The organism is Shewanella sp. BC20, from assembly GCF_003129585.1.
GTDB lineage: Bacteria > Pseudomonadota > Gammaproteobacteria > Enterobacterales > Shewanellaceae > Shewanella > Shewanella seohaensis.
In genome coordinates, this window is record NZ_NHRI01000024.1 from 1 (window position 1) to 57,671 (window position 57,671).

Below are 57,671 nucleotides of genomic sequence, written 5' to 3' on the forward strand. Positions count from 1 at the left end.
TCATGTTATTTGCCTCTTTTGACTTCGCTAAAAATCAAAGATGCATTTAACATGGGTAGGTATACAGGCAAAGCCTCAAATGATGATAACCACCTACTGAAGTAGGTGGTTTTGGGCTAAAAATAAAAAAGGAAGCCTAAGCTTCCTTTTTTAACGAAAATAATGGCTTACTTATATTTACGCATCACTAATGTTGCGTTAGTGCCACCAAAACCAAAGCTGTTGCTCATCACAGTGTTCAGCTCAGCATCGCGGTATTCACGCACGATTGGCATGTCTTTCGCGGCTTCATCTAAGTTATCGATGTTGATGCTAGGAGCAATAAAGCTGTTTTCCATCATGATCAAGCTGTAGATGGCTTCGTGTACACCCGCCGCGCCTAAGGCATGGCCAGTCATAGACTTAGTCGATGCAACTGGTGGGCACTTGTCTTTAAAGACTTCACGCAGAGCTTCTAACTCACGCACGTCACCAACTGGGGTAGAAGTACCATGGGTGTTGATGTAATCAATTGGCGTGTCCACATCGGCCAGAGCCATTTGCATACAACGCACTGCACCTTCGCCAGACGGAGCAACCATGTCGTAACCGTCTGATGATGCGCCATAACCAATCACTTCAGCGTAAATCTTCGCGCCACGAGCGAGAGCGTGCTCTAACTCTTCAACAATTAAGATACCGCCGCCGCCAGAGATCACGAAACCATCACGGTCCGCATCATAGGTACGAGAGGCTTTTTCTGGAGTCTCGTTGTATTTAGTCGACAGTGCGCCCATCGCATCGAAGCCCATGGTCAGGGTCCAATCCACTTCTTCTGAACCGCCCGCAAACACCATATCTTGCTTACCCATTTGGATAAGTTCAACGGCGTGACCGATACAGTGAGCACTGGTCGCACAGGCAGAACTGATTGAGTAGTTCATGCCTTTGATTTTGAAGGGGGTAGCCAAACACGCGCTGGCTGTGCTCGACATAATGCGCGGCACGATATAAGGACCGACGCGTTTCACGCCTTTTTCGCGCAGAATATCAGCCGCTTGAACTTGGTTAGAAGACGAAGCGCCGCCTGTGCCCACAATCAAACCTACGCGAGGATCTGAATACTGCTCTTCAGTTAACTGAGCATCCTTAATGGCTTCTTGCATTGCAATGTAAGCATATGCCGCAGCATCGCCCATAAAACGCAGCGCTTTACGGTCAATCAGCTCAGAAGGATCTAATTTGATATTGCCCCATACATGACTGCGTAGTTGCATTTCTTCAAACTGAGCGGAATGTGTAATACCACTACGGCCCGCTTTAAGTGACTCAGTCACTTCTTGCTTGTTATTACCGATACTTGAAACAACACCCATTCCGGTGATCACGACTCTTTTCATTTTATTGCTATCCATTGTGTACATGTCAGTACCTACTTTTTGCTGAGCCAATAGTATCTGTTTTGCTTCAATTAAGTGGTCAGCTTTCCATAAAGGCGGGTAAAATAATGCCTAATATGAGACCGAGAGTATATTTCTTTGACTGCTAAGCCCCAAAAATCTTGCCAATTTAAGCGTGATTACCCGCAATTGATCAACCTTTATCCCCCATGCGCGTTGACTACTGCACAGTCTCTGGACAATTTAACTCGCCTTCGACTCTCTCGCTTAACGACGCCATCGGCTCAACTCGGTCAGGGACTGTGCGTCATGGGGCAATGGGGATTGGGCGATGGACTCGAGCTGCTCTCTCTACTACAACATTGGCAAACGCAGACTCAAAGCAACACACGGCTGTTAGTCAAAGTGTTTGAGCCCAATCCCATTAACGATTACGAACTTAAATTACTTTGGGATCAATCGCAAAGCTTAATTTCCACGCCTCATTTACAACCCATTGCCAATGCCTTACTTAAGGCAAAACCTGCGCGCATTATAGGGTGCCAGAGATTAATTTTTGATGACGGCCGCATCACGGTCGATTTGCATTTTGGCGACCTACACACTGCACTCAGTCAACTGCCCCACAGCGCTGCTCATCCCATTCAGCAATGGCTGGTTTTACCGCATTTGGCGGCGCAGTTTAATGGCAAGCAAGTCTGGCAAATGGCTCGTTTGAGTACCGATGATGCCCTGCTGATTGGGGTCAATTTGGCTGAAACCGTGCAACAGCTTGCCCACAGCAGTGGCTTTAGCACACTTAACGTCAGCCAAGATGCCTTGAATGGTGATGCAAGTGATGCGCTGCCAAGCCATATTATCACCGATGAGATTTTACTCCATGAGCGCAAACTGCTGCGCCAGCAAGCCGATACCGCGCAGGCATTTACCCCAAAACCTGCAGCGCTCGCCACAAAAGAGCACCCTGTTGCCATCGTCGGTGGCGGACTGGCATCGGCGAACCTAATGCTATCCCTTGCCGAACGAGGCCAAAGTAGCACATTGTTTTGTAAGGATAATGAGTTAGGTCAAGGCGCATCCGGCAATCGCCAAGGGGCGATTTACCCCTTACTCACGCCCGAAAATGATGAGCTGAGTCGTTTTTTCCAACAGGCATTTTTGTTCAGCCGCCGCCGTATCGAGGCGCTGAGCCATGCGTCGATGATGGAGACAGACGCCGCCCCTACTATTACCGCGATTTCCCATGACTTTTGTGGGGTACTGCAAACGGGTCATGATGAGCGCAGCCAACAACGGTTGAATAAAATCATCCAGAGTCAGGACTGGCCAGCGGAAATCGCCTACGCCGTGGATGCGAATGAAGCCAACGAGATTGCTCAAATAGGGATTGATAAGGCTGGATTTTTTTATCCCCTCGGGGGCTGGGTATGCCCATTTGAATACGCCAAAGCCGCGGTAGATAAGGCCTCGCAGCTTGCCAATGTGCAGTGCCATTTCAATACCGAGATCACCGAAATTGAGTGTGATGCAAAGGCTTGGTATCTCCACAGTCAAGGCCAACGTTTTGGACCATACAGCCAACTCGTGCTTGCTAATGGCGCGCGGCTCACCCAATTTTCGGCCAGTGAGCGATTACAGATAAGTCCGTTTCGCGGCCAAGTGAGCCACGTCCCCGCCCAATTTAAGCTGAGCCAATTGGCGACAGTGTTATGCGCGAACGGTTACCTCACGCCAAGTCATCAAGGCTTGCATTGCCTCGGCGCCAGTTATGTCAAAGCGGCGGAGCACCTCGATTTTTGCCCGCAAGAGCAACGGGAAAACCTCGGAAAAATGCAAGAAAGCTACCCCAACCAAGCCTGGGTTGACGATATCGACATCAGCGGCAATAGCGCCCGTGTCGGCGTGCGGATGGTGACGCGGGATCATTTCCCTATGATGGGCTGTGCGCCCGATGTGGCTGAAATATTGGCGCGCTATGAACAGCATCAACTCAATCAGCAGCAGGCCGAACAAAGCAAGCATTATTGGCAAACGACCCCGGCACCGATCATCGATGGCCTATATATCCTGGGTGGCTTAGGGTCGCGGGGATTAAGCTCTGGCCCCTTAGCGGCCGAATGTTTGGCGGCACAATTAACCGATGAGCCGCTGCCACTGGATTGGCCAACCTTAAATAAACTCAACCCCAATCGGATGTGGCTACGCAAATTGCTCAAAGGCAAAGCACTTTAGTGAAAGTGAGCACAGTGGTTTAGTGTTTCTGATTAGTTGTTGAATAAAGAAGCTGAGTTGCAGCAATTAAGCGTTATCGCTAAGAGAAAACTAAGCACTCTAATGCTGGTATTTTCTCAAGATAAAAGTGCAAAAACAAAAAAGGATTAAGCCATTGCTTAATCCTTTTTGGAACAGATGACCAGTCCTAAATAGCGTTGACACTTTTCAAACTCATTTTGGAGAGTGTAATGACTTCAACAATTAAACGAACTCAACGCGATTATTCCCTCGCTTTTAAATTGGCGGTTGTCGACCAAGTGGAAAAAGGCGAGCTGACCTATAAGCAGGCTCAAGACAAGTACGGTATTCAAGGTTGTTCTACCGTGCTAGTGTGGTTACGCAAGCATGGCAAACTGGATTGGTCCCAAGGGACACCCTCTACATCAAGGCGAGGACAGTTGATGACTGAACCCACCACGCTCACTCCCGAGCAAAAGATAAAAGCCCTCGAAGCCGAACTCGAAGATACTCGTATGAAAGCTGCGTTCTTCGAAGCCATTGTCGAGAAACTCAGAACAGACTACGGGATATCCGTCGTAAAAAAGCCACGTGCAAAACGCTCCAGGAAAAAACGACCGTAGGTTATCGCGTCACTCAATGCTGCCGCTACCTTGGCATCAGTCGTCAGGCGTATTATCAGCAATGCCAGCGGCAAACAAAATGGGAGCAAAGGGAACGACAGGTGGTGCAAATGGTACAATATGAACGGTTATTTCAACCGCGAGTCGGTACGCGTAAACTGCAGTATTTACTCAACAAAATGCATCAAATAGTGATAGGACGAGACCGGTTATTTCGCTGTCTTAAGGCGCATCGTTTGTTGGTCACGCCTAAGCGGGCGTACCATAAAACGACCCATAGCCATCATCGATTTAGGTGTCATCCCAACTTGCTTAAGCCCAGCGAGCAGCAAGTGGACATCAGCCGCTCAGAGCAAGTCTGGGTGGCGGATATTACCTATCTGCCACTGCAAGATAATGAAGCCTATTTAAGCTTGGTGACCGATGTCTGGTCACGAAAAATTGTGGGTTATCATGTTGATGATAATCTTAAAACAGACGGGGTGCTAACGGCTTACAAACGGGCACTGAGACAGCGACAAGACAAAGATAAACCGCTGATACACCACTCAGACCGTGGAATACAGTACTGCTCAAACGCATATCAAGCGGTTCACGCACAACATGGCGTGACATGCTCAATGACAGACGGATATGACTGCTATCAAAATGCCTTAGCAGAGCGAGTGAATGGCATCTTGAAGCAGGAGTTTTAACACATAAGCCCGCAACGCTGGAGGATGCACGGCAGATGGTGACAGAAGCTGTTGCCATTTATAATCAACGACGGCCCCATTTGGCCTTAAAATACAAAACGCCCGATGAGGTTCATCAGGCGTTTTAGGTGGAAATAAGTGTCAACTTATTTCAGGACGGGACAAGATGCTGATTGTTAAGACTACTTTGAAGGACCAGGTTTAGTCGTTTTTACTCGGGTGCGATTATTATTGTCGCGACTTTTGCGGATCAAGGCATCGCTATCAAACTCAGCTGCATTGGTCGCCTGTTTGCGATAGGCTTTCGCTAACCTATCGTACAGCAGTACATTGACCGACGCAGCCAGATTCATGCAGCCCACCGTAGGCACGTACACCACGGCATCGGCTCTATCGATAATCTCTTGGCCAATGGTGCCATCCTCAGGGCCAAACACATAAAAGGCCTTCTCGGGATGCACAAACTCAGGCAAGGGTGTCGCACCTAGAACTAAATCCACGCACACCAGCTTAGTGTCAGATGGGATCGCATCGAGTAATGAGGCCACCCCAGTTAACGGAATGCGCTCGGCGGCACTCTGCGTATCGGCGTTATATTGCTGCGGCCCACGGGCAGCATACTCATAGCGTTTGCCCGTGTAGAACACCGCATCGACACCATAACAACCCGAAGCACGCATAATGCCACCAACGTTCGTCGGGGTTTTCGGATTGACTAGACCGATATAAACCGCTTGCTTCGCCTCAGGTTTTGCCATGGCATCAACCAAAGTCGTTGTGGATGAACTCATCAATTACGCCGCTAAATGACTAACAATCTTGCCATGCAACTCTGCCCACGCCGCTTCTACCAGCGCGTAATCGGCATCATTTAATTCTTGGCGAGCAAGGGCTAAACATTCAGTCATTTTTTCAAGTAAGGCTTCTAGCGTGCTCTCGCCTTGGTCTTCAAGTTGCGACAACACCACCGCCACATGGCCTTGCAGATAACCGCAGGCAAATAAGGCATCGTCATCACCATGGCTCACAACGGACTCAATCCATTGTGATAATGCATCTTCATACTGCTCTAACATAGGGTAAAACTCTCCAATAACGTATTTCGCCTAAATGGCAGTAGGCCCCTCGGTGCTTGCAATCTCCGAGGAGAATAAATCTGAATAGTCGGGGTTGGCCACCTGATACATCACATAATCATGGTAACCCGTCGTCACTTTGTAATAGCCACAAAGCTCACGATCTAATTGAGGGTCGCCACTATCCACAATTAAGGGGCGTCCTTCAAGTGCTTTTAGCTTAGTTTTTGTGGCAAGGATAATAATATTGTCCTTACCGAGGCGGCGGATAAGCTCTGGCGACAACTGCTGGTTGCCACGACCGAGAATATGCCCCTGCCCGCCAATCAAGGTAATAACCAGTTTTGCCGGCTTGTCTTGGGTAAGCTCGAGTAACTGCTTGGCGGTTAAATCACTCGCCACTAAGGCTTTATCTTGGATAAGATCAACCCCCAACAGGGTGTTATCGAGGCCAAGCTCTTCCATCACAAAGGCGACCGTGCTGCCCGAGCCCATAATGTACAGTTCATCTTCCATCTGCTGGATAACATCGGCGGCAATGTCGGCGAGCACAAGCTCATCGACTTCTTTTCCGCCCATCTTCACCGCTTGCACATAACGGGGTTCTGCAGGCACTAATAGCTCACCAAACCGTTTGGCGCGCACAGTGCCTTGGCGAAAGGCCACTTCATCAATATCCATCACATCGGCGCTCATCAGGCTGACTAATTCACCTTCGAGCAGCATTTTCACCACCATACCCGCAGCATGGGGTGTGATGCCGTAAACGCCCGAATGGATTTTTACCCCAGCAGGAACACCAAGCACGGGTAATTTATCGTCGATAACGGCTTGTTCAAACACGCTATACACATCGCGCGCGGTGCCATCGCCCCCCGCAAACAGTAATAAATCTAACGGTTCATCAAGCAAGGTACGCACAACGGCTTGCGTGTCTATCGCTTGAGTTTTATCCGGAGTTTGATACACGACACGGGTGTTAAAACCTAAGGCGTTGGCGGCATCCTCCCCCATCACACCTGAGGCGGTAATGATTTCGATATCTTTGGCAAAAGGGGCAATCACTTCTAAGGCTTGCATCATGCGTTTTATTGCCTTGGGCTCGGCACCTAAGGCGAGTGCCTGCTCGGCCACGCCATCGCTGCCCTTAAGACCCACACTACCACCTAAACCCGCCAGTGGATTGATGACTAAGCCTAAACGAAACCGGATCACCTTAACCTCTCTTGTTAATTATTCTAGTTTTTACAATGAGTTATTTTTCACAATAAAATATAAGCTTATGCAGCAATCGCTTGCGCCCTATCCTTAGGGATCAAAAATACCGCTAACATGGCCGCAAAGGCACAGGCCGCCGCAAATACCCAAGACCATACAGCGCCGCTACCATCACCCCAGATATAACCGCAAATCCACGTTCCGAGTGCGCCGCCAACCCCAAAGCTTAAGCTGGCATACAGGGCTTGTCCTTGACTGCGATGACTGGCATCAAAATTTCGATGCACAAATTGAATCGAGGCCGCATGGGTCAAACCGAAGGTGAACGCATGCAGCACTTGGCTTAACCCCAGCAATAACATGCTCTCAACACCAAATGCCACCAGCAACCAACGCACGGCGGTCATAGCGATACTGACGACAAGCAAGGTATTGACGCCATAACGTCCAAGCAAGCGAGGCGCAAACATAAACATCACGATTTCGGCCATTGCCCCGAGGGCGACAAAAATCCCCGCGGCCGCTTCGGTGTAACCCGCCTGCTTAAGGTAGAGCACAAAGAAACCGTAAAAAGATCCAGCGCTCATCTGTAATAACATCGCCGACACCATGAACCACAGAATGGGCTTAGTCCATTTAAGCGGTTGTCGCACCTGCCCTTGAGGGCGAACAGCTCGATTCGCAGGCAACGGCAAGGCGCTGACCAGCATCCCTGTAAACAAGGCTAAACCAATATAAGGCAACACCTCGGTACCCCATTGGCCGATGGCAAAACCGGCACCAACCACTAAGCAGATATAGCCAATGCTGCCAAAACTGCGGATTTGTCCATAGCGGCTGGCATTTTCACCTAAGGTTTCGAGGGTGATCACCTCAAGCTGCGCCAAAATCGCGTTCCAGAAGAAGGTATACAGCGCAAGGCTCAGCGCCATATACACAAAGCCACCGTGGTAGAAGAAACTCAAATACGCCAGCATCGCCGCGCCCGCGCCCATCTTCACCAATTCGGAGCGCATGCCGGTGCGATCGGCCACCTTAGCCCACACATTAGGTGCCACGATACGGGTCGCCATTAAAATCGCCAGCAAAAAACCGATTTCTTGAGGGTTAAATCCACGGTTTTCGAAGAAGACCCCAAGGTAAGGGATCATAGTGCCGAGAATTGAAAAGAAGAAAAAATAACAGGCACATAGCCAGCGTAACTGCTGGCTTGTGCTAGAGATTGTTGGCATTAACGCATTCCATTTATTACACAGCCGCTATGCATATTTATTCCATGCAGACTGTCTCATTCATCGCGCCTATCTCATGCCGAGAATCGGTGTATGACTGCGAACATCCTGATTTTGAGCTCTGTGTCTTAACAGATGATCCATCAACACAATCGCCAGCATAGCTTCGGCGATCGGTACCGCGCGGATCCCGACACAGGGGTCGTGACGACCTTTAGTCACCACTTCCGCCATTTCCCCTTGGGCCGTCATGCTTTGGCCCGGCACACTGATACTCGAGGTCGGTTTTAATGCAATATGGGCGACGATGGGTTGACCCGATGAAATGCCGCCAAGTATGCCACCGGCATGATTTGATTCAAAACCCAGCGGCGACATTAAATCGCGCCCTTCCGAGCCCTTTTGCGTCACAACGCCAAAACCATCACCGATTTCAACGCCTTTTACCGCGTTTATGCCCATTAAGGCATGGGCGATGTCGGCATCTAGCCTATCGAACACGGGTTCGCCCAGTCCAACGGGAACGCCAGTCGCCACTACAGAGATTTTGGCCCCTATCGAATCACCGGATTTTTTCAGCTCGCGCATATATTCATCAAGCGCCTCGAGCTTACTCGCATCGGGGAAGAAAAAGGCATTCTGCTCGATTTGACTAAAATCGAGGGTCTCGGCACTAATCGGCCCAAGTTGAGACATATAGCCTTGAATATTAATGCCATGCACTTGTTTTAAATACTTTTTCGCCACAGCACCCGCAGCGACCCGCATAGCAGTTTCGCGGGCCGATGAGCGGCCACCACCACGGTAATCACGCAGGCCATACTTTTGCTGATAGGTGTAATCGGCGTGTCCTGGGCGGAATAAATCTTTGATATTAGAGTAATCTTGGCTGCGCTGATCGGTGTTTTCGATCAGAAGCCCAATGGAGGTGCCTGTGGTTTTGCCTTCAAACACACCGGATAAGATCCGTACTTCATCAGGCTCACGGCGCGCGGTGGTATAACGGGATGTGCCAGGACGACGGCGGTCTAAATCATGCTGCATATCGGCTTCGGTGAGTTCGAGCCCTGGTGGGCAACCATCAATAATACAACCGAGCGCCACACCGTGACTTTCACCGAAGGTAGTCACCACAAAATTTTGACCAATACTGTTTCCAGACATCCGCTTTTTACACCTTAAATGATTTGCTTATCGCTCCGCGCCCAGCAATGGCTGGACAATTCTTTTTCCCGCTGCAAGCCTAACTGGCAGCGGGAAAAGACTCAACCTAATTTATGTGCTTATTGTGATTATTGCGCGTCGCGATAAATAGCAAAAAGCGATTGATGTTCGACCAGTTGATCACGAGTCAGCACAAACACACCGTCACCGCCGTGTTCAAAACTAACCCAAGTAAAAGGCACTTCAGGGAATTGCTCCATCAGATGCACCATAGAGTTACCCACCTCAACCACTAAAATTCCCGTTGGTGTCAGGTATTGGGCTGCATTCGCTAAAATACGTTTGGTTAAATCGAGGCCGTCACGACCCGAAGCTAAACCAATCGCAGGCTCATGGTGGTATTCATCTGGCATATCGCCGATATCTTCTTCATCCACATAGGGCGGATTAGAGACAATCAAATCATATTGTGGACCTTCAGGAATGGCTGAAAACAGATCCGATTGCATCGGGAAAACTCTGTCCATCACGCCTAAGGTTTCAACGTTGATTTGCGCCACATCGAGGGCATCTTCACTGATATCCAGCGCATCAACCTCGGCCTCATCAAATTCGTAAGCACAGGCAATCGCGATACAACCACTGCCAGTACATAAATCTAAAATACGATTAACGGGTTTGCCGTATAACCAAGGGCCAAAGCGATTGGCAATCATCTCTGCGATAGGTGAACGTGGTACCAATACGCGCTCATCCACATAGAACTCAAGCCCTGCAAAGCGCGCTTTATTAGTTAAATAAGGCACTGGCAAACGTTCACGTACGCGGCGAATGATCAGCTCAACGATTTTGTGTTTTTCGCTGCTGGTTAAGTTACTTAAAATCACCTGTTGGCCGATTTCTTCGGGCAAGTGCAGCGCATGAAACACTAAGGCGATAGCCTCATCCCACGCGTTATCCGTCCCGTGGCCATAGTACACATTGGCATCATTAAAGCGGCTCACCGCCCAACGCAACATGTCACCTATGGTGCGTAACTCTGTCACAGCTTCATCTACAAAGATCTTATCCAAAACGCTCTCCCGCTTGTTTGTTCGCAAACATTGTAACTGAACTCTATTCAGAAACCATAGGATTCAATAGAATACCCGCCATGAATAATGACGATGATAAAGAAGGCATGGCGATGTTTTCAGCGCTGATCGAGGGGATAAAACCTATCGCCCAAGATAAGCGGCATTTTCGCACGCCCCTAAAAACCAAACAGGAAATTGAACTGAAAGAGCAGCAACTGCATTCTAACAGTTATTTCTCAGATACTTATCAACCTCTGCTGCCCGTTCAGGGGCCAATGCGTTGGCTCGATGAGGGTGTCGATAGTCTCGAGCTTAAACGCTTAAGACGCGGCGATTACCAACCGGATTTATTGCTGGACTTACACGGTTACCGTCAATCCGAGGCTAAACTCGAACTCGCGGCGCTGATCCAAGCCTGCGTAAAACAGCAAAGCCAATGTTGTTGTGTGATGCACGGTTACGGCACTGGCATACTAAAACAACAGGTGCCTATGTGGTTGGTGCAACATCCGATGGTAAAAGCGTTTCATCAGGCCCCCAAGGAATGGGGTGGCGATGCGGCGCTGCTGGTGCTTATTGATATTGGCGACCAACCACATCGACGTTAATGGACGTATTTATCCTCTAAAAACAAAGGGCCCACTAATGTGAGCCCTTTGTTTTATCGAATGAATTAACTAATGCTGTGGGGCGCATGTTGCCAAACAATGCTGGCCTGCTCGGCATGTTTATCTATCAGAGTAATTCCTGAGGTGGCAAACAAGGGCGGCTCAACACCCGCGACTAGCTCGCTGACCAAATAGCCCAAGAGTGGCATATGGGAAATCACCAACACTTTATCGGCCTTGTACAATTCGGCATAGGCAACAATTAAAGCGGCTACATTGGCAGGATCGCCTGACGGCACTAAATCATCCACGACCAGCCATTTGCGAGGCTCGGGGAAATGTTGACTCAATTCTTGCCAGGTTTGCTGCGCACGTAAATAAGGGCTGACCAAAACAAGATCAAAATCGCTGACACTTCTGGCTAACCAGTTACTCATTAAGACAGTATGGTGTCTTCCTAAATCGGTAAGCGTTCTGTCCCTATCCGACTGAGCATTAAATCCAGCGTCACCATGTCGCATCAAAAATAGCTGCATACTTCTCTCGCTACCCACACTTGTTTTTGTTTTATCCCAATTGTAGCCCTAAAATGGATTTCAACAAACCTTGTAAGGGTTAATCTTTAGTCGATAAACACAAGAGATATTTGCCAAAAACCATTAAGACTATCAATATATAACAAGCCATCGTTACCGGAGTGTCTCTTTGCAAGCCTCTCAGTCTATTTACAAAAGTCCAAACGATCATCGTCAGTACCGTTATCTCGTGTTAGATAATGCCCTCAGGGTATTATTGGTCGAAGATTTGGACGCCAGCCAAGCCGCCGCTTCCATGGCGGTGGCCGTAGGACATTTTGATGATCCTGTGGATAGACCCGGTATGGCACATTTTTTAGAACATATGCTCTTTTTAGGCACGGAAAAATTCCCCGACTCCGGCGAGTATCATGCCTTTATCAATCAGCACGGCGGCAGTAATAATGCGTGGACCGGCACAGAGCACACGAATTTCTTTTTTACCATCAACGCCGACGTGTTTGCCGACTCCCTAGACAGATTTAGCCAATTCTTTATCGCCCCCAAGTTTGACCTCGACCTAGTCGATAGGGAGCGCCAAGCGATTGAATCTGAATTTAGTTTAAAGCTGAAGGACGATATCCGCCGCACCTATCAAGTGCTTAAAGAAACCGTCAATCAACAGCATCCGTTTTCGAAATTTTCTGTCGGCAATTTAGTCACCCTTGGCGGAGAACAGGCGCAGGTCAGAAGCGAGCTATTGGCGTTTTATCAAAGCCATTACAGTGCCAATTTAATGACGCTCTGTTTAGTCGCCCCGATGCCGTTAGATGAGCTTCAGGCGCTGGCGGTCGAATATTTCAGTGCGGTCCGCAACTTAAACTTAGTCAAACAGTATCCTGATGTGCCGTTGTTTTCAGAAAATGAACTGCTTAAGCAAATCAATATTGTCCCCTTAAAGGAACAAAAGCGTTTAAGTATCAGTTTTAACTTCCCTGGCATCGACCACTACTACAAACGCAAGCCGCTGACCTACATTAGCCATATCCTGGGTAATGAGAGTAAGGGCAGCCTGCTGTCGTATCTTAAAGAACAGGGGTTAGTGAATAATCTCTCCGCAGGTGGCGGAGTCAATGGCTATAACTTCAAGGACTACAGCATAGGTCTGCAACTGACCGACAAAGGCGTGGCCAATATTGACGATATTGTGTGCTGCTGCTTTGAGTATATCGAGCTGATAAAAACCCAAGGCCTTGAGGATTGGCGCTATCTAGAACGAGCGAATCTGCTCAAGATGGCATTTCGCTATCAGGAGCAGGTGAAATCCCTCGATTTAGCCAGCCACTTAAGCATCAACATGCACCACTACGAAGTGGAAGACTTAGTCTTTGGTGACTATCGCATGGATGGCTTAGATATTAGCGAAACCCTTGAGCTATTGAGCTTAATGACGCCGCAAAATATGCGCTTGCAACTCATCGCACAGTCCGTAAAGACTGACCGCAAAGCCAATTGGTACCATACGCCATATCAGGTCTTACCGATAAAACCCGAATCCCTTGCCCGTTGGCAAGTGACACAAATTCGCCCTGAGTTGCAATTGCCCGCAGCCAATCCCTTTATCGTGGCTGACTCCATTGCGCGCCCCGATAAAAGTGAAGTCGCCGTGCCTGTGATTGTCGCTGAATCAACGGGATACCGGATTTGGCATAAAAAAGACGATGAGTTTAATGTCCCGAAAGGCCATATGTATCTATCGCTTGATTCGGAACAGGCGAGTAAAACCCCAAAACATGCTGCCCTCACCCGCTTATACGTTGAGATGTTGCTCGATTACTTGACTGAGCCGACTTACCAAGCGGAAGTCGCTGGACTTAGTTATAACATTTACCCTCATCAGGGCGGGATCACACTGCATCTATCTGGCTTTACGGGTAATCAAGAAACGCTGTTAGCCCTGCTGATCCAAAAGGCGAGAGAACGTAATTTCACCGAAGAACGGTTTGCGTTAATTAAATCTCAGCTGCTGCGTAGCTGGCAAAACCTAGCGCAAGCCAAACCGATTTCGCAACTATTCACGAGCTTGACTGCCACACTGCAAAAACGCAGCTACGAGCCTGCTCGCATGGCGCAGATGCTTGAAAATATCACCTTAAATGATCTGCATAACCATGTACGCGCCTTTTACGAAAAGATTTACCTTGAAGGGCTGATTTACGGCGATTGGCTAGTGTCAGAGGCGCAAGCCTTAGGAAAACGACTGGAGCATATCTTGTCCCTCGTCTCTAGCCCAAGCGCAGAGTCGACCCGTGAATTAATCAACTTAACCGGGCAAGGCACTCTCCTTCGGGAATTGTCGATAGACCATCAAGACAGTGCGATTATTGTTTATTATCAATCAGCTATAGCAACACCTGAAAAAATGGCGCTGTTTAGCTTACTCAACCACACTATGTCTTCGACCTTCTTCCATGAGTTACGTACCGAAAAACAATTGGGCTACATGGTCGGCACAGGTTATCTGCCACTCAATCGCCATCCGGGACTCATTTTCTATATTCAATCCCCGACAACGGGACCGCTGCATTTATTAGAGGCAATCGATGAATTTATCGCGGACTTTAATTATGCAGTGATGCAAATTACCAATGAAGAATGGGAAAGCACTAAACAGGGACTCATCAATCAAGTGATGGAACATGATGCTAACCTAAAAACCCGTGGTCAGCGTTATTGGGTGAGCGTGGGCAACCGTGATTATCAGTTTAATCAGCGTGAATTAGTGGTCGCAGAAATCAACAAACTCACTCGCCCAGATCTTATTAAGTTTATGATGCGAAAAATGCGCACTAAGCATAGCGATAGACTGGTGCTTTTTAGCACAGGTTCTGCCCATGCGGCCCAGTCAGCGCTCAAATCAGAGAATATGATTACCGATCTTAAACTCTTTAAACAAAACACTGAAAAGTTCAATTTTTAGGCTGCAATCTCAAAACAGATCATGAATTGAGAATTTGAACTAAACAAACAAAAGCGCTGTGTTACGGGTTTTACCTAGTCGTATCTCTTGTCTTTGTATAAAAATTTGATGCAAAAAGCGGTCAATCCTCTTGATAGATGAAAAAGGATGCAAAATCCAACGCCATCTATCTGCAATCAAAAGGATTTTTTACATTCTCACTTTTGACAAAAGCAAGTATTTCTGGAAAAGTGATGTAACACAATTGTTTCATGGCATCCTCGGACAATACTAAGAACAACACTATGCCGAAAATACTCTTAAAAATCGTCTTAATCGCTTTTTTTGGCATTCATGCATTAGAAGACGTAAACGCATCTCCATTTTCAAATAAATCACCTATTATTCTCCAATCACAATCGTTTGGTGTACCTGAAGGGCTTTCCCAAAGTACAGTCACGTCCATTGTTACGGATAATGACGGATACATTTGGATTGGTACACTTAATGGACTCAACAGATTCGATGGCAAAGAGTTTAAACATTATTACGCTGACGAAAGCACTTCTGGATTGCCCAGTTCCTTTATTAGAAGCCTACTAATTACTGAAGACGGTAAACTACTTGTCGGTACAGACAAGGGACTTGTTATATATGATAAATATGATGAATCACTTAAAAGTGTGAATATAAAAAATGAACATTTGAATGGTGAAATATGGAGTTTATCGAACAATGATTTTACTAAAGAAGTTTTAGTAGGAACAAATAAGGGTATACTTAGCCTTAACTTAAACAATCAAAAAATAAGTTCAGAATTCATCCAGAATGAATATTTTGAAGTAAAGAAGAGCTTAAACATTGGAAAAAAAATATTCATAAAAAGTTATAATGGTAACCTATATGAAATTAATAATGGCAGTAAGATAAAGATCATTGACAACGTACTCGACATAGAAAAGTATAACAATACTCTGTATGTATCAACAAGTAATGGACTCTATAGCCATAATGACAGTGGAACAATAAAGCTATCAAACAATAAATATACATTTTTAAGTCACAGTGAAAGTGAGCTTTTGGGAGTAGAAGAAAACAAAATATACTCACTTAATAACGACCCGCGCCTGATCGGCACGCTAAGTGAGGGAAAAAGTAAAAGCAATAAAACATACTTATTAGCAACAAAAGATTATCTAGCTATAGGTATGAATAATCAAGGATTTGAAGTAGTAAGGAAGTCAAAGAACCTTATACTAAGTACAAATTTAATAAAAGATAATGTTTGGCACATTAGCAAGACCTTTGATGGCAACATACTAGTTTCATCCGACGATAGCATTCTTCGATGTTATGACACTAAACTTAACTTAATACAAACTTACCAAACAGGCATTATTGGTTATAAAAATGCAGTAATGACCAAAAGTGGAATTTATATTGGAAGTGAAACTGGAATAATTTTTTTAAATAAAGATGGTATTATAAGTAACATACTAGAAAACGAGCAAGTTACAACCATTGAGGTGATTAATAAGGAACAAGATATTATCGCTGGAACCACCTCTGGCAAGGCTATAATCATAAAAAACAATCTTGTCAACAAAACAATCACAACAAATAAAAGTGACCCCATATTCGAGACACTTTACATATCAGACTCTGACATATATTTAGCAAGCCAGAATGGTTTATATCATTACGTCGATGGTATTTTCAATAAGTTATCAGAAGAATTAACCTACAGCATTTCAAAATTTGAAGATAAAATTATATTTGGAACTGCAACATCAATAATGGAGTATGACCCCAACAGCAAAAAAGTAGAAAAAATATTCTCTGACAACAAAGAAATTTACTCCATATTAACCTTGGATGGTAATATTTTTGCATCATCCCTAGGTCAAATAGTTTTAATTGAAGGCGACAGTAGCTACATTCTTTCAACTAACAATGGCAGTCAATATGAATATAATACCAGAAGTGGTGTTGTTATCGATAACGACAATATTTTCTTCGGCGGTATTGATGGATTAAGTTTAATATCTAAAGATATAGTTGTTGAACATATAAAAAAATCCTCTCCTCCTGAGACGCTCATCTCTGGATTACGTGTTTTTAACTCTATAATAGAGGGTGACGGAGAGTATTTCACCGGTTCAATAAGCAAATCAGAAAGTATAAAGCTGAAATACTCAGATTACCCATTCACACTTACGTTTAACTCACCAACATCAGAGTCATCTTCTACGTCTTATTATTACAAAATGGCTGGTCTATCCGACGAATGGATTGCCTCAAATAAAATAAATTCAGCAACCTATACGAATCTATCTCCCGGCGAGTATTTTTTCAAAGTGTATGCGGTTGATTTGTTGACACAAAAAAATGGTCCCGTAAAAAATTTAAGAGTTATAGTTACACCGCCTTGGTGGTTGTCGAATTTAGCAAAATCACTTTATTTAATTATTGTAATTTTTATACTACTTGGAATTACAAAATCAATCCTACGTAAACGTGAGGTTCAACGTCAAATTGCATTAAGCGAAGAACGTCTAAAGCTTTCTTTATGGGGAAGTGGCGATGAGATGTGGGACTGGGATATTGAGACCGGCAATATTTTCCGTTCGAATATTTGGGGGGCATTGGAATTCCCGAGAGATGGTCACCGTTCTGGCAACAGTGATGAAGAAAGTAATATTCATCCCATGGATCAAGAGCGTGTAAGAGAAGCGCTCAATAAACACTTCTACGGTGAAACCGATCATTTTGAAGCAGCATATAGAGTTAAAGGCAAAGATGATAGTTGGATCTGGATCCTAGACCGAGCTAAAATCGTAGAAAGAGACGATAAAGACAATGCGCTACGGATGACGGGGACAATTAAAAACATCAGCCAGTTCAAGCAAAAGGAAGAACAATTAAAACTGTTCGAAAAGGCCATTGAAAATATTTCCGAAGGTATGTTTATTCTCGACAGTGAATATCGATTTGTTGAGGTGAACGAAGCGTGTTGTAGAATTTCTCAGCGTAATCGAACTGATTTTATTGGAAATCTGCTTACCTTTGATTTGTATCCGGAGTCCTTTACTAATCAAATTCGTACCATGTTAAAACAACAAGGTCGTTGGGCCAGCGAAGTTGAAGCAAGCCGTGGTGACAAGAGCCATTTCCATATGGAACTCACAATTGATGCCATTTACGATGAATTAGGTGAGTTATCGCATTACGTTGGAGTATTTTCTGATATATCGAGACGTAAACAGCAAGAAGAAGAGCTTCGTAAACTCACCAACAATGACCTATTAACGGGGCTGCCCAATCGCTCAAACTTGCAAGTCACCTTAGGAAACTTAGTTAATAAAGAAATTACCCATGCCTTAATGGTACTCGATCTCGACAATTTTAAGCGTATCAATGACTCCTTAGGCCACCAAATTGGCGATCAGTTACTCAAACTCGTGTCCGTCAGAATTAAGTCTGTTGTTCCTAAAAACACCAGCATCTATCGCCTAGGTGGCGATGAGTTTGCAATTGTACTCGATAAAACATCTGACATTAGCGCCTGTGCAGCGATTGCAGGACGTGTCATTGAAGCCTTTAAAACCATGTTTGAAATCGACCATGAGCAGCTGGTTTTGGGCGTGAGTATTGGTATTGTTTTCTACCCTGAAGATGAACAGAGTGAGCAAGCACTACTGAGAAAAGCGGATATTGCCATGTATCATGCTAAATCTGCTGGCGGTAATTGTTACCAATTCTACTCAGAATCCCTTAACCAACATGCGATTAAACAATTAGAAATTGAAAACCTAATTCGTGAAGGATTAAAAGAAGATTTATTCGAGGTGTATTATCAACCCAAAGTCGATCTTAAAAGTGGTCATGTCGCGGGGATGGAAGCCTTAGTCCGTTTAAATCATCCCACGCGTGGATTAGTCCCACCAAATGATTTTATTCCTCTTGCAGAAGAAAATGGTCTCATTATCGAAATCGGTGAAATTGTGCTGAGAAAAGCCTGTTTTGCTGCGCAGAAATGGCGTGAACAAGGGCTCTTTAAAGGAAGAGTCGCCGTCAATTTATCGTCGCGTCAGTTTGCCCTACCCGATCTACAGCAAAGAATAGAATCTATTTTGCGCTTGACACAATTACCAGCCTCCCACTTGGAACTTGAAATCACCGAGGGGACGGTTATTAAGCAGCCAGAGATGGCCATAACTGTTATGCAGCAATTAGCGAAGATGGGGGTTAGTCTAGCGTTAGATGATTTCGGTACGGGTTATTCCTCACTGTCTTACTTAAAACGATTCCCTATTCATACGCTTAAAATCGATAAAGCCTTTGTCGATGATATTGATAAATCAGACCGAGATTTGAAGATGGTCGATTCGATCATTACCATCGCACACAATATGGGTCTGTCGGTTGTCGGTGAAGGTGTTGAACAAGCCGCGCAGCTAAATATCCTACGAGCCCTTAATTGCGAAGAAATACAAGGTTATATCTTTAGCAAAGCGATAAATGAAACCGAATTTACTCAGTTGCTGCAAGATGATCGCAGTAAATTAATGCCTCACCACAACATTATCTGATCATTACATTATCTCTCAATCGGTAGTTTGAAACATTGGCACAACATCTGCATTCAGCTGTTCAGTGTCAAAAAATAAAACATTATCAACTACCCTGAGAGATAAAATGATGAAAGGAATTCTAACTGCTGCAGCATTACTGTCTACTATCGGCTTTGTAACAACCACATCAGCCATTGAAACAACTGTAGAGAATAACCTCTCTCAAACTGTTGTTTCATCCGAAGCGACTAAAGTAGTTAATCAAGAAGTGGCTGGTTCTCCATATGTAAAGTTTAAACCCCTTGAAGTCGCGGGTTCTCCATATGTGAAGTTCAAACCCCTTGAAGTCGCGGGTTCTCCATATGTGAAATTCAAGCCCCTTGAAGTCGCGGGTTCTCCATATGTGAAATTCAAGCCCCTTGAAGTCGCGGGTTCTCCATATGTGAAATTCAAGCACCTTGAAGTCGCGGGTTCTCCATATGTGAAATTCAAGCCCCTTGAAGTCGCGGGTTCTCCATATGTGAAATTCAAATCCCTTGAAGTCGCGGGTTCTCCATATGTGAAATTCAAGCCCCTTGAAGTCGCGGGTTCTCCATATGTGAAATTCAAATCCCTTGAAGTCGCGGGTTCTCCATATGTGAAATTCAAACCACTAGAACAAGTCGCATAACTTTAATCAGGTGAAGGAGAGTGTCTATGTTAAATTCAATCAAAAAAGCACTTGGTTTCGCAAAGCCTGTTCGTAAAAAAGTGAAATTACCAGAAGGCTTAAACCACCTTGAAGTGATCCCTGCAAAGGGTTGGTGGAATTAATTCCACTTTAAGCGGAAATATGCCGTTTACAGAGCCTAGAGCCATTTTGCTAGCGCGCGGCCTAGGCCAATAAAAAAGGAGCTTAATGCTCCTTTTTTATTGGCCACATTTACGAAAAACCATATACATTAAGCGGTTAATCTAACGTCAGAAGTCTGGCGCATTCTGCTTAACGCAATACGTTTGTGGGAAGAAAACAGTGGAAACGCTAAAGGACCCAGTATAAATCCCATTACAGCCCAGTAGCTTACCGATAGTCCTGCTCTAAAAGCCGCAACACCAAAACACCAGGAACAACCCACAGACAAGGCGACAACGATATAAAACATGAATCCCACAGCAACCTCTTTATCGGCTAAGTCATGATAGTGCAAGTCAAAAAATAGCAGTTCTCAATACAAATAAACTCTAAGCAAGACTACTTATCTGCACTAATCAACATCTACATACACGGCGTCACGGCACAACTGCCGTAAATAGGCACGCCATAATACAAGATCCCCCTGACAAATGTGAACATTTTTTAGGCAAAAATTAGCCTGGAGGCAATAAAAAAGCGGTATCGGATTGCCGCTTTTTTAATCGAAACCTTTTTATGCACCTAGAAGAAACGAGTCTTTTCTGCCGCCATCGCCTTAAGACGTGGACATGGCTCAAATCGGTCGCCGTATTGAGCCTGATAACGTTCCAGTATGCTCACTAAATTATCGGCCCCTAGAGTATCGATATAGTGGAATGGGCCACCCAAGAATGGTGGGAAACCAATACCGAAGATAGCGCCAATATCACCATCACGCGGTGAAGCAATAATGCCGTCATCTAAGCAGCGCACAGCTTCATTGAGCATTTGCACGACACAACGTTCTGCTACCGCGCTCATTTCTTTATCGATACCCGGTTTGATACCTAATACGCCATATACACTTTCATCCACGGCTTTCTTCTTGCTCGACGCTTTATTGCCAGCAGCATATTGATAGAAACCTTTGCCATTTTTACGGCCTTTTCTATCATCGCTCAGTAACTTATCGAAGGCTGCAGGGGCTTTAAAGCGCTCACCGAGTTCTTTTTCAAGGATTGGAGCGATTTTAGCACCGACATCGATACCCACTTCATCGAGCAAAGTGATAGGGCCAACGGGGAAGCCGAATTTCACTAAGGCTTTGTCTAAGTGCTCAATACTCTGCCCTTCCAGCAGCAATTGCGCAGCTTCGTTCATGTAAAGTGCGAGGATACGGTTAACATAAAAACCGGCACCGTCTTGTACCACGATTGGCGTTTTACCCTGTTTGCGGGCAAAGGCCACTGTGGTGGCAATCGTCTCAGGAGACGTTTTCGCATGGGCAATCACTTCCACCAGCGGCATTTTTTCTACGGGTGAGAAATAATGTAAGCCAATCACATTTTCAGGACGGCTGGCCGCTTGTGCAATTTGGCCAATGGGTAAAGATGAGGTGTTAGATGCAAAAATCGTGTGCTCACCGCATTCACGCTCAATATCTTTAACCATCTGATGTTTAAGCGCTAAATCCTCAAATACGGCTTCTACAACAATATCAGCGTCCTTAACGCCTTTATATTCGGTCGTCGTTGTCATCAATGCCATTAAATTGTCGCGAACGGCTGGCGTCATATGACGACGTTTAACGCCTTTATCCAATAACTTATAGGCGTAGGAAAGCGCATTGCTTAAGCCCTTTTCGTTAATGTCTTTTACCCTTGCAGGAATTTTAGCCTTAGTCGTCGTGACCGAAGCAATACCACCGCCCATCAAACCGCCACCTAAGATCACGGCTTTTTTGACTTTACGTGGTGTCGCCCCTTCGGCGCCAGTTTCTTTCTTCATCTCTGTGGTGGCAAAGAAAATACTGCGCAGCGCCTCAGATTCTTTCGACACTACCAGCTCAGCAAAATGGCTGGCCTCGACCTCAAGCCCTTTTTGCATCCCCTTCGCCATACCTTGGCGCACGCAATCAATAATTTTTGCCGGTGCAGGATAGTTGCCTTGGGTTTTCTTAGCGACTTGCTTGGCAGCTTGATCGAAAATAATGTTACGACCGAATCCTGTGCCTTCGAGTAATTGATTGACCAGCGATTTTTTAACTGGTTTCGCACTGCGCTTCCCCGCAAGCGCCATTTCCACCGCGGTTTGCAGTAGAATCGTCTGTGGTACTACGTCGTTGACTAAGCCCATCTTTAACGCTTGTTTAGGACGAATTTGTTTACCCGTCAACATCATATCCAGTGCAGTAGTGATCCCCACTAAACGAGGTAAACGCTGAGTACCGCCGCCACCGGGTAATAAACCGAGTTGCACTTCGGGGACGCCCAGCATGGTCTTACCATCATCACTACACACACGTTGATGACAGGCGAGCGCAAGCTCTAAACCGCCCCCTAAACAGGCGCCATGTATCGCGGCAACCACAGGGATATTCAAGGCTTCTAACTCGTTAAACACCACATGCCCTTGCTGGGATAGGGCCTTAGCATCGCCCGCCGTTTGGCAAGCATCGAGCATAGAGATATCCGCACCAGCTACGAAGGAGTCTTTTTTACCCGAAATCAGCACTAGGCCACGGATACTGCTATCGCGTTTAATCTCAGACAGGATCTCACTGATCTCAGGGCCAAATTCTGCCTTGAGGGTATTCATGGTTTCGCCGGGTACGTCCATCGTTAGAATGGCGATACCGTCTTCACGGCGGGTTAAATTAAATGTCTTTTCCATCGCCATTACTCCACTTCCACAATCATTGCAGCCCCTAAACCACCCGCAGCACAGGCCGTTGCCAGACCCGTTCCGCCGCCACGACGCTTAAGCTCACGGCAAACCTGAGTGATTAAACGTGTTCCTGTGGCCGCAAATGGATGGCCGTAAGCTAAAGAACCACCAAGCACGTTAAATTTGCTCATATCGATTTCACCAATGGCACGATTACGCCCTAATTTTTCTTCGGCAAATTTCTTTGAGGCAAACATCTGCATGTTGGCTAAGGTTTGTGCCGCGAAAGCTTCATGCATTTCGATGAGGGTTAAATCTTCTAATTCCATGCCGGCGCGCTTTAATGCCAATGGCGTTGCATAGGATGGCCCCATCAGCATGTCTTGCCAGACATCAATCGCGGTAAATGCGTAGCTCTTAATGTAACCAATAGGTTGATAACCCAAGGCTTTAGCACGACCTTCGCTCATCAAAATGATCGCGGAGGCACCATCGGTTAGCGGCGTACTGTTAGCGGCCGTCACGCTGCCATGCTTTTTATCGAAAGCGGGACGCAGTTTAGCGTAAGAGCTTAAATCGGAGTTTTCACGAATGTTATTATCGCGCTCAATAAACTGTTTGTAAGGGGGAACATGGGCCACCATCACTTCGTCACGTAGGTGACCTGAAGCCCAAGTTTCACTCGCCAACGTGTGGGAGCGGTGCGCCAATGCATCTTGGTCGGCGCGGCTGATGTTGTATGTCTTGGCCATTTGCTCCGCGGTTTGTCCCATAGACAATCCCGTAGAATACTCGGCAACGGCAGGCGGCACAGGCAGTAAATCTTTAATGCCTAAACGGCGGAAAATTTGTAACTTTTGGCCAAAGCTGCGGGCTTTATTCAAATCGACTAAGGCATGGGCAAGCTTTTTAGACACACCAATAGGTAATACAGAAGAAGAGTCTGCGCCGCCGGCAATACCGATCTCGATATTGCCGGTCATGATTGACTCAGCCACATTCACCGCAGATTGGAAACTGGTCGCACAAGCACGGGTCACACTATAGGCATCGGTTGACACATCCATGCCCGTTCCTAACACGATTTCACGGGCAATATTCGGTGCCGCAGGCATTTGTACCACCTGACCATACACCAGTTGCTCAATCAACTTAGGGTCCAGTTCGCTACGGGCCAGCAGTTCGTTAACCACCATTTTGCCCATATCGAGCGCCGACACACCGTGGAATGCGGTCGCCTGTTTCGCAAATGGCGTTCTTAAGCCCGCCACAATGGCGATACGCTCACCCTTTGCGTTAGTTACCTGTTGTCTATCACTCATTTGTCACCCTCTTTATGTGCGCTATCGCTGAGAGATTTCAGGCGGCGCTATCGATTTCCATGTTTGCCCTGCTGTGGCCTAAAAAGGCGCATAACAGGTCTGACCATTAAAGTGTGATCTGATTCTAACTTCTTGTCAGCAAGTTTTAAACACCTGTTTGTTTTTTTAACACTAGCCAAACCCTTAGGGAATTCTTTACCATATTCGTTGTCTATAGCCCACACACGTATTTTCAATCGATATTTTCAACCTAAAAAACGAGTAGCATCATGCCTTTGAGTCGCTTCCACGCATTACGCACTTACCTAAATAAGGTTGTTTTAGGGCAGCCAGTTTTGACCGAAAACCTGCTCATTGCCCTCATTGCCAATGGCCATTTATTAGTAGAAGGCCCACCAGGTCTTGCTAAAACCCGTGCGGTTAAAGCCCTCTGCGATGGTGTTGAAGGGGATTTCCACCGGATCCAATTTACCCCTGACCTACTGCCAGCCGACCTTACGGGTACGGATATCTATCGCTCACAAACTGGCACCTTTGAATTTGAAGCGGGCCCGATTTTCCACAATCTGATCCTCGCCGATGAAATCAACCGCGCCCCCGCTAAGGTGCAGTCGGCGTTATTAGAGGCCATGGCCGAAGGTCAAGTGACCGTGGGTAAAAACAGTTATAAGTTGCCGCCACTCTTCCTCGTGATGGCAACTCAAAACCCCTTAGAAAACGAAGGCACTTATCCGCTGCCCGAAGCCCAGCTCGACCGCTTTTTAATGCACCTGAATTTAGATTATCCAAGCGGTGACACTGAAATCGAGATCCTGCGCCAATCCCGCCAAGAAGCACTCACCCATGAGTTGCCGACTGCGGAACCCATTGCACAGGCCGATATTTTTGCCGCCCGAGATGAAGCGATGGAAATCTATCTCGCCGAACCGCTTGAGAAATACATAGTCGAAATCATTATGGCGACCCGCCAACCCGCCCGTTACAGCGACGAGCTGGCAAAATGGTTAGAGTACGGTGTGAGTCCGCGTGCGACGATTTCGCTGGAGCGCTGCGCCCGTGCCAGAGCTTGGTTACACGAGCGCGATTTTGTCTCTCCCGAAGACATTCAAGCCGTTGCCCCCAATGTGTTAAGACACAGACTGCTGCTGAGTTATCAAGCGCAGGCCGAGGGTGTCAGCCGCGACCAAGTGATCAACCATATTTTGACTCAGGTCGCCGTCCCTTAATCTCAGGGCATAGACTGGATACGCGGGCTGATAAATCCTAGGTAACTGAATCGCTTTGTATGAGTAGCTTTGAATGAATAACAGTGTGCTAAACACATCTCTACACGGTGATGGCAATCCACATGGCTTGCCATTATTTGCCGACGGGCTGCATTTAACCGAGAAAGAACTGCTAGCCTGCCAGACGATTGCACGGGCTATTCCTGAGCGTCACAGCCGGGCACGTGCCAATATGGCGGGGCATCGCAGCAGTTTAATCAAAGGCCGCGGGATGGAATTTGCCGAAGTGCGCCATTATCAACAGGGCGACGATGTACGCACTATTGATTGGCGCGTTACCGCCCGCACGGGGCAAACCCACACTAAGCTATTTATTGAGGAGCGCGAGCGCCCTATTCTGCTGCTGCTCGATTTAAGCCAGAGCCTGTATTTTGGCTCGAGTTTGCTGCTGCAGTCGGTACAAGCGGGGCATTTAGCGACCACGCTAGGTTGGAATGCCATCAATCACGGTGACAGACTCGGGGCCTTAATCGCCTGCGAGTCTGAGCATCTAGAGTTAAAACCCCGCAGTCGCCGCCAAGGGATTTTACAGCTCATTTCAGGCCTGCGCCGAGTGCATGAGCAACAACTCAATCAGCTCGGCAGTCATCCACGGGATCCAGACCATATCCTGCGCGCCTGCCAGCGCTTGCAACGGATCGCGAAACCGGGCTCATTGATTTGGATCATCACAGATGGCAGCCATTTTACGCCGCAATGTATCGCGCCGCTGACAGAACTTAAACGCCATTGTGATATTGGCGCTTATCTGGTGACCGACCCTCTAAGGCAGGGCAACCTCAACTTACCCAAGCAGTTTAGTTTGCCAGTTCGCGAAGGGGACCAAGATTTAGTGCTGACTCGCGACAGTTATCAAGCATGGCTTGGGCAGCAACAACAGCAGCAGAATGACTTTATCGCCATGATGCAAAAGCTGAAGGTGCGTACCCAATTTATCGACGCGGGTTTACCCCTCGCGCAGCAGCTAGCCTTACTGCAATAACAGCACGGCAAATAAGTGAGTAATAGTAGACAGTGCAACATAAAGCATAAGTGAGTCCAAAGCGTGAACCCACAAACTCTAAATCCAGCCTTGGATAAGGCTGCCACGCCAAATCCCGCTTTGGCGGATTTACAAGATATTATTCTCCCCGACCCGATTGGGGCTTGGCCATGGGCCATTGGTTATTGGTTAGCACTCGCTATCCTGTTAGTTTTGTTGATTGCCGTAATTCTTTGGCTCAAAAAACGTGCCGCCTACTTAGCGCCTAAAAAAGCCGCCCAAGGTTTATTTGCAGCACTTGATCCTCATTCGAGCCAGTTTCCCTCTGAGGTGAATCAGCTGTTAAAGCGCACCGCCTTAAGTTATCTGCCAAGGGAAGTGATAGCAAAACTCGACGGCCCCGCGTGGGCAAACTGGTTAGATAGCCATTTGCCCGCAAAGCAGCGCGGCCGCATTGGGCCATTATTGGATAAACGCCACCAGGCTAAACCACTCTGCGCCGAGGAGGCCCTTGAGTTACAGGCCCTCGCCCGCAGCTGGTTTGCCTCAAAAGCCAAATTAAGCGCACCGATAATGCACACGTTATCGAGCCAGTCCTCATCTTCGTCGGCAGTATTAACACCGACTCCAGCAAAGCCTGCGGAGGAGCAATGTTAACAGTCGCATGGCCTTTGGCATTGATTTTGCTGCCTTTACCTTTTATTTTTTGGCGTCGCCAAACGGTGCAAGCCGAAGGTGGCCGCCTGCAATTGCCCGGCATTAGCCAAACGGGCAAGGCCAATATTACTAGCCACAGCCGCCAAAGCAGCAAGCGCTATTGGTTGATGTGGAGCTTGTTAGTGCTTGCTATCGCCCGCCCACAATGGCTTGGCGATCCGATTGAACTACCAAGCCAAGGGCGGGATCTGATGCTGGCGGTGGACTTATCCGGCAGTATGCAGATTGAAGATATGGTGATTAACGGCAAAGTCGTCGACCGTTTTACCCTGATCCAACACGTGGTCAGTGAGTTTATAGAGCGTCGCAAAGGCGATCGTATCGGTTTGATTCTATTTGCCGATCACGCTTATCTTCAAGCGCCACTCACCCAAGATAGACGCTCTGTCGCCCAGTTTTTAAAGGAGGCGCAGATTGGCCTTGTCGGTAAACAAACAGCGATTGGCGAGTCGATTGCGCTCGCGGTCAAACGCTTCGATAAAATGGATGAGAGTAACAGAGTCTTGATTTTATTGACTGACGGCTCAAATAACGCCGGTAATATCGATCCTGAGCAAGCGGCCCAAATCGCCGCTAATCGCAAAGTGACGATTTATACCGTGGGCGTGGGTGCCGATGTGATGGAAAGACGCACCCTGTTTGGTCGTGAGCGCGTCAATCCGTCGATGGATCTCGATGAAAACCAACTCAAGCATATTGCCGATGTTACCCATGGCCGCTATTTCCGCGCCCGTAACAGCCAAGAGCTGGAACAGATTTATCAAGAAATTGATAAACTTGAGCCCGTGAGTCGCGATCAACTCAGCTATCGTCCTCAAGCGGAGCTATTCTATTGGCCGCTCGCCCTCGCGCTGCTCACCAGCATTTGGATAGCCTTAGGTCAGTTATCACTGTTTTCGCGAACTAAAAACCCTGTTCCATCTGCAACACCACGGGGAGATGTTCGTCAATGAGCCTGCATTTTATTCGTCCAGAATGGTTACTTGCCCTGTTGCCACTCGCCATCATCCTGTGGGCGCTGTGGCGTCAACACCAGAGTAACAGTGCTTGGAATCGCTATATTGCGCCGCACTTGGCCAAAATATTGGTCACAGAGGGCACGCAAAAATCCCGTCGACCATTGCATATCTTGGCTTTCACTTGGATGATTGCAACCTTGGCCTTAGCGGGACCCGCCCTCAATAAGCAAACCTTGCCCGTTTTTGCCGCCGAGCAAGGCCGAGTGTTGGTAATGGATATGTCTGTCTCCATGTTTGCCACCGATCTGGCACCCAACCGCTTAACCCAAACCAAATTTCGAGCGACGGATTTGCTCCGCGGCTTAAAAGAAGGCGAAACTGGCCTGATAGCCTTCGCTGGCGATGCCTTTACCATAAGCCCGCTCACCCGAGACACGGGCACGCTGCTTAATTTATTACCCACGTTAAGCCCTGACATTATGCCTGTGTTGGGCTCAAACCTAGCGGCCGCGCTAACCCAAGCTAAAAATTTACTGGCGCAGGGCGGGCATCTACGGGGCGATATTATTGTGATGACAGATGGCATCAGCCCGAGGCAATTCGATGAGGCTAACTCGGCCTTAGCCGGTAGCCAATATCGGCTCGCGATCATGGGATTTGGTAGCCCCCAAGGCGCGCCCATCCGCTTACCCGATGGCCAATTACAGCGCGACAGCAGCAATGAAGTCGTTGTCGCCAAAACCGACTTTGGCTTACTGCAAAAATTAGCCGATAACCATAATGGCATCATGATCCCCAATCGTGCCGATGGTCAGGATTTAGCACAGTTGCAACATTGGTTGAGTGACAGTGGCGATGCCAAAGCCACGGATCTCGATGGAGAAACCTGGCAAGATCTCGGCCCTTACCTCGCCTTACTCTTACTCATCCCTGCCCTGCTGAGCTTTAGGCAAGGCATGCTCGCCAACTGGCTGCTGATGGGATTGGGCGGTCTATTGCTCAGTGCTGCGCCGCAAAACGCCCATGCCAGCGCATGGGACTCGCTCTGGCACACCCAAGAGCAACAGGCGATGCAGGCCTATCAAGCCGAGGATTACGCCAATGCAGCTCAAAAATTCGAAACGCCACAATGGCAAGGTGCGGCACAGTACAAGGCGGGCGAGTACGAACAGGCGTTAAAAAGCTTTGAGCAAGATAACTCAGCCAACGGCCTTTACAACCAAGGCAACGCGCTGATGCAACTCGGTAAACCCGACAAAGCCAAGGAGCGTTATCAGGCCGCACTCGACAAGCAACCCGAGTTCCCACAGGCCAAAGCCAACCTTGAGTTAGCAGAGAAATTGCTGAACCAGCAGCAGTCGCAGCAAAATGCTGACAATCAAGATAAGCAGTCTCAAGGCGACCAAAACCAACAGGGACAGAACCAGAACGATCAGCAGCAGGGGCAAAACCAACAGCAGGGAGACCAACAATCCTCGCAAAACGATCAAGCTCAACAGCAGTCTCAAGAGCAGCAGTCCCAACAGCAAAATAATCCCGATCAAGCGAACGAAAAACCGTCGCAGGAGCAAAACGCCTCATCACAGCAGAATGAACCTGAGCAAGGCGCACAAGATAAACAGCAAGCGAGTGATGATAAAGCTAAGCAAGACCAGCAAGATTCGCAGCAAGAACAACAGCAGGCCGAGCAACAAGCTAATCAGCAAAACGGCGCCGATGACAATGCTGAAGATAAAGAAGATCCAGCCAGCAACGAGGCAAAAATGCAGGCAAAGGTCGAGGATGATAAGTCCAACGCCGAGCAAAAACAGCAACAGGCCGTAGCGCAAAAAGCGGATAAAGAGAAACAGGCGCAGGCGGATAAAAAACCAGATACCGCAATTGAGTCTGTTGAAGCGCCGCCGAGTAACAGCGAGCCTTTGCCCGCGGAGATGCAGCGAGCACTGCGGGGCGTGAGTGAAGACCCACAGGTGTTGCTGCGTAATAAGATGCAACTCGAATATCAAAAACGCCGTCAAAATGGCCAAATATCAAGGGATAACGAACAGTGGTGATCAGACAATTTTTTATCCTCCTCACGCTTTGCATCGCGGTCATTCAACCCGCCTTTGCCCTGAGCAAACTCGAGGCGTCGGTCGATCGCAATCCGGTAATGGAGGGAGAGTACTTTGTGCTCAATGTCAGTGCCGACGATGAGGTCGACACGGGTAAACTCGATACTTCCATCCTGCTCAAGGATTTTATCGTGGGTCGCACCAGCGTGAGTCGCAGCACCCAGATAATGAACTTCGATGCGGTTAAAGAGACCCGCTGGCAAGTACTGCTTGCCCCAAAGCAAAAGGGCCAACTGACCATTCCATCCTTTAGCATTGATGGCGTCAGCTCCGCCGAAATTCCCCTCAGGGTCGTCGAAGCGGGCGCACAACCAGAGCAAGCCAAGAATCTGTTTATCGATGCCAAAGTCTCGACCGATGAGGCCTACGTCGGTCAGCTTATTACCTATAAAGTAAAGCTTTATCTTGCGGTCGAACTGCAACGCGGCGTGCTCAATGCCCCGGTTATCGAAGGCGCGCAGATTAAGCAAATTGGCGAAGATAAAGACGGCTCAGAGATTATCGAAGGCCGTCGTTACCGCGTGATTGAGCGCACCTATGGCATCATTCCTGACTTACCCGGCCAAGTGAACATCAAAGGCGCGACCTTTTCTGGCGATGTATTAGTGGAATCCCAACGCCGTGGTGGTATGTTTGGTTTTAACGAGAGCCGGCCAATGCAGGCTGGTGCGCCTTCCTTAAGCATTCAAGTCGAACCTGCGCCAACGAGCTTCCAAGGCCAATGGCTCGTGGCCGATTTAGTGGCCTTAAAAGAAAGTTTTCCTGAGGATGTAAAAGAGTTTACCGTCGGTAGCCCGATCACCCGCACGCTTACCTTATTGGCATCCAATGCCGATGAGAATAGCCTGCCAGATATCGCGCAAAACCTGCCGCCTGAGCTCAAATCCTATCCCGAAAAACCTCAGCGCCAGAGCTTTGTGCGCGACGCGCAAATTGTGTCCCAATACAGTATTACCTCGGCTATAGTCCCGAGTAAGGCAGGCACTTTTACCTTACCCGAAGTGAAAGTACCTTGGTGGAATCCGCATCTTAAACGCCAAGAAATGGCAACCTTGCCCGCCCGCACCATTCAAGTAAAAGGTGGCGCCGTGGTCGATACCCCCATCGAACCCAACTGGCAGGCAAATACCAGCACGAACAGTGAAAGTCATTGGAGCGCGAATCTGTTCGCCCTGCTGTGGCTGGTGACATTAGTTGCTTGGGCCGTCACTTTTGTCGCTTGGCGACGTGCGCTGAAGCGGCAAGCAACGGTCAATACACCAGTAACAGCGCAACCGCTCGTTCTTAGCACAGGTCTTAAGGGCTTAGAACAAGCCTGCGCTAAAGGCAATGTCAGTGATATTTTGCAGCAATTGCAGCAATACTATAGTGAGCAGGCCGCTCGCCCTATGACGCTTGATAAAATTGCCGCGCAGTCGAGCGAGTTAGCTGAGGCGATTCGTCTGTTGCAAGCCTTAGCCTACGGCGGTAAAGCCAATAGCGACACCCAACTGGCAAGCGCGGTAAAAGCATTGTTAAGCGCGGTGAAAAACGGCAAGTTACACCCAATGGCGCAGCAATCCACGCCATTACGCCCGTTGAATCCCAATGGCTAAACTCGACGGATAAATCAACGCACGGCTTAATCGAATAAGTAAGGTGTAATCTTTTGAATCGTAAAATAAAAAGAAAATATCGAAAAAATGTTTGCTAACTGGCGAAAGAAATCCGTCGAGCCTGCGGTCTCTTCTGACATGCTGAGCAAACAACGACGATACAACAGCCTAGTCAAGGCGCTGCACGCCGATATCTTCCGCTATGCCTTTTGGTTATGCGGCGATAAGCAGGTGGCAGAGGACATCACCCAAGAAACCTTCTTGCGGGCATGGCGCTCTTTAGATTCCCTACAGGATGATAAAGCGGCGAAGGCTTGGCTGATCACGATTCTGAGGCGCGAAAATGCCCGTCGATTCGAGCGCAAACAATTTGATTACGCCGATGTCGAACAAGACAGCTTAGAAGATCACATTGCCTCCAGCACGGAAGAGCAAACCGAGCAGTACTGGTTAAGGCGACAAATCGCGAAGCTGGATATTGAATATCGGGAGCCCCTATTGCTGCAGTTAATCGGTGGCTTTAGCGGTGATGAAATTGCCCAACTGTTGGACTTAAACCGCAACACTGTCATGACGCGCTTATTTCGGGCGAGGAACCAATTGAAAGAACTACTTGAGAAAACCGATGTGAGAGGTCAATCCAATGGATGAGCTTAAATTTAGGCGTCAAGCTTATGAAGATCCTCATAATCAAGATCCCGAGTTTGTTGCGCAAATGCAAGAGAATGCCGAATATCAGGCGTTCGTCGCAGAGCTTAAGGGCCTCGATGCCAAAATCACTCATGCGTTAAAAGTGGATGTGCCAGAGGACTTGGCCGACAAACTTATTCTGCGCCAACAATTGCTGCAGCACCATAAACAGCGCCGACAAACGGGCTTTTTAGTCGCCATGGCCGCGTCGATTGCCTTTATTGTGGGGATCAGTTTCAGTTTATTGCGCTTAGGTCCAGTCGATTTAGCCGAGCATGCCTTAGCCCATGTTTACCATGAAGGCGTGGCCTTGCAGGTGGACCAAAATGTTAACTTTAGCCAAGTGAACGCGCAGCTCGCCTCTCTAAAACACTTAGAGCATGCCAAATTTACTGGGCAACCTGGCAAGGTCTATTACACCTCTTACTGTGATTTTCAAGGGGTTAAGAGTCTGCACCTAGTGCTGCAAGCTGAAAAAGGTAAAGTGACTCTGTTTATTGTGCCCATCGAAAAACGCATGGTGCTGGATAACACCTTTGCCGATGGTAAATACCAAGGCATGGGCTTTGAGGCCGGTGATGCATACATTTTACTTGTGGGTGAAGATCAGACAGACCTTAGCTTTGTAAAAGACGAAATCAAGAACACCTTCATCTAACCTATTAATAGTAAATCCTTTCTTTTAACGACCTCCGATCTTTTCTCATGCTCGGAGGTCGGATTTCGATCACATCTTTATCTACTAATGGGTTCTTGCTCAAACATCTGGTAGCATGCTTGCCACTTTGAATAATAACAAGATGGGATAAAGACAATATGACGATTGAAACCCCGATTTTAATCACATTTGTTGGCTATTTAGTATTGATGATGGGCATAGGATTTTGGGCTTACCGTGCCACCGATACTGTTGATGATTATATTTTAGGCGGCCGTAAAATGGGTCCCGCCGTCACCGCGCTCAGCGTGGGCGCCTCCGATATGTCAGGCTGGTTGCTCTTAGGCTTACCTGGTGCCGTTTACTTAGGCGGCTTAGGCGAAGCATGGATTGGGATTGGCTTAGTGGTCGGCGCTTGGCTTAACTGGTTATTCGTAGCCAAACGCCTGCGCATTTATACCCAATTAGCAGACAACGCCCTCACCCTGCCCGACTTCTTCGAGAAACGTTTTCACGATAAACAGGGTTACCTCAAACTCGTCTCTGCGGTCACAATTCTGGTATTTTTCACCTTCTATGCTTCCTCTGGCATGGTAGGCGGCGCCATTTTGTTCGAAAAAGTCTTCGGCCTCGATTACAACGTTGCCTTAGTGATTGGCTCTGCCATCATTGTGGGTTACACCTTTATTGGCGGATTTTTTGCCGTGAGTTGGACCGACTTTTTCCAAGGCTGTTTAATGCTGATAGCCCTGCTGATCATCCCCTTTGCGGTGTTCTCACACCCAGAGAGTCATGCGGGAATTGAGTCTATCGACCCAGCCATGTTGGCACTGATCAGTGACAAAACCACAGTGATTGGCTTGTTATCACTGCTCGCATGGGGACTGGGTTATTTCGGTCAGCCTCATATTTTGTCGCGCTTTATGGCCATTGGCAGCGCCGATGCACTTCCGCTGTCACGCCGTATCGCCATGAGCTGGATGATGTTATCTCTCATCGGCGCGTTAGCCACAGGCTTAGCGGGTTCACTGTATTTTGCCAATCAACCCTTGGCCAATGCCGAAACCGTGTTTATTCATTTAGCCCAAGCCGCCTTTAACCCTTGGATTGGCGGATTACTGATCGCCGCAATTCTGTCGGCCATTATGAGTACCATTGATTCGCAGTTGTTGGTGTGTTCGAGCGTGATCACCGAGGACTTTTACCGCAAGTGGTTACGCCCTCAAGCCGACGATCGCGAGCTGATGATGGTAGGTCGTATGGGCGTGCTGGCCATTGCCGTGATCGCAGGGATCATTGCCCTGAATCCTGAAAGCAGTGTATTAAGCTTAGTCAGTTATGCGTGGGCAGGTTTTGGTGCCGCCTTTGGCCCTGTCGTACTGCTATCACTCTTCTGGAAGCAATACAGCCGTAACGGTGCAATTGCTACCATTATTGTCGGCGCATTAACCGTGGTGATATGGAAGCAGCTCACAGGTGGCATTTTCGACCTATACGAAATCTTACCTGGATTTGTGTTTGCAATTATTGCCGGTGTCATCGTCAGTAAAATGTCACGCCCTGCCGAAGCCATTACCGCAGAATTTGAGCAATTTAAATCCGCGTTATAACAGATAATTTTCTGTCCCTAATTGTAAAAAGCGTACATGTGTACGCTTTTTACAAATTGTTTAAATTTATTAACTTTCTTCTCGTTACAAAGCATTAACCTCAATTAAAACTTCCCTATCCAATAAAAACCAAAGATACCAAGCATCTGGCCAGACCATTCGTTCATGCTAAAGTACGACCCCGTTTTAATTAACTGTTAATTAACAAATTTCAAATCTGGTCGGACTTGTTGAGGTTACACACAATCCCTACCATGCCGAAGATTATAAAAGGATTTGCGCCTTGTTCTGGCAACTAGGACCGAACAAAATCCAATACCAAAATAATGAGAGAATAATAATGAAATCATTCAACAAGACACTGCTTGCCGTTGCCGTTGCATTGGCGAGTTCACAAACTTTCGCATCGGGTTTCCAATTAAACAGCCAATCAGCCACAGGTATGGGCCGTGCATTTGCCGGTGACGCTGTGATTGCCGATAACGCTTCAGTGTTATCTCGTAACCCAGCAGCGATGGCGCTCTTTGATAAAGACGCAATCTCTTTCGGCTTAACCTATGCCGATATTACTGTTGACGTTAAAGACGTTAACTTTGCCGGTGGCGCTTATGATTTAGGCAGTATCGACGATGCGGGTAGCTCTAAAGTTATCCCGAATATTTTCTACATTCACCCAATCGACGATAAATTCGCCGTGGGTTTTGCCGCATTCTCTAACTTCGGTACCGGTACCGATGCCAGCTCACTTTCGAAGAATTTGCCAGCAGGCTCAGCTGCACCTTATGACCTACTGGGTGAAACTGAAGTCACTACCGTTAACTTCAACGCCAGCGTGTCATATCGCATCAACGATATGTTCAGTATCGGCGCGGGTCTGGATGCCGTCTATGGCGAAGGCCGCTTAACCCGTAATATGGGCACTACACCTCTGGTTGACGTAGACGCTGATGGTTGGGCTTTCGGTGGTATCGTAGGTGCTACTATTGAGTTAGATAAAGACAACCGTTTCGGTATCAGCTACCGTTTCAGCCCAACCGTAAATGTTGAAGGCGATATCAATACTGTCTCGATGACAACCATTCCTGGTGTAGGTGCAGTACCAGTTACGACCAGTTTTGATAGCTTAGATGTACCGTTAGCGGATATTTTCCAAGTGGCCGGTTTCCATCAAATCACCCCTAAATTTGCCCTGCACTACACTGCCCAGCACACCCAGTGGGGTAACTTTGATCAAATCACCGCGAAAGACGGCACAGCAACGATTGCCGCTGTGGGTATGACTCAGCCTGTAGGTGATGTAGCCCTGAAAGAATACCAATGGAAAGATTCATGGTTATTCAGCGTGGGTGGTACTTACACCATTAACGAACAATTCACCGTTCGTGCTGGTTACATGCATGACCAAGGCGTTGTGGACGAAATCAGCTCGATTTCATTCCCAGACTCTGACCGTAACTGGTTCACAGCGGGTATGAGCTACCACCTCAATCCACAAAACACCGTTGACTTCGGTATCGCTTACATTAAAGGTGAAGAAGTTCACCTGATCGAAAACAGCGCAATCACAGGCCCTGTGAACGCGGTAACTGAATCAAGCGGTATGTACTACTCAGTACAGTACAGCTACCAGTTCTAAGCTGTTTCGAACTCAAAAAAGCCGCATTTTTGCGGCTTTTTTGTATCTTACGTATTTATTGCCTAAAGTTAATCCATCCCCCACTTAAACTGTCACCCTTATGGCAAAAGTCATTGGACTTGGTGGTATTTTCTTTAAAAGTACTGATCCCGTCGCGTTAGCCACTTGGTATCAAAACCATCTGCAAATACCAATTGAAAACTGGGGCGGTGCCGCCTTTTATCACAACGATAAACCGACGCCCGGTTACCATGTGTGGACCCCTTTCGACCATAACACCAGCTATTTTGCCCCGACCGACAAAAGCTTTATGTTTAATTTTATCGTTGACGATCTGGAGCAGGCCCTACAGCAAGTCACTCAGGGCGGCGGCGAACAAGTTGGGGAGATTGAAGACTCGGAATTTGGCCTTTTCGGTTGGTTTATCGACCCCGATGGCAATAAAGTCGAATTATGGCAGCCAAGCCCTATCCCTCCCGTTAACTAAGTGGCTAACACATAAGCCGCTTTTACAACCGCGTATCAATCCTGAATAGCAGCTGAGCATTTTCAATAAAGCTCAATGCTTTCTTATTTGTCTATCCCCAAAGTCACATAATTGCAGTAAGGTAGCTACAACAATCCCATCGAGTGAGTATGTTATGCAACGCAATTATCTTCTTCCCGCCCTCCTGCTTGGCGGTTTCTTATGTGCAGGCATGGTCTATGTAGGACAAAGCGCCAGCTCGGCGCTGTTAGAGATGAAAGCCCTAGAGCGCACAGTCACAGTTAAAGGGCTGGCCGAAAAGGAAGTGAAAGCCAATATCGCCATCTGGCCGATTAACTTCACCGAAGTCGACAATAACCTGCCTAAGCTCTACGACACAGTGCAGCAAAAAACCGACAGAGTGGTCGCCTACCTCAAGGAACAGGGTTTTAGCGATAGCGAAATTACAGTCTCGCTGCCGACAATAGAAGACAGACAGGCTCAAGGCTACGTTGACCCGAATGTGCGCTATCGTTACTCGGCAAAGGTGAATCTTTCTGTCTATACCCCACAAATTGATTTAATGCTCAGCACGCGTAAGCAAATGATAAATCTAGTTAAAGAAGGCATCGCCATCGGTAGCCAAGATTATGAAAACCGTACCGAGTTTTTATTTACGGCACTCAATGATGTGAAACCGACCATGGTGCAGGAAGCGACGCAAAATGCGCGGGAAGTGGCCGAAAAGTTTGCCAAGGACTCACAATCGCGTCTGGGTAAGATTAAGAGTGCCAGCCAAGGCCAGTTTACGATTTCCGATCGTGACAGCAGCACGCCTTACATAAAACAAATTCGCATTGTGTCTACGCTGACCTACTATTTAAACGACTGATATTTAAAGCTGGACAAGGACCAGAGTGATGACATGGCGATTGATGTAAGGGAAGATTCATTCGCCGTTTCCCTATATTAGTGAAATCGATTACATTAAATTTTTCTAATAAATATTGATTGCCTAATCAAAATAACTCCATTAGAATTTACTCATGAATTATTTTTGGGATGATTTGGTATGGCTGCAATCTCACGTACTCTATTCACATTATTCGTTTTTTCCCCCTTTGCCACCCAGGCTGCGCCCTTGGCGACCTTCGAGGTAATGAGCAAACCTTACGCGAATTGGGTGACCTTAGACGCCAGTATCGAGGCTGTCAAAGCGGCTACCGTCTCGGCGCAAACCTCGGGGCGAATCGTTAAGCTCAACTACGATGTTAATGATGTCGTACCAGAAGGCGCGGCGTTACTCGAGATCACCAGCAAAGAGCAAGGCGCTGAACTGGCAAGCTATGAGGCCGATCTCGCCAAAGCCACCGCGCTAAACGTGGAGGCGCAGGCCCAATACAAACGCTATAAAGAACTCTTCCCCCAAGGCGCGATTTCAAAAGGCGCCATGGATGAAGCGACCGCCAATGCCAAGGCCGCAGAGCAAGCCGTGAGTGCCGCCAAAGCTAGGGTCATTAAAGCCAGCGAATCACTCAAATACACAGTGGTATCGGCCCCATTTAGCGGGATTGTCACCGAGCGTTTAGTCGAATTAGGCGAAACCGTGAGTGTCGGTCAACCGCTACTGTCCGGGTTTTCACCCAGCCAAATGCGCGCTATCACCCAAGTGCCACAGCGCTATATTCAGCAACTGAAAAACGCGCCTGAGTTTATGGTGCGCTTAAGTGACGGCCGTGAACTCACCTCCAAGGAGCTCACCATCTTTAGCTTTGCCGATCCTGTGAGCCACAGCTATCAAGTGCGGATTAACCTGCCAAAGGATGAACCCAACCTTCAACCTGGAACCTGGGCCAAGGCGTTGTTTAAAAATGGCGAGCGGGAAAAAATCCAACTGCCGACCTCGACCCTTATCACCATGAACGAACTCAGCAGTGTCTACCTGAAAAAAGGCGAGCAATTCGTTCTCACCCAGGTGCGCGTCTCTGAGCCTGTCGATGGTGAAGTCGAAGTCCTCGCGGGGCTGCGAACCGGTGATATTGTCGCCATGGATGCTTACCAAGTGTTGCTTGAACAAAAGCAATAAATTCCCTAGCGATATCAACTTGATGAGGTTGTTGAATGAAACACGCTACTGAATCTTCGACGTCACTTGGCATTTCGGGTCGTATTGCGGCCGCATTTCAAAACAGTGCCATTACGCCACTGCTGGCACTGCTGGGCTTGTTACTCGGCTTATTTGCCATCTTAGTGACCCCAAAGGAAGAAGAACCGCAGATTGACGTCACCTTTGCCGACGTCTTTATCCCTTTTCCCGGCGCGACCCCGACCGAAGTGGAAAACTTAGTCACCCTGCCCGCCGAGCAAGTGATCTCAGAGCTCAAAGGGATAGACACGCTCTATTCTTTCTCCCAGCCCGATGGCGCGATGATCATTGTGATCTTTAAGGTCGGCGTAACCCGCAACGATGCCATTGTCAGCCTCTACAACCAGATTTATTCCAATATGGATAAACTGCCGCAGAGCGCGGGTGTTGGCGAGCCATTGATTAAACCACGCGGTATCGATGATGTGCCGATTGTTAGTCTAACACTCTGGTCCAAGGACAAACAGGTCTCGGCCGAACAGTTGACCCATGTGGCGTTAGGGCTAGAAACCGAAATCAAGCGGATCCCGGGTACGCGGGAGATTTACACCGTTGGCCAACATGAGATGGTGGCCAATGTCCGCATCGATCCCGCTAAGATGAACAGCTTTACTCTCACCTACGACAAGTTGAGACAAAGCCTGAATGACAATAATCACATCTCGATGCCTGCATCTTTAGTGCAAGGTAATCAAGAAATTAAGGTTCAGGCTGGCCAGTTTTTGCAAACTATAGACGATGTAAAACAGCTGGTAGTGAGTATTTCGCAGGATAAACAGGGTAAACCTATCCCCGTTTATTTAGCCGATATTGCCGATATCAGTTTAAAGAGTGATATTCCTACCCAAAGCGTTTGGCATAGCGACAAGACGGATATCTACCCCGCGGTGACTATCGCCATTGGTAAGCAGCCGGGGCAAAACGCTGTTGATATTGCCGATGCCACCCTCGCGCGCATTGCTAAGGTCAAGAATGTGTTGATCCCCAGTAATGTAGAAGTGACAGTCTCGCGCAACTATGGTGAGACGGCGGCGGATAAATCTAACACCCTTATTCTTAAGCTGATTTTTGCCACCAGCGCCGTTGTCGTATTGGTATTTTTAACCATGGGCGCCCGCGAATCACTGGTAGTAGGTGTCGCCATTATTATCACCTTGGCGATCACCCTGTTCGCCTCCTGGGCGTGGGGATTTACCCTTAACCGCGTTTCACTCTTCGCGCTAATTTTCTCCATCGGGATCTTGGTCGACGATGCCATTGTGGTGGTGGAGAATATCCATCGGCACATGGCGCTCGGTAAAAAATCCTTTAGTGAACTCATCCCCGTTGCGGTCGATGAAGTGGGCGGCCCAACGATTCTCGCTACCTTTACCGTTATCGCAGCACTGCTGCCGATGGCATTTGTGTCGGGATTAATGGGCCCTTATATGAGCCCGATCCCCATCAACGCCAGTATGGGCATGCTGATTTCCCTGGTGGTCGCCTTTATGGTAACCCCATGGCTGAGTCGTAAACTGCTCAAACACCACAGTGGTTCAGCCACTGACGCCACACACAGCAGCGATGCTGATGCTCAGATAAACGAGAGCAAAATGGTGCGCCTATTTACTCGTTTAATCGGTCCCTTCCTGCTAGGTAAAGATGCCCGTAAAGCACGGATTGGGCTTGCCGCTGGGGTCTTTGTGCTTATCGGTATCGCCGTGGCCTTGCCCGTGGGTCAGCTCGTGGTGTTAAAGATGCTGCCCTTCGATAATAAATCCGAGTTCCAAGTCATGGTGGATATGCCTGAAGGCACGCCAGTCGAACAAACGCAGCGCGTACTTCAGGATTTAAGTCACTACCTTGTCACTGTGCCCGAGGTGGAGCATTTGCAGCTGTATGCTGGCACTAATGCACCGATGAACTTTAACGGCTTAGTGCGTCACTATTTTCTACGTCACAGCCAAGAGCTTGGCGATATTCAGGTCAATCTAGTCGATAAAAAGCATCGCAAGCGTGACAGTCACAGCATTGCGCTGTCGGTCCGTGAAGAATTGCAACATATCGGCGCTAAGTATCAGGCCAATGTGAAAGTCGTCGAAGTGCCACCTGGCCCACCAGTCTGGTCACCGATTGTGGCCGAAGTCTATGGTCCAAGTCCTGCGATTCGCGAACAAGCGGCCTACGAGCTGCAGTCGCTGTTCCGTGAGACTAAAGATGTCGTCGATATTGATATTTTCTTGCCCGCAGCACAGCAAAAATGGCAAGTGATGATCGACCGCTCTAAAGCCAGCCTAATGGCGGTGCCCTATAGCAATATCGTTGATTTAATCGCAACTTCGGTTGGCAGCAAGGATGTAAGCTATTTGCATATCGCACAGCAAAAACAACCTGTGCCTATCCGCCTGCAACTACAGGAAGGGGCAAAAATCGATTTAGAGCAAGTGCTGAATATGAAACTGCAGAGCCAAACGGGGCAATCTGTGCCCGTGTCTGAGCTGGTGACGATTAAGCGCGGAAAAATCGATGCTCCTATCATCCATAAGAATATGATCCCTATGGTGATGGTGGTTGCCGATATGGCCGGTCCGCTCGACAGTCCGCTCTATGGCATGTTCGACATGGCGGGCAAAATCGACGGCGATGGTGGCTTAGGTTTCGATCAGCATTATATCCACCAACCAACAGGACTAGACTCAGTCGCCGTGCTCTGGGACGGGGAATGGAAGATCACCTATGAAACCTTCAGGGATATGGGTATCGCCTATGCCGTGGGGATGATTGCGATTTACTTATTGGTCGTCGCCCAATTTAGATCCTATCTGGTGCCGCTCATCATTATGGCGCCAATCCCACTGACAGTGATTGGGGTCATGCCGGGGCATGCGCTGCTCGGCGCGCAATTTACTGCGACTTCGATGATTGGCATGATTGCCTTGGCGGGGATTATTGTCCGTAACTCGATATTATTAGTGGATTTTATCAATCAGGAAACCGCCTCAGGGGTTCCCTTTGAGCGCGCTGTCATCCACTCGGGCGCCGTGCGGGCCAAACCGATTATGCTGACCGCTTTGGCGGCCATGATTGGCGCCTTGTTTATCCTGGACGACCCAATCTTCAACGGGCTTGCGATCAGTTTAATTTTCGGGATTTTTATCTCGACCTTACTGACCTTAATCGTCATCCCAGTGCTTTACTACACGGCGATGAAAAATCGCATAAACTTAACTCAAACAGCCGATTAACCCACAATAGGCAGCCATAGCGCTGCCTCTAGGAGCAACCTATGTCACTCGAACGCAGCATTATGGCCTTTGCCGGATTTATGGTGTTACTGTCTTTGGTGTTAACCGCTTTTGTGCACCATAACTTTATGTGGTTAACGGCCTTCGTTGGCGCTAACCTATTCCAAAGCGCTTTCACGGGTTTTTGCCCTGCGGCCATGGTATTACGCAAATTAGGCGTCAAATCCGAAGCCGAAATCGCGAAACAAGGTTAATGCACATTTGCAAAGGAGAAAGTCAGTGTTCAACAAGTTTCTGTGTCGCAGTAAAACCTTACTGGGGGTGGCTCTCTTGAGTCTGTCATCACTCGCCTTAATCCCGAACGCGGCAAGTGCCGCCGATCAAGAGCCTCAAGTTGCGTGGCAGAAAATCGCTGCTGGCGCTATGGTGCTCGATGTACGCACCCCTGAGGAATTTGCCGCGGGCCATTTAGCCAATGCGGTTAATATTCCCTTTGAGCAAGTCGCCGCCGAGTTTGCTAAGCGCGGTATCGCCAAAGATGCGCCCGTGGTGTTGTATTGTCGTAGCGGTCGACGCAGCAGTATCGCGACCGAAGCCCTAGTCACGGCGGGTTACACTCAAACCTATAACGGTGGCGGTTATCAGACCTTAGCCGACACTCAACCTAAAACAGAATAACTCGCTGTTGAGATCGATAAAAAGCGCCTGTTGGCGCTTTTTATATTTCGGCCGATGTTTATTCAGCTTACCAAGTACGACCAGTCGATTATCCTGCCCTGACAATGCACAAAAGCCAATAAATTGGCAAATGCCAAAGCCTCGACGCACAAATGCAATAAAATCGCATAATCAATCACTTGAAATAAACTCAACATCAAGCAAAGAAAAACACTCTTAATTTTGTTACTTTTAATTCCAAAAAATTATAAATATTAATTTCAACAAATTAGATATTAACCATAATCCATCATCCGCTGTTAAGGCCGATAAAATTCGCTTTTGCTTATTCACCTTTTCCACATAAATAAACACAAATCGCGCTAAATATTCGTTACAACTTGTAACATATGATTTTTTATTCAATAAATCCGCTTATTACCTCAAAGTACTTTACCAACCGCCATACCATTAACATTTAATTTACAAACACTTACACCAAAGATAAATTCACTAACCGAGTAGCATCTGAGTCGTAGTTATTCTTTAAAAGCACAAAATAATAATGATTAACACTAAATTGAACATGGAAGAAAAACATGACAATCAATCGAACCACTAAGATAGCCCTGAGTTTATCTAGCTTAGCTATTGCGATCTCAGCAGGTGTTAATGCTGCCCCCGATGCACCGGGTTTCGCCGCAGCGATGCAAGCACAGACCTCTCCTCTGCCAAAGCGCTATATCGTTAAATTTAAAAATGCCGATGCGCCAGCCCTGATGTCTGAAAGCAACCTGCAAAGCAGCGATCAGCTCGCCACCACCATGAACTATCAGCCTCAAGTGGCTGAAATTAGCGCCCAGCACAGTGTGCTGAACAAGGCGCAAGCCAAAGAGATGAAGCGTATCGGCCGCAGTAACAGCTACTCAGTTAAGCTGGATAACAATGGCATTAAGGCATTAAGAGCCCGCGCCGATGTGGAATATGTGGAAGAGGACATGCCACGCCACCTGCTAAGCGAAACAACGCCTTGGGGACAAACCTTTGTGGGTGCAACCCAATTGAGCGACAGCCAAGCGGGCAACCGTACCATCTGTATTATCGACTCAGGTTATGACCGTGGTCACAGCGACTTAAGCGGTAACAATGTCACTGGCACCAACAATTCAGGTACGGGCAACTGGTACGATCCAGGCAATAACAACGCCCATGGAACCCACGTTGCGGGTACTATCGCGGCGATCGCTAACAACGACGGCGTGATTGGCGTAATGCCAAATCAAAATGCCAACATCCATGTGATTAAAGTCTTTAACGAGTCTGGTTGGGGTTACTCCTCATCCCTCGTATCGGCCGTAGATACCTGTGTGGCGAATGGCGCAAACGTGGTCACCATGAGCTTAGGTGGCGCAGGTTCGAGCACTACCGAACGTAACGCGTTAGCGGCTCACTACAATAACGGCGTGCTGTTGATTGCCGCTGCCGGTAACGATGGTAACAATACCCACAGCTACCCTGCTTCGTACGATGCGGTAATGTCTGTAGCATCGGTCGATAATCATAAAGACCACTCTGCTTTCTCTCAGTACACCAACCAAGTCGAGATCTCAGGTCCTGGTGAAGCAATTCTCTCTACCGTGACTCGCGGAGAAGGTCGCTTAGCCGATATTACTATCGGTGGTCAGTCTTACTTCAACTCAGGCGTTGTGCCGCACAATCGCTTTACGCCATCGGGCACCAACTACGCGCCCAATCCATACAATGGCACGGCAACCGCAACCTTAGCCGAATGTACGGTTAGCGGCTCAACCTTCAACTGTGGCAACATGGCTAACAAGGTGTGTTTAGTTGAGCGTGTGGGTAACCAAGGCACTTCGTACCCAGAAATCAACGCGGTAAAAGCCTGTAAGAATGCCGGTGCTAGCGCCGTTATCGTGTACAGTAACAGCGCTTTACCTGGGCTACAAAACCCCTTCTTGGTCGATGCTAATAGCGAAATCAACATGGTGTCAGTGTCTGTTGACCGTGCAACTGGTTTAGCTCTGCGCAACCAATTAGGCGCAACCGTTACCGTGAGCAACCAAGGTAATAAGGACTACGAGTACTACAACGGTACATCGATGGCGACCCCACACGTTTCTGGTGTCGCAACCTTAGTGTGGAGCTACCATCCAGAATGTAGCGCCGCTCAGGTGCGTAACGCGCTCAAACAAACCGCTGAAGACTTAGGCACTGCAGGTCGTGATGATTATTATGGCTATGGTCTGGTCAATGCCGTTGCAGCGAAAACCTTCTTAGATGCTTCCTGTAATGGTCCAACGGATCCGGTTGACCCAACACCAACTGACAGCGTGTTAGTGAATGGTGTGCCTAAAACCGGTCTAAGCGGCGCCGCCAGTGAAGAACTGCATTTCTCTTTTGAAGTGCCACAGGGTGCAACTAACTTAGGCTTTGTGATGAACGGTGGCACGGGTGATGCGGATCTGTACGTACAGTACGGCGCAGCGCCAACGACCTCAAACTACGATTGCCGTCCATACAAGGGTGGTAACAGTGAATCTTGCCCAATCAGCAACGTTCAATCTGGTACTTACTACGCCATGGTAAAAGGCTATTCAGCCTTTAGCGGTGTATCGTTAACTGCAAGCTACACAGCCCAAAGCGGCGGTGGCACTCCTACCACACCAGCAAGCTACACCAACACCGATAACTACAATATTCCTGATAACAAAACCACTGGTATCACAAGCCCAATCACAGTGACTCGCACGGGTAACTCAGGCACAGTGACTGCCGTGGTGAATATTGTTCACCCTTACATTGGTGATTTAAAAGTGCAGCTCATCAGCCCTACAGGCCAAACGGCAACACTGCATAACAACACTGGCGCAGGCGCAGACAATATCAACAAGAGCTACACAGTTGATATGACTGGCGTTGAGTCAAGCGGTGTGTGGAAACTCAAAGCGGTTGATAGCGGCCGTGGCGACGTAGGCTATATCGATAGCTGGGAACTCAAATTCCAATAATGTTCGTCTAAACAAAGAGCCTGCAATTGCAGGCTCTTTTTTATTGGTCATCTTTCAGCATTTCGGGCTCGATAAGCACGCTGTGCTCGTTATCCGATAACCAGACTTGCCCTTCACTGATGGACGCCTGCAGCGACATAGTGCGGCTCACTAAGGCCTCCATCGCCGTCACCGACTCTTCGGCAATATTCCACACTTTAAGGTTTTTATAACGCTCAAGGGCCGCTTGATTCTGCTTCCACCAAATAGGGACACTACGTCCGCCGTAGGTAAACAGCTGCACCGCTTTTGCGCGACCGCTCGCCTTACGCAGCCACTTCTCATCGGCTTGGCCAAACTCAATCCACAGGTCCACTTCACCAGAGAGACTCTTGTCCCACAGCTCAGGCTCATCGTCGACGCACAATCCCTTAGTAAAACTTAAGGTCTCGGAAGCGTTTAGGATAAAGGCCAACAAACGCACCATCATGCGGCCATCGGTCTCGGAGGGATGCTGCGCTAACGTCAGCTGATGATCTTGATAATAACCTCGGTCCATATCGGCGATCTGAAGATTGACCTTAAACACGGTCGCTTTGAGAGCCATAGTACATCCTAAGCATAACGATAAAAAATAACGGCGAGTCTACCTAAGACTCGCCGTCAGCTCAAACAAACTGCGATAAAGAAGACTAAATCGCACCGGGGCGTAAATGTTTCGCCACCGGAAAATGTGCCTTAAGTTGCGCAATCTTTTGGGTATCGGCGACCAACAACATGCGCGAGCCTTGCTCATATTCACGGCTGATATCACTCAGCGCGGGAAGTGCTGCACGATTAGCATCGCGGCGCACCAGCTCGGCCAAGTCCTCGGCTAAACCTACTTCGCTGTAAATCCAATCGAGGCGCTGTAATAACGGCATGGCCGCCAGCGGCAATAACTCGACGGGCGTGGCATCGTCCAATAACAGGATTTCCCCGCGGCTGACGATATGGTTAAAAGCATTCTGATAGTGCTCGGGGGTGCGCGCATCAAACCGATCGCCATTGGTGTCGAAAAAGCGCTCCCAGAATAATCGGCGCGTCGCTGTTTTGGTGAGTCTTTGCTGCACTTCGAGACGCTTGTCGGCCACAAAGTCGAACAAGGGCTTAAGGGATTGCGGCAGGCTGGTCTCTAAGCGAGCCCTAATGGTGCGCGCAAACACAGGCGCTGCGCCCGCAGTGCTGATCGCCACCACAAGACGCCCCCTATCGACAATCGATGGGGTAATAAAGCGGCAATAGGCGGGATTATCCACGGCATTGACCCAAATTCCCCGCTCGGTAGCTAAGGTGGCTAATTCGGCGTTGAGCTTATCATTTGCGGTCGCTAGATAGATGAGATCATAATTTTGAATATCGGCCTGCACCACGGGCCGCTCAGACAATAAAATCCTGCCCGCATCGGCATAGGCCTTTACCTCGGGATTCACCTCGGGGGCAATCACATGGATATTGGCTTCGGTACGCGTCAGTAAGGCCAGCTTACGACTGGCGACATCACCCGCTCCCACCAGCAGGACATTTAAATTAACAGTATCAATAAACAGCGGGAAGTATTGCATGTGACTCGCCTATAAAAAGTTAAACCCAGCCAAGATTAATCTTGCACCACGGGCAGCTGGCGTTGGATCCAGCCTTTATAACCCCCAATCAAGGAGGCCACCCTTTGGTAGCCCATCAGTTGCAAACTGCTGGCCGCCAGTACAGAGCGTGCGCCACCCGCGCAATAGAGCAGCAGAGGCGTATGTTTATCGGGGAAGCGCTGTTCAATATCGCGCTCAATAATGCCGCGGCTCATATGTTTCGCCTGCGGCAGATGATCCTGTAGCCACTCGTTATCTTCACGGACATCAATCAATACCCAAGTGTCATCGGCTTGGTAGGCCTCAATACTCACTTCAACGACATGGGGTCGAATCGATTCGACAAGGGCCGAAAAAGCACTGGATGGATGCATCAGATCCTCCTTAGATAAGGGATTGAATGACTTAGCTAATCTGAATTGAAGTGTAATTCGCTACGCGGGGAGACGCAATCCTTGCCGTTAACGACATCTGACAATCGCGGGCTTTATGAGCCAAAGCGTGCGTGAGGAGGAATCACCTCCCGTCCCTTTGCCTTGCTTGGGTAGCAGGCGCTTAACGCTGATAACAAGCCGCATTGCCAGCGCTGTGAATTCAACGCTTGGCAGTGCTAGCAGTTTGAGGCCAAGTGTATGGATAAGTTTAGCGGCGATTAGTTATGGCTTTCGCTGCGCTCGGCGCTGCAATGCCAACATAATTCAAAGTTACCCTCGTTCATCTCATGGCATTGTACGCATTGCCACTGGGGACTCACAACGTCCAAAGCACTTAACTGGGCCTGTGCTTTGGCCAATTGCGACTCGCGCACCCAAAGCTCAATGTTATGCAGCCCAGCGGGCAACTCACCCACGCCGCCTAATAAGGCCTCGCCACGCAACTCCACATGAATACCACAGGCTTCTAATAATCCCTTCCATGTGTGGGCCTGCAATAAATTTCCACCAGCAACTAACGTCTTACGTTCTTCCATGCGACATCCTACAACAATACTCTCTAGATATGGGCAGCCGACATCCTACTGTGAAATAACCGAGCCTGTCGAGCGCTGTTTTTTACAGCAGTTGTTAATAAAATTAACATTTAGGTTTTACAGCATTAGTCACTATAAAGTTGTGAGTTTGCTAGCAGATTATCGGAAAGGTCAAAATCCACCGAAAAAAAAGCCACCTTCAAGGTGGCTGTTTTTTCAACAGTCGTGATACACGACCTCGAGTCTCAATGCCCGATTAAGGCATCATCGAAGGCTGATCAGCACCTTCTTTCTCGACTTCAACTGGCATCATATGCTCACGGCAAATGCCCAGTTTGATCGCAAGGTAACTTGCTACGTAGATAGAAGAATAGGTACCGACGAAAATACCCAACAACAATGCAGTCGCAAAGCCGTGGATCATAGTGCCGCCCTTCAGGAATAACGCCACAACGGTCACCAGCGTCGTACCGGTAGTGATAATGGTACGACTCATGGTTTGAGTAATGGAAACGTTGACCACTTCTTCTGGCTCGCTCTTACGCATCTTGAGGAAGTTTTCACGGATACGGTCAAACACAACGATAGTATCGTTGAGTGAGTAACCCACAACGGTTAACACGCCGGCTAATACAGTCAGGTCGAATTCCAATTGGAATAAGGAGAATACCCCTAAGGTCACAATCACGTCGTGGGCCAGCGCTGCTACTGAGCCAAAGGCTAAACGCCATTCGAAACGGAAAGAGACGTAGATCATGATACAGATAAGCGCGACCAATACCGCTAAACCGCCCTGCTCAGCCAACTCTTTACCCACTTGAGGACCGACGAATTCAACCCGTTTTTGTTGAACGCCCGCATCCACTTGTTGAGCCGCAGCCATGACAGATTTGACCTGTACATCGCTGCTCACGCCTTCTTTCACCGACAGACGCACTAATACGTCACGGCTCGAACCGAAGTTTTGCACCACCGCACCGTCTAATTCAGGCGCAGACAGCTTAGTACGCAGCACGTTTAAATCGACAGGTTGAGTAAACTCCATCTCAACCACAGTACCGCCGGTAAAGTCTAAGCCCCAGTTAATGCCTTTGGTCGCCAGAGACACCAGCGAACCAAATACCAAAATGGCAGACATGATACTGATAGGCAGCGCATGACGGAGGAAGTTAACCGTACGTTTTAAAGATAAAATTTCTAACATTATCGCTTCCCCTTAGATAGACAGCGTCTTCACGCGCTTACCGCCCCAAATCGCGTTCACGATTGAGCGAGTACCCACGATAGCGGTAAACATCGATGTAGCAATACCGATCATCAGGGTCACCGCGAAGCCTTTGATCGCGCCAGTACCCACGGCGAACAAGATCAAAGCTGTCAAGAAGGTAGTGATGTTAGCGTCAGCGATGGTAGAGAATGCGTTACCGTAACCTTCGTGAATCGCCTGCTGTACGCTACGACCTGCACGTAATTCTTCACGGATACGTTCGTAAATCAGTACGTTACCGTCAACCGCCATACCCACTGTTAACACCATACCCGCAATACCAGGCAGGGTTAATACGGCGCCAGGGATCATAGACATCACCCCAACCACCATCACTAAGTTGGCCGTCAAGGCTAAGTTAGCGATCAAGCCGAAACTACGGTAATAAACCAGCATAAAGATAAGTACGACTGCCATACCCCAAATCATGGCTTGCACACCGCTTTCGATGTTTTCCGCACCTAGGCTTGGACCGATAGTACGTTCTTCCACAATCGATACGGGCGCAATCAGGGCACCAGCACGCAGCAGCAGTGCGAGGTTTTGTGCTTCACCATGACTTAAGCCAGTGATCACAAAGTTACGGCCTAAACGCGCTTGAATGGTCGCCACAGAAATCACTTCTTGGATTTTCTGCATCTTGACGCTGCCATCGGCGTTACGCTCACCGCTGTCTTTATATTCGATGAACAAGGTCGCCATCGGTTTACCGATATTGTCCTTAGTCACGTTAGAGAAAATGGTACCGCCTTTAGCATCGAGGTTGATGCTCACCTGTGGACGGCTATATTGGTCGAAGCTAGGTTGTGCGCCAGTGATATGATCACCCGTTAGCATCACTTCCTTCTTCAGTACCACTTGACCGCCTTCACGGCGTTGATACACCTCAGAACCCGCAGGTACACGGCCAGATTGCGCCGCATTTGGGTCGGCCTTATCGTCCACCATGTGGAATTCAATCGATGCGGTTGCACCTAAGATTTCCTTGGCGCGGGCAGTGTCTTGTACACCTGGCAGCTCAACGATAATGCGCTCAGCACCTTGACGTTGGACCACAGGCTCAGCTACCCCTAACTCGTTCACACGGTTACGGATAGTGGTAATGTTTTGCTGCAGCGCTTCTTCTTTAATCTGCTTAAGATAGGTTTCGCTCATGACGGCTTGCAGGGCAAAGTCTTCACCCTTGCTCACATCGCTAAACACCATATCGTTGCTGCGAGATTTTAAGAAACGTTCTGCACTGGCTAAACTTTCGGCATCACGGAATTTAATCTCGATACCTTGTGCATTGTTGCGAATGCCCGCGTAACGGATTTTTTCTTCACGTAATTGAGAACGGAAATCGGCCACTTTGGCCTCTTCCATCTTGCGGATGGCTTCGCCCATGTCCACTTCCATTAAGAAGTGCACACCACCACGAAGGTCCAGACCGAGTTTCATTGGGCTACCGCCCATAGACTCGAGCCACTGCGGCGTGGCAGGGGCAAGGTTGAGTGCCACGGTAAACTTGTCACCTAAATCTTCGGCGATGGTTTCCTTGGCCAGCAACTGTTGATCCGCGTTTTGTACGCGAACCAACAATTGACCTTTTTCAAGCTCAGAGCGTTTTACCGCAATGCCCTTACTGGCTAACAGCTCGTTCACTCTGGCTTGGGTAGATGCCGTGACTTCAGCACCTCGAGTCGCCACTACTTGCACCGCATGATCTTCACCGAACAGGTTAGGTACGGCATAGAAACAACCTATGGCGATGACGAGCACCACCATAATGTTTTTCCACATTGGGTATTTATTTAACACGCCTGAGCCCTCTTGGCTTACAACGACTGGATAGAGCCCTTAGGCAATACAGCTGCAATGTAATCTTTTTTAATTGTAATTTGAGTCGTGTCGTTCAAGCTCAGTAACACGTAGTCATTTTCATCGCTGATCTTTGCAATCTTACCTAAGATACCGCCGCTGGTCAGGACTTCGTCGCCCTTGGTTAAAGATGACATCAGGTTCTTGTGCTCTTTAACACGCTTAGATTGCGGACGGAAAATCATGAAATAGAAAATCAGACCGAAAATCACCAGCATGAAAATCAATTCCATGGTGCCGCCACCCTGTGGAGCGCCTGCAGCATTTGCATATGCATTTGAAATGAACATAGTTTTCTCTTCTTATTAGCAAAAAATCAATCGACTAACTCTGGTACTTCACGACCTTGACTGGTATAGAAGTCCTTTACAAAGGCGTCTAATGTACCCGTCTCAATCGCCCCGCGCAAACCTTCCATTAACATTTGATAGTATCTCAAGTTGTGAATGGTGTTTAAACGCGCACCCAGAATCTCATTACAACGATCTAAATGGTAAAGGTATGCCCGTGAATAGTTTTTACAGGTATAACAATCACACTTAGGATCGAGCGGTGAAGTGTCATCACGATGACGCGCATTGCGGATCTTAATCACACCTTCACTGGTAAACAGATGACCGTTACGGGCGTTACGGGTTGGCATCACACAGTCAAACATGTCGATACCACGACGCACACCTTCAACTAAATCCTCTGGCTTACCGACCCCCATCAGATAGCGAGGCTTGTCCGCAGGAATTTGTGGACAGACATGCTCAAGAATGCGGTGCATGTATTCCTTAGGCTCACCTACGGCCAAACCACCGACGGCATAACCGTCGAAACCAATTTCGACTAAGCCTTTTAAGCTCTCATCGCGTAAATCTTCATAAACACTGCCTTGGATGATCCCGAATAATGAATTGGGGTTTTCCAGACGGTCGAACTCATCGCGTGAACGCTTAGCCCAACGCAGTGACATCTGCATTGACTTGCGCGCTTCATCTTCTGTCGCCGGATACGGAGTACATTCGTCAAAAATCATCACCACATCACTGCCCAATGCATGTTGAATTTGCATTGATTTTTCAGGATCTAAGAAGATTTTCTCGCCGTTGATTGGCGAACGGAAATGCACACCTTCTTCGGTAATTTTACGAATGTCACCCAAACTGAACACTTGGAAACCGCCCGAATCGGTCAGAATAGGACGCTGCCAGTTCATAAAATCATGCAAGTCACCATGCTTACGCATGATTTCTTCGCCGGGACGTAACCACAGGTGGAAAGTGTTACCGAGCAGAATGTCCGCACCAGTAGCACGCACTTCTTCAGGCGTCATGCCTTTTACCGTACCGTAAGTACCAACAGGCATAAAAGCTGGGGTTTCCACCGTGCCGCGTTCAAAAATCAAGCGACCACGGCGCGCACGGCCGTCGGTAGTGTCGAGTTCAAATTTCATAATTCACCTCGCCAGATAAACAGTCTGACTACATTTGTAATGGCACGCGCCATTTTGATTAACAATAGAGATAGGGGCAGATCCAAAAGGTTCAACCTTTGGCTGAAAAAAATTACCGCCCAAACTCAATGTGGGCGGCTATTTTAAAACAAAATCTTGGTCTAGTGAGCTTTTTTCGTCACAAACATGGCATCGCCATAGCTAAAGAAGCGATATTTTTGCGTGATTGCGTGTTGATACGCCGCCATAACATGGTCAAAACCAGCAAAGGCACTGACTAACATGATGAGCGTCGATTCCGGCAGGTGGAAGTTAGTGATCATGGCATCGACGATTTGGAACTGATACCCAGGGTAGATAAAGATATCGGTATCGCCGCTAAAGGCTTTCAGTTCGCCTTCACTTGCACGGGCCGCGCTCTCCAGTGAGCGCACAGACGTCGTGCCCACAGCGACCACACGCTTGCCTGCCGCTTTAGTTTGGGCAATTAAATCCACCACATCCTGCGGCACATTGGCCCACTCTGAATGCATTTTGTGCTCGAGCACGTTATCAACGCGCACGGGCTGGAAAGTCCCTGCGCCGACATGCAAGGTCACAAATGCGATATTCACGCCCTTGGCTTTTAATGCCTCAAGCATTGCATCGTCAAAGTGTAATCCCGCCGTTGGCGCGGCAACCGCGCCTGGGTTTTGGTTATAGACTGTTTGATAGCGCTCTTTATCGGCATCCTCATCGGGACGGTCGATATAAGGAGGCAGTGGCATATGCCCTACTGCTTCGAGCACTTCTAAAATAGTCAGGTCAGATAAGAGTTCGAGTTCAAATAAGGCGTCGTGGCGCGCAGCCATCTTCATCTCATAACCGCCATCGAGGTGAATAATGCTATCCACCTTCGGGGATTTAGAGCTACGCACATGGGCGAGGATGCGCTTATCGTCGAGCATACGCTCAACTAAAATCTCGAGTTTGCCACCACTGGCCTTTTGGCCAAATAAACGCGCAGGGATCACCCGGGTATTATTGAATACCATTAAATCGCCGGGATTAATCATCCCCAGCAGATCGGTAAACTGTTTGTCGGCGAGCGTGCCAGTATTGCCATCTAAGGTTAACAGACGTGACGCATTGCGTTGCGCCATGGGATAACGAGCGATGAGTTCGTCGGGAAGATCGAAGGAAAAGTCTGTTACGCGCATGCAAAGGCCTCTAGATAGCTTAGAACGGCGGCTAGTCTATGGTTAGAGGCCAATAAGATCAAGATTACTTGTTCGCGATATCCATATCTGCTTCTGACTCATTTAGCACATTTGAGGCTAACGCATCATCTACATCATATTTAGGCCGAGTCCGCGAAAAATGATCCATACGAAAGCTATGTTGCTCATAGGGAATATCGACAAGCACTTTTTTACGCTTAGGGCGCTCGTCTTTACCGAGCATTTTGGTAAACCAGTTCCACATCATCCATGATCCTTAACAGGTTAATTGATTGGTGCATTTTCAGTCCCGCGTCAGCATTTACCCTCCAATTGAAACGCTAACGTAAGCACTCCCTTAGAAAAGCACACGATTTTTGCCTATTTGCGCTTTCCTCAGCGCGCCCGCCCATGATACCGTGAACTAACGCGATTAACCAAGCACAAAAAATGAACATTCTTACACACTTACATCTGGCCGAGATCAGTAAAACCCACCTAGGCGCCAATCTGGCAGGCAATTTTATCACTGCGCCAATCGATTCTGCGCCGCAAGCACTTCGCCAAGGACTGTGGTTAAACCAAAAAATCAATCAGCTCTGCGCCACCCATGAACTGACCCAAGAGCTGATGGCCCTGTTCCCTGCTCAGTTAACAAGCATAGCAGCAGATTTGATGTTCGTAAGTTTCGATCATTATTTAGCTTACTACTGGGAAGAATATCATCACCTACCGCTACCCGAGTTTAGCCAAAAAGCCTATCGCGAACTGGCAGAATTTGCCGTGCAAAGCGATGAGTATCACCCACAATCCTGTCTAGACATCATCGCCGATATGCGCAGTCAAGATTGGTTAAACGCTTACGCCACGCCTAAAGGCATTCAACAGGCATTAGCACAACGGGCCAAAGGTCATCCGCACAGTGCCTTATTTAACGGCGCGGATAAACTGTTAGCGAAAATGCAGATTGAGACAGAAACCGCCTTTCGCACCTTCTACCCTCAGTTGATGGCCTACACCCGTATTTGGAGTCGTAAAACCCCGAGTGACTATTTACCCAGTGGCTCAGCCGACTAAGCTCTAAGTCGAACGCCTGCATTCTGGTATCAAGCCTTGTTTAAGCCTAAGCGTTTACTCTAACGCCTTTGCGATAACGCCTATTCAGTGAGGTTCCCGTCACAGTGACGTCAGCAAACTCAAGTGCTAAGCCAGCTCAACCACTCAGTTGGCGCCAAAAACTGCAAAGCCCGCGCTTTTGGCTTAAACAGCTTAGGGATCTTAGCATCATGGCGCTGGTGCTTTACGGCGTCAGCCTCTATTTGCAACGGGATATGATCACCGGCCAAGCGCCAGTATTAAGTGGTATTGCCATTGATGGCAGCCAGCTTGCGCTTAATGTCGCGAAGAGTGAGCCAACATTGGTGTATTTTTGGGGCACGTGGTGCCCGGTGTGCCGCGTCACCTCCCCTATGGTTGAGAGTATCAACCAAGACCATAAGGTGATTTCAGTGGCCGTGGCTTCTGGCAGTGATCGCGAGATCCAGCACTATATGGACGAGCATCAATATCACTTTCCGGTGCTAAACGATGACAATGGTGAGCGAAGTACTCAGTGGGGCGCGATGGCATTTCCGGCTATTTATATTATCGATACCCAAGGGGAGATCCGTTATGTCACCTCGGGAGTCACCTCGACTTGGGGCATGAAGTTCAGATTGTGGTTGGCTCAGTTCTAGTTCAATTTTAACAGTCTCAGCCAATGCCAGCTTGAGAATATACTGCTTAGTGACTGATATTTTGCTAGTATGGCCGCGCAAATGATGAGGATACGATGCAGATATTTGATTACCAGCCCCCTTCAGTCCCTTGGATAGATCTTCGCTATCAAGATAGGGATTTGATCATTATTAATAAACCCTCTGGATTGTTGTCTAACCCCGGCCGAGCCGCACATACCTTCGATTGTGCCCTGACCCGACTACAACGCTTGTATCCTGACACCATTCTCGTGCATCGACTCGATTGCGCCACCTCAGGCATTATGGTGTTTGCCCGCAACAAAAAGGCCGAGTCCCAGTTAAAAACCCAGTTCCAAGATAGGCAAAACGAGAAAGTGTATGTCGCCGAGGTCATGGGTTTGATTGCAAAGGATGCTGGGATAATCGATTTAGCCATTGCGCCCGATCCCGAGCACCCGCCCTATCAAAAGACTCAAACGGCGGGGACGGCTGGCGCAAAGAGTGCTCTGACCCATTACCGAGTGCTAGAAAGACGCGAAAACAGCACCTTAGTCGAATTAACGCCACAAACGGGTCGTACCCACCAGCTGAGGGTGCATATGCTCGCCTTGGGGCATCCCATTCTTGGGGATGAATTTTATGGCGATGATGAAGTGATAAAAGCCAGACCGAGACTCTGCCTTCACGCCCAAAGTTTACGTTTTACCCATCCTTACTCGGGTAAAGCCATGCATTTTTACAGCAAACATCCGTTCTCGGTTTAGCGCATAACCTTAAGCAATAACCCTAATTAATGGATAGGCCCTAAAAAGACACGAGGTCGCCTGAAGCGACCTCGTTTTTAGCAAATCGGCTTGGTATTTGCCGATTTATTGATTAGCGTATTTCGCTGCGACTCATTAAGCCACGCGCTGATTGAAATCAATATCCGCCATCAACTTATCGACTTGGAAATAACTGCCCTGCTCATTGCAAAACTGCAATTGCATGGCAGGCGTCACCATAAAATATTCACCGAAGAAGTTGCCGCCGACATCTTCCACTTTTTGGCCCTGCGGCGTATCGGACAGACTCACTTCATCCAAACTATGGCAGCCATCGCTAAACCAGGTTTCTAAATAATATTTGTCCGCTTCTTTATAGAGGGTAATTTTGTCACCAAGCAGTGGACGCTCATCTAACCAACGACCAATAATTTCTCGATTTTGCATATCTGACTCCCGCCAATGAAGGCGACGGCGTTTTTCAATCCCAGACATCCTGATATCCTTATGCAATACCCACTCACCTAAAGTGAACGTCAGTTGTGGTAGTACATTAAGCATAGAACCCATTTACCGCTTTACTCCCCCGAGTCGCAAATTACCCCAAATCCACCATAAAATGTAATTTTTTGGTTAAATTAAATTTTCTAAACGTTTAAAAACTAAAAGATAATTTCGCCTGATTAATTAATCGGCAGTGTAGCTTAATTAGAAAATAAAAACGCGATCTTTATCACTATTTACCTATCGCTAAAGTAAAGATAAACACCTTATTTCACATCTTACGCATTCATCCCCACGAATGAGCTTGTTACATCTTTTATTATTCACTCAGCTTAGGATTCTG

Annotated in this window: 46 protein-coding genes and 1 pseudogene; 26 read left to right on the forward strand and 21 right to left on the reverse strand. The window is 47.9% G+C overall.

The genetic code is table 11. The features are described 5' to 3' along the window. Positions 1 to 167 precede the first annotated feature (167 nt). The gene (gene fabB / locus CBX96_RS19065) at positions 168 to 1,379 is read right to left on the reverse strand and encodes a beta-ketoacyl-ACP synthase I (RefSeq protein WP_181382235.1); all 1,212 of its coding nucleotides are present in this window, start codon (positions 1,377 to 1,379) and stop codon (positions 168 to 170) included. A gap of 138 nt (positions 1,380 to 1,517) precedes the next feature. Between fabB and mnmC the strand changes: the two genes are divergently transcribed. After that, a complete protein-coding gene (mnmC, locus tag CBX96_RS19070; RefSeq protein ID WP_109287732.1) occupies positions 1,518 to 3,611 on the forward strand; it encodes an FAD-dependent 5-carboxymethylaminomethyl-2-thiouridine(34) oxidoreductase MnmC in 2,094 nt (697 codons plus the stop codon). Between the two features lie 230 nt (positions 3,612 to 3,841). Beyond that, positions 3,842 to 5,057: pseudogene (locus CBX96_RS19075) on the forward strand (IS3 family transposase). A 54-nt stretch (positions 5,058 to 5,111) separates the two neighbouring features. On the opposite strand, the gene CBX96_RS19080 reads toward CBX96_RS19075, so the two are convergent. The 6 genes from CBX96_RS19080 to prmB all read right to left on the reverse strand — a co-directional run bounded on the left by CBX96_RS19080 (position 5,112) and on the right by prmB (position 10,692). Next, complete coding sequence (locus CBX96_RS19080) at positions 5,112 to 5,720, reverse strand: RNA methyltransferase (RefSeq protein ID WP_109287733.1); 609 nt, start codon at positions 5,718 to 5,720, stop codon at positions 5,112 to 5,114. A gap of 3 nt (positions 5,721 to 5,723) precedes the next feature. After that, the gene (locus CBX96_RS19085) at positions 5,724 to 6,005 is read right to left on the reverse strand and encodes a YfcL family protein (RefSeq protein WP_023267701.1); all 282 of its coding nucleotides are present in this window, start codon (positions 6,003 to 6,005) and stop codon (positions 5,724 to 5,726) included. Between the two features lie 30 nt (positions 6,006 to 6,035). Beyond that, the gene (locus CBX96_RS19090) at positions 6,036 to 7,220 is read right to left on the reverse strand and encodes an ATP-NAD kinase family protein (protein ID WP_109287734.1); all 1,185 of its coding nucleotides are present in this window, start codon (positions 7,218 to 7,220) and stop codon (positions 6,036 to 6,038) included. 65 nt (positions 7,221 to 7,285) lie between these two features. Then, complete coding sequence (locus CBX96_RS19095; protein WP_109287735.1) at positions 7,286 to 8,455, reverse strand: MFS transporter; 1,170 nt, start codon at positions 8,453 to 8,455, stop codon at positions 7,286 to 7,288. Positions 8,456 to 8,524: 69 nt separating this feature from the next. Beyond that, the gene (aroC, locus tag CBX96_RS19100; protein WP_109287736.1) at positions 8,525 to 9,619 is read right to left on the reverse strand and encodes a chorismate synthase; all 1,095 of its coding nucleotides are present in this window, start codon (positions 9,617 to 9,619) and stop codon (positions 8,525 to 8,527) included. A gap of 128 nt (positions 9,620 to 9,747) precedes the next feature. Beyond that, positions 9,748 to 10,692 carry a 50S ribosomal protein L3 N(5)-glutamine methyltransferase gene (gene prmB / locus CBX96_RS19105; protein WP_011716525.1) on the reverse strand — a complete coding sequence of 315 codons (945 nt, stop codon included), beginning with the start codon at positions 10,690 to 10,692 and terminating at the stop codon, positions 9,748 to 9,750. Positions 10,693 to 10,772: 80 nt separating this feature from the next. Here prmB and smrB point away from each other — a divergent pair, with 80 nt between their 5' ends. Next, a complete protein-coding gene (gene smrB, locus CBX96_RS19110) occupies positions 10,773 to 11,303 on the forward strand; it encodes an endonuclease SmrB (RefSeq protein ID WP_109287737.1) in 531 nt (176 codons plus the stop codon). A 65-nt stretch (positions 11,304 to 11,368) separates the two neighbouring features. Here the strand turns inward: smrB and sixA are convergent, their stop codons facing one another. Further along, a complete protein-coding gene (gene sixA, locus CBX96_RS19115) occupies positions 11,369 to 11,839 on the reverse strand; it encodes a phosphohistidine phosphatase SixA (protein ID WP_011622196.1) in 471 nt (156 codons plus the stop codon). A gap of 169 nt (positions 11,840 to 12,008) precedes the next feature. Here sixA and CBX96_RS19120 point away from each other — a divergent pair, with 169 nt between their 5' ends. From CBX96_RS19120 to CBX96_RS19130, 3 genes are all read left to right on the forward strand, one after another. Then, entirely contained in the window at positions 12,009 to 14,798 is a 2,790-nt protein-coding gene (locus tag CBX96_RS19120; protein WP_109287738.1) for an insulinase family protein, read from the forward strand. A 284-nt stretch (positions 14,799 to 15,082) separates the two neighbouring features. After that, positions 15,083 to 19,369 (forward strand): EAL domain-containing protein, encoded by a 4,287-nt coding sequence (locus CBX96_RS19125; protein WP_181382236.1) that lies wholly within the window; start codon positions 15,083 to 15,085, stop codon positions 19,367 to 19,369. Positions 19,370 to 19,475: 106 nt separating this feature from the next. Beyond that, entirely contained in the window at positions 19,476 to 20,021 is a 546-nt protein-coding gene (locus tag CBX96_RS19130) for a hypothetical protein (protein WP_181382237.1), read from the forward strand. Positions 20,022 to 20,765: 744 nt separating this feature from the next. On the opposite strand, the gene fadJ is transcribed toward CBX96_RS19130, so the two are convergent. Together fadJ and fadI are read right to left on the reverse strand one after the other, a co-directional pair. Then, positions 20,766 to 22,895, reverse strand: coding sequence for a fatty acid oxidation complex subunit alpha FadJ (gene fadJ / locus CBX96_RS19145; RefSeq protein ID WP_109287773.1), 2,130 nt, complete (start codon positions 22,893 to 22,895; stop codon positions 20,766 to 20,768). A gap of 5 nt (positions 22,896 to 22,900) precedes the next feature. Then, complete coding sequence (gene fadI, locus CBX96_RS19150; protein WP_011622190.1) at positions 22,901 to 24,211, reverse strand: acetyl-CoA C-acyltransferase FadI; 1,311 nt, start codon at positions 24,209 to 24,211, stop codon at positions 22,901 to 22,903. Positions 24,212 to 24,480: 269 nt separating this feature from the next. Here fadI and CBX96_RS19155 point away from each other — a divergent pair, with 269 nt between their 5' ends. From CBX96_RS19155 to CBX96_RS19235, 17 genes are all read left to right on the forward strand, one after another. Continuing rightward, entirely contained in the window at positions 24,481 to 25,437 is a 957-nt protein-coding gene (locus CBX96_RS19155; protein WP_011622189.1) for a MoxR family ATPase, read from the forward strand. Positions 25,438 to 25,510: 73 nt separating this feature from the next. Continuing rightward, entirely contained in the window at positions 25,511 to 26,479 is a 969-nt protein-coding gene (locus CBX96_RS19160; RefSeq protein WP_109287741.1) for a DUF58 domain-containing protein, read from the forward strand. 63 nt (positions 26,480 to 26,542) lie between these two features. Next, positions 26,543 to 27,136, forward strand: coding sequence for a DUF4381 domain-containing protein (locus CBX96_RS19165; RefSeq protein WP_109287742.1), 594 nt, complete (start codon positions 26,543 to 26,545; stop codon positions 27,134 to 27,136). Then, complete coding sequence (locus CBX96_RS19170; RefSeq protein ID WP_109287743.1) at positions 27,130 to 28,149, forward strand: VWA domain-containing protein; 1,020 nt, start codon at positions 27,130 to 27,132, stop codon at positions 28,147 to 28,149. The genes CBX96_RS19165 and CBX96_RS19170 overlap by 7 nt, the downstream gene beginning before the upstream one ends. Further along, positions 28,146 to 30,209 (forward strand): VWA domain-containing protein, encoded by a 2,064-nt coding sequence (locus CBX96_RS19175; RefSeq protein WP_109287744.1) that lies wholly within the window; start codon positions 28,146 to 28,148, stop codon positions 30,207 to 30,209. Before CBX96_RS19170 ends, CBX96_RS19175 begins: the two co-directional genes overlap by 4 nt. After that, positions 30,203 to 31,864 (forward strand): BatD family protein, encoded by a 1,662-nt coding sequence (locus CBX96_RS19180; protein WP_109287745.1) that lies wholly within the window; start codon positions 30,203 to 30,205, stop codon positions 31,862 to 31,864. The genes CBX96_RS19175 and CBX96_RS19180 overlap by 7 nt, the downstream gene beginning before the upstream one ends. An 87-nt stretch (positions 31,865 to 31,951) precedes the next feature. Then, entirely contained in the window at positions 31,952 to 32,515 is a 564-nt protein-coding gene (locus CBX96_RS19185; RefSeq protein ID WP_088212196.1) for a sigma-70 family RNA polymerase sigma factor, read from the forward strand. Next, positions 32,508 to 33,212 carry a DUF3379 domain-containing protein gene (locus CBX96_RS19190; RefSeq protein WP_109287746.1) on the forward strand — a complete coding sequence of 235 codons (705 nt, stop codon included), beginning with the start codon at positions 32,508 to 32,510 and terminating at the stop codon, positions 33,210 to 33,212. The genes CBX96_RS19185 and CBX96_RS19190 overlap by 8 nt, the downstream gene beginning before the upstream one ends. Before the next feature lie 158 nt (positions 33,213 to 33,370). Then, positions 33,371 to 34,822, forward strand: coding sequence for a sodium/proline symporter PutP (putP, locus tag CBX96_RS19195; protein ID WP_109287747.1), 1,452 nt, complete (start codon positions 33,371 to 33,373; stop codon positions 34,820 to 34,822). A 340-nt stretch (positions 34,823 to 35,162) separates the two neighbouring features. Continuing rightward, entirely contained in the window at positions 35,163 to 36,458 is a 1,296-nt protein-coding gene (locus CBX96_RS19200) for an OmpP1/FadL family transporter (RefSeq protein ID WP_109287748.1), read from the forward strand. A gap of 100 nt (positions 36,459 to 36,558) precedes the next feature. Further along, a complete protein-coding gene (locus CBX96_RS19205; RefSeq protein WP_109287749.1) occupies positions 36,559 to 36,945 on the forward strand; it encodes a VOC family protein in 387 nt (128 codons plus the stop codon). 154 nt (positions 36,946 to 37,099) lie between these two features. Beyond that, positions 37,100 to 37,816: an SIMPL domain-containing protein gene (locus CBX96_RS19210; protein ID WP_109287750.1), complete on the forward strand. Its 717-nt coding sequence runs from the start codon at positions 37,100 to 37,102 to the stop codon at positions 37,814 to 37,816. Between the two features lie 180 nt (positions 37,817 to 37,996). Next, on the forward strand, positions 37,997 to 39,010 hold the full coding sequence (locus CBX96_RS19215; protein WP_109287751.1) for an efflux RND transporter periplasmic adaptor subunit: 1,014 nt from the start codon (positions 37,997 to 37,999) through the stop codon (positions 39,008 to 39,010). Positions 39,011 to 39,045: 35 nt separating this feature from the next. After that, positions 39,046 to 42,294 carry an efflux RND transporter permease subunit gene (locus CBX96_RS19220; protein ID WP_109287752.1) on the forward strand — a complete coding sequence of 1,083 codons (3,249 nt, stop codon included), beginning with the start codon at positions 39,046 to 39,048 and terminating at the stop codon, positions 42,292 to 42,294. A gap of 41 nt (positions 42,295 to 42,335) precedes the next feature. Continuing rightward, a complete protein-coding gene (locus CBX96_RS19225; protein ID WP_011622175.1) occupies positions 42,336 to 42,548 on the forward strand; it encodes a DUF2892 domain-containing protein in 213 nt (70 codons plus the stop codon). Between the two features lie 25 nt (positions 42,549 to 42,573). Next, positions 42,574 to 42,972 carry a rhodanese-like domain-containing protein gene (locus tag CBX96_RS19230; RefSeq protein ID WP_109287753.1) on the forward strand — a complete coding sequence of 133 codons (399 nt, stop codon included), beginning with the start codon at positions 42,574 to 42,576 and terminating at the stop codon, positions 42,970 to 42,972. 578 nt (positions 42,973 to 43,550) lie between these two features. Continuing rightward, positions 43,551 to 45,980 (forward strand): S8 family serine peptidase, encoded by a 2,430-nt coding sequence (locus CBX96_RS19235; protein WP_109287754.1) that lies wholly within the window; start codon positions 43,551 to 43,553, stop codon positions 45,978 to 45,980. 40 nt (positions 45,981 to 46,020) lie between these two features. Here CBX96_RS19235 and CBX96_RS19240 read toward each other — a convergent pair whose 3' ends face one another. From CBX96_RS19240 to CBX96_RS19285, 10 genes are all read right to left on the reverse strand, one after another. After that, on the reverse strand, positions 46,021 to 46,566 hold the full coding sequence (locus tag CBX96_RS19240) for a YaeQ family protein (protein WP_011622172.1): 546 nt from the start codon (positions 46,564 to 46,566) through the stop codon (positions 46,021 to 46,023). An 85-nt stretch (positions 46,567 to 46,651) separates the two neighbouring features. Continuing rightward, complete coding sequence (locus tag CBX96_RS19245) at positions 46,652 to 47,563, reverse strand: bifunctional precorrin-2 dehydrogenase/sirohydrochlorin ferrochelatase (RefSeq protein ID WP_109287755.1); 912 nt, start codon at positions 47,561 to 47,563, stop codon at positions 46,652 to 46,654. Positions 47,564 to 47,598: 35 nt separating this feature from the next. Next, positions 47,599 to 47,958, reverse strand: a complete 360-nt coding sequence (locus tag CBX96_RS19250; protein ID WP_181382238.1) for a rhodanese-like domain-containing protein — start codon at positions 47,956 to 47,958, stop codon at positions 47,599 to 47,601. 278 nt (positions 47,959 to 48,236) lie between these two features. Continuing rightward, positions 48,237 to 48,554, reverse strand: a complete 318-nt coding sequence (locus tag CBX96_RS19255; RefSeq protein WP_011622169.1) for a DUF2007 domain-containing protein — start codon at positions 48,552 to 48,554, stop codon at positions 48,237 to 48,239. Between the two features lie 256 nt (positions 48,555 to 48,810). Next, complete coding sequence (gene secF, locus CBX96_RS19260; protein WP_109287757.1) at positions 48,811 to 49,758, reverse strand: protein translocase subunit SecF; 948 nt, start codon at positions 49,756 to 49,758, stop codon at positions 48,811 to 48,813. Positions 49,759 to 49,770: 12 nt separating this feature from the next. Continuing rightward, positions 49,771 to 51,621, reverse strand: coding sequence for a protein translocase subunit SecD (gene secD / locus CBX96_RS19265; protein WP_011625762.1), 1,851 nt, complete (start codon positions 51,619 to 51,621; stop codon positions 49,771 to 49,773). Positions 51,622 to 51,638: 17 nt separating this feature from the next. Continuing rightward, positions 51,639 to 51,971 carry a preprotein translocase subunit YajC gene (yajC, locus tag CBX96_RS19270; protein WP_011622166.1) on the reverse strand — a complete coding sequence of 111 codons (333 nt, stop codon included), beginning with the start codon at positions 51,969 to 51,971 and terminating at the stop codon, positions 51,639 to 51,641. 26 nt (positions 51,972 to 51,997) lie between these two features. Continuing rightward, positions 51,998 to 53,122, reverse strand: coding sequence for a tRNA guanosine(34) transglycosylase Tgt (tgt, locus tag CBX96_RS19275; RefSeq protein WP_109287758.1), 1,125 nt, complete (start codon positions 53,120 to 53,122; stop codon positions 51,998 to 52,000). 161 nt (positions 53,123 to 53,283) lie between these two features. Continuing rightward, positions 53,284 to 54,321, reverse strand: coding sequence for a tRNA preQ1(34) S-adenosylmethionine ribosyltransferase-isomerase QueA (queA, locus tag CBX96_RS19280; RefSeq protein WP_088212209.1), 1,038 nt, complete (start codon positions 54,319 to 54,321; stop codon positions 53,284 to 53,286). 64 nt (positions 54,322 to 54,385) lie between these two features. Continuing rightward, a complete protein-coding gene (locus CBX96_RS19285; RefSeq protein ID WP_109287759.1) occupies positions 54,386 to 54,589 on the reverse strand; it encodes a hypothetical protein in 204 nt (67 codons plus the stop codon). A 182-nt stretch (positions 54,590 to 54,771) separates the two neighbouring features. Between CBX96_RS19285 and CBX96_RS19290 the strand changes: the two genes are divergently transcribed. The 3 genes from CBX96_RS19290 to CBX96_RS19300 all read left to right on the forward strand — a co-directional run bounded on the left by CBX96_RS19290 (position 54,772) and on the right by CBX96_RS19300 (position 56,824). Beyond that, positions 54,772 to 55,398 (forward strand): ACP phosphodiesterase, encoded by a 627-nt coding sequence (locus tag CBX96_RS19290; protein WP_109287760.1) that lies wholly within the window; start codon positions 54,772 to 54,774, stop codon positions 55,396 to 55,398. Between the two features lie 104 nt (positions 55,399 to 55,502). Further along, positions 55,503 to 56,057 (forward strand): protein disulfide oxidoreductase, encoded by a 555-nt coding sequence (locus CBX96_RS19295; protein WP_109287761.1) that lies wholly within the window; start codon positions 55,503 to 55,505, stop codon positions 56,055 to 56,057. Between the two features lie 95 nt (positions 56,058 to 56,152). Next, entirely contained in the window at positions 56,153 to 56,824 is a 672-nt protein-coding gene (locus CBX96_RS19300; protein ID WP_109287762.1) for an RluA family pseudouridine synthase, read from the forward strand. Between the two features lie 135 nt (positions 56,825 to 56,959). On the opposite strand, the gene CBX96_RS19305 is transcribed toward CBX96_RS19300, so the two are convergent. Further along, complete coding sequence (locus CBX96_RS19305; protein WP_011625756.1) at positions 56,960 to 57,394, reverse strand: hypothetical protein; 435 nt, start codon at positions 57,392 to 57,394, stop codon at positions 56,960 to 56,962. Between the last annotated feature and the right edge of the window lie 277 nt (positions 57,395 to 57,671).

Excerpts from the sequence above, each read along its gene's own strand:
- fabB (WP_181382235.1), bottom strand. The coding sequence starts at position 1,379 with ATGAAAAGAGTCGTGATCACCGGAATGGGTGTTGTTTCAAGTATCGGT.
- CBX96_RS19225 (WP_011622175.1), top strand. The coding sequence starts at position 42,336 with ATGTCACTCGAACGCAGCATTATGGCCTTTGCCGGATTTATGGTGTTA.
- CBX96_RS19125 (WP_181382236.1), top strand. The coding sequence starts at position 15,083 with ATGCCGAAAATACTCTTAAAAATCGTCTTAATCGCTTTTTTTGGCATT.
- CBX96_RS19205 (WP_109287749.1), top strand. The coding sequence starts at position 36,559 with ATGGCAAAAGTCATTGGACTTGGTGGTATTTTCTTTAAAAGTACTGAT.
- fadJ (WP_109287773.1), bottom strand. The coding sequence starts at position 22,895 with ATGGAAAAGACATTTAATTTAACCCGCCGTGAAGACGGTATCGCCATT.
- CBX96_RS19300 (WP_109287762.1), top strand. The coding sequence starts at position 56,153 with ATGCAGATATTTGATTACCAGCCCCCTTCAGTCCCTTGGATAGATCTT.
- fadI (WP_011622190.1), bottom strand. The coding sequence starts at position 24,211 with ATGAGTGATAGACAACAGGTAACTAACGCAAAGGGTGAGCGTATCGCC.
- CBX96_RS19285 (WP_109287759.1), bottom strand. The coding sequence starts at position 54,589 with ATGATGTGGAACTGGTTTACCAAAATGCTCGGTAAAGACGAGCGCCCT.
- CBX96_RS19080 (WP_109287733.1), bottom strand. The coding sequence starts at position 5,720 with ATGAGTTCATCCACAACGACTTTGGTTGATGCCATGGCAAAACCTGAG.
- CBX96_RS19170 (WP_109287743.1), top strand. The coding sequence starts at position 27,130 with ATGTTAACAGTCGCATGGCCTTTGGCATTGATTTTGCTGCCTTTACCT.
- CBX96_RS19130 (WP_181382237.1), top strand. The coding sequence starts at position 19,476 with ATGATGAAAGGAATTCTAACTGCTGCAGCATTACTGTCTACTATCGGC.
- CBX96_RS19085 (WP_023267701.1), bottom strand. The coding sequence starts at position 6,005 with ATGTTAGAGCAGTATGAAGATGCATTATCACAATGGATTGAGTCCGTT.
- CBX96_RS19175 (WP_109287744.1), top strand. The coding sequence starts at position 28,146 with ATGAGCCTGCATTTTATTCGTCCAGAATGGTTACTTGCCCTGTTGCCA.
- CBX96_RS19245 (WP_109287755.1), bottom strand. The coding sequence starts at position 47,563 with ATGCAATACTTCCCGCTGTTTATTGATACTGTTAATTTAAATGTCCTG.
- queA (WP_088212209.1), bottom strand. The coding sequence starts at position 54,321 with ATGCGCGTAACAGACTTTTCCTTCGATCTTCCCGACGAACTCATCGCT.
- CBX96_RS19200 (WP_109287748.1), top strand. The coding sequence starts at position 35,163 with ATGAAATCATTCAACAAGACACTGCTTGCCGTTGCCGTTGCATTGGCG.
- CBX96_RS19255 (WP_011622169.1), bottom strand. The coding sequence starts at position 48,554 with ATGGAAGAACGTAAGACGTTAGTTGCTGGTGGAAATTTATTGCAGGCC.
- CBX96_RS19190 (WP_109287746.1), top strand. The coding sequence starts at position 32,508 with ATGGATGAGCTTAAATTTAGGCGTCAAGCTTATGAAGATCCTCATAAT.
- CBX96_RS19215 (WP_109287751.1), top strand. The coding sequence starts at position 37,997 with ATGGCTGCAATCTCACGTACTCTATTCACATTATTCGTTTTTTCCCCC.
- sixA (WP_011622196.1), bottom strand. The coding sequence starts at position 11,839 with ATGCAGCTATTTTTGATGCGACATGGTGACGCTGGATTTAATGCTCAG.
- CBX96_RS19250 (WP_181382238.1), bottom strand. The coding sequence starts at position 47,958 with ATGCATCCATCCAGTGCTTTTTCGGCCCTTGTCGAATCGATTCGACCC.
- CBX96_RS19305 (WP_011625756.1), bottom strand. The coding sequence starts at position 57,394 with ATGGGTTCTATGCTTAATGTACTACCACAACTGACGTTCACTTTAGGT.
- CBX96_RS19235 (WP_109287754.1), top strand. The coding sequence starts at position 43,551 with ATGACAATCAATCGAACCACTAAGATAGCCCTGAGTTTATCTAGCTTA.
- CBX96_RS19160 (WP_109287741.1), top strand. The coding sequence starts at position 25,511 with ATGAATAACAGTGTGCTAAACACATCTCTACACGGTGATGGCAATCCA.
- smrB (WP_109287737.1), top strand. The coding sequence starts at position 10,773 with ATGAATAATGACGATGATAAAGAAGGCATGGCGATGTTTTCAGCGCTG.
- CBX96_RS19210 (WP_109287750.1), top strand. The coding sequence starts at position 37,100 with ATGCAACGCAATTATCTTCTTCCCGCCCTCCTGCTTGGCGGTTTCTTA.
- CBX96_RS19220 (WP_109287752.1), top strand. The coding sequence starts at position 39,046 with ATGAAACACGCTACTGAATCTTCGACGTCACTTGGCATTTCGGGTCGT.
- aroC (WP_109287736.1), bottom strand. The coding sequence starts at position 9,619 with ATGTCTGGAAACAGTATTGGTCAAAATTTTGTGGTGACTACCTTCGGT.
- yajC (WP_011622166.1), bottom strand. The coding sequence starts at position 51,971 with ATGTTCATTTCAAATGCATATGCAAATGCTGCAGGCGCTCCACAGGGT.
- CBX96_RS19240 (WP_011622172.1), bottom strand. The coding sequence starts at position 46,566 with ATGGCTCTCAAAGCGACCGTGTTTAAGGTCAATCTTCAGATCGCCGAT.
- putP (WP_109287747.1), top strand. The coding sequence starts at position 33,371 with ATGACGATTGAAACCCCGATTTTAATCACATTTGTTGGCTATTTAGTA.
- CBX96_RS19290 (WP_109287760.1), top strand. The coding sequence starts at position 54,772 with ATGAACATTCTTACACACTTACATCTGGCCGAGATCAGTAAAACCCAC.
- CBX96_RS19155 (WP_011622189.1), top strand. The coding sequence starts at position 24,481 with ATGCCTTTGAGTCGCTTCCACGCATTACGCACTTACCTAAATAAGGTT.
- CBX96_RS19095 (WP_109287735.1), bottom strand. The coding sequence starts at position 8,455 with ATGCCAACAATCTCTAGCACAAGCCAGCAGTTACGCTGGCTATGTGCC.
- CBX96_RS19185 (WP_088212196.1), top strand. The coding sequence starts at position 31,952 with ATGTTTGCTAACTGGCGAAAGAAATCCGTCGAGCCTGCGGTCTCTTCT.
- tgt (WP_109287758.1), bottom strand. The coding sequence starts at position 53,122 with ATGAAATTTGAACTCGACACTACCGACGGCCGTGCGCGCCGTGGTCGC.
- secF (WP_109287757.1), bottom strand. The coding sequence starts at position 49,758 with ATGTTAGAAATTTTATCTTTAAAACGTACGGTTAACTTCCTCCGTCAT.